This is a genomic window from Bacteriovorax sp. PP10, assembly GCF_035013165.1.
GTDB classification, from domain to species: domain Bacteria; phylum Bdellovibrionota; class Bacteriovoracia; order Bacteriovoracales; family Bacteriovoracaceae; genus Bacteriovorax; species Bacteriovorax antarcticus.
In genome coordinates, this window is the sequence record NZ_JAYGJQ010000002.1 from 518309 (window position 1) to 575979 (window position 57671).

Consider the following 57671-nt stretch of genomic DNA (forward strand, 5'->3'; position numbering starts at 1 on the left):
TGTTAAAGCTGACGTGATCGCTAAGATCGCGGCTAAGCTTGGAACGTCTGCTTCTAACTTAGAGCAAAAAGTTCTTCCAGAAGTTTTCGGTATCACTCTTTAATCTCAAATTTTAAAGACAGTTTTACGAGGGCCCGCTTGATGCGGGCCCTTTTTTTGCCTGCGCTCTCCCAATAACCGAGTAAATCGGTGCCATAATGAATCCGAATTTCTGCAATCGGTGTCACATGGATTCTGAAAAAAATTAGATATTTATTAAATACTTACAAGTTGAGTGAAAGAGTCGACTAATTTTAAAACTATGTTAAAAATCTTTTTATGTCGCATTTAACGGCAATTCCTTAGGGGGGGATTTAACATGAATACACTTTTGAAATTATCTATGCTTGCTCTACTTGTTTCTCTTGCTAGCTGCGGTGGCGGCGGTGGTGGAGGCGGCGGAGGTGGTGGATCAACTACAACTCCATCAACTGGTGGGACAACTTCTACTTATGGTTCATACTCATCATCTAATATCCTTGCGAGTGACTTCGTATCAGCACTAAACTCAGTTGATAGCACTTACTCTTCTAAGGTTGAATTATATTCAAACGAAACATTAAGATCTAAGACTGCAGGACAAGATGACTGGTTTGTTATCTACGATGCAAAGTTCTCTGAGTATAAAGCTGTAAGCTTACAATATGTCCGTACAATCGTTTACTACGACTACTACTCTAACAACAAGGCCGTTGCCTCAGAATTCCGTAAAATCGAAAATAACGACGTTACAGCGGGTAACCTAAACGGTGACCGTTATGGTAACAGCTATGAAGTTGTTGATAGACAATCTTCTGGATACTACCAAGGTAGACAATCTGGTTACCTATATGAAGATGAAGTGGCTTCAACTGACGTATCTTTAATGGCAAAAGAACAAGAGCAATCAAAGTTCTACTCAAAGGCTGCTAAAATCTCTTTCGTATACAACGTAAGCTTAGAGACATCTATGTCGATGGTAACACTTGGATCGAAAATCGAAAAAATGTTAACACGTGCTAACGGTGAACTAACTCAAGAAGACCAGGTCGCACTTATGGGTGACATGAAAACTCTTACAGGTGTTACTCTTCAAGAGATCCAAAAAGCTGCTCAAGACCCAGCTGCTAAAGAAGACGTTATCGCAAAAATCGCTGATAAACTTGGAACATCTGCTTCGAACCTAGAGCAAAAAGTTCTTCCAGAAGTTTTCGGAATCACACTTTAATCAATTATCTATTAGACAATCATAAGACTGGGCCCTCGAATGAGGGCCTTTTATATATTCTCATTGTAAAAAATACTCAACGCCTTTTCTCTTCGCTATAGCAGAGCTAAAACCCACCTATATAAGTAAAGTGGGGTTGTTTATGTTTAAATATATTGTTTCAATGTTTGTAGGGTTAATGCTCTCAAATGCACAGGCATCTTACATCGTCGCTTCTTTTAATTCGAAAGAATTAGATACTAATAAACCAACTAGAGTTTTACTTGTAGGTCAGGGTGATGATTTGAAATTATTATTTCAAGAAGTCGCGACAGCTAAAGCAATCAAATATAAAGAGCAGTTCCCGGAAGATCAGATTCTTCTTATCGCTGTTAACGAAAAAGATGTAGGAAGTGAGTGGGCCTTAAAAAAATGGGGATTCACACTTCATAATATCGACCGTAGTACACTAGATGGAAAAGAATTTTTAAAAATCGCTGTGCCATTTAAAAAAATCAGATCTCTTGATATTTTCAGCCACAGTTCTGCTCAGTTCGGGGTTCACCTTGAAGGCCATGGGAACCGTCTTAACTTAAATACAAAAAACCTTGAAGACCTAAGACCTAATTTCATGAAAGACGCTTACGCTTACCTTCATGGATGTAACACTGGATTTAACCTAGCGCCGTACCTTTCAAATGTTTGGGGAATTCCAGTTGCAGGATCAATGACCTCGACAAATTTTCAAAAGCTTCATAGCGATGGAAACTTTTACTTATCAGAAGAAGGATTCGCTCCTAACTCTGCATGGGCAACTGAAAACACACTTTCATTTGCAGCTCCAATGGATTGCAAAGCTGGAACATGCCAAAGACTTAAGCCTGACAACACTCCATACGTTGGATGGTGGGGAGCTTACAGAGAAGGTGGACTTCCTTTCTATAAATTCTTCTGCGCAAGAAACAATGCTGAAGACTGTAAACGTGTCATGGCGAAATCAATGCTGTCACACTCTTTGATTGTTGATCTTAAAAAAGACAGCTCTCTGGAAGAATATAAAAAAGGTGTGATCGATTTCCTTTGCCCGATTAGCTCTAAGAAAGATTTAAGAGGTGAGTGCCAGGCAAAACTTGATGAAGCACTAGTGACTCAGGATATGACTTACAATCCATTTTCGAAGCCTCAGGTAGAGTGTGATTTCAAAGGATGTAAGACCGAAATTACCTGCGATAAAATTCTTTTCAAAGGTGTCGATAAACCAGGAACGTGTGAGCTTAAAAACCTTGCAACATCTCCTGCTACGACACTGGTTCGCGAGTACAAAGCGTACCTTGAGGCCTACCAATACCTAGCTAAATAAAACGTTCACAAATCATACGGTGTCTAAAATTTAGACACCGTAGTTGCTAAATCCTTCCTCCAATCCCTCGAAATCCATCACGTTTTTTTTCTGCACCATTTGGAGCGATTTTTGCTTTATATAGCTCACTATGAAAAATTTAAATAAAAAACTCGTGTGTTTTTGCGCCTTATTGTCATCTTTCGTGTGTACAGCAGTGTACGCCGGGGAGTCATTCATTCCGCTTCAAAAGGGATTGAGGATTGCCAGTGATGACTTGATTTATAACAATCAAGTTCTCTCATCTAGAGATGCCGATCAATTAAATGCAAACCAAAATGTTGATTTATCAACACTTAATCCAAAGACTAATGATATTTGGGATAAGTCGGTTACAACAGTTAATGATCAAGCGGCCATCGTTATTAAAGATAACGATATTTTAACTTTTGAAGGGTCACTTCTTTCTAATACAGGGTTATTTCGATTCAACGCTATTCCTGTGAATGGAAATAAGATTTATACAATTCACCTTGATAAGTCTTTGCATACAATGCTGATGAGAAAAAACCTGCTTCGCTCTCTTGGATATAAAATCCCGGCGATGAAGTATTTAAAATCTGTAACAATCAAGTTTGAGAACAAATTTGCGATGGAGACTTTTTTAAAGAGTGATATCCCGGAAGCGACTCTTGGTGCTTCAGACAGATGGGCCAAAACTAATGACAGTAAATTAACTGTAACTCTAAAAGATATCGCTGTTACAGAGCCGACTGAATACGATTTTTATAACGTATCAATGGGAGTTCCCACTCAAGTTATTAACAGTAGATCTCTTCGCGCTCTTGCGGTTCCATACTCACTTGTTGATTTATACGAAAGTGTAAACAAGTTCAGCTGGGTTGATGGGAAACTAGATAACAAGGCCGTTATCCTTTCACATTTTACAAACAATGAATTCGCTACAACTATTGATGATGCTGTGTGGATGTTAAACAAAGTTAACAAACTGACACGCGCTGATTTTCAAAGAATCGTAGAAGACGCTTTTTTTCCAAAAGAAGTAGAGCTTCTTTTAATTGAAAAACTTATTTCAAGACGAAACTCTCTTAATAAAGTATTCGACCTTAAAACTGCAGAAATCAAATTTAATCCAAGCATCACTTCTGGGTCGGGATTAAAAGACGGTAAGGTTTTACAAAAAGAATACCCAGACTACGCTTCTCGTTTTGCTTACGGGGATGCAGAGTCTCCATTAGAGCAATTAAGATTTTTCCTTTATTCAAAAGTACAAAGTAATATCATCGATAACCTTGTTAACAAGCTTAACGGTGAAATGAGTTTCTTTGACCTTAACGACAAGAGAACTGATTATTTCCAAAAACAATTTAAAGACGGTCTTGATCACTTCGTTGATACGGGTGAGCTTCTACCGATTAAAGTTGGTGTTTGGTACGCGCCAGTTGTAAACGTTAACCTAATTCTTTCTCGCGATATCGTTCTTGGTAACTACCTGGGGACTGATAACTTAGTTCAGCTTGCCGATACATTCGGAGCAAGTGCTGACATCGGTGTATTCGCCGGAATCGAAGGAATCGGGACAGACCTTGCGGGAAGTGCAAAAGCAAGTGTGTCTTTAGTAAGATCGTTCTCACATGTAAAACCCGTGAAGAACTTAAAACAAAGTTTAAAAGAACCATTTAAAAATATCTTCGTAAGTTTATTAAAGAAGTCTCTGAAAGATAACTTCTTCTCATTATCAGAGTTAAAGTCTTTTGATGATAAAAATACAACTGATGCCGTTAAAGAAGCTCAGAAGAAAAAAATCGAAGGGATCTTTAAAGAAATCGATAAAACTCTTGATGTTGGGGAGTCTTTAATCCTAACAGACAGACTTGTTCCAAGTGCAAGTGTTCGTATCAGCTTCAACCAGGGACTTATTGGTGCCGGTGTTGGTGTGTCTGGTGGTGTAACGATTTTAAAACGTATCCACCTTTATAAAAAGAGTGCAAAAATTCTTCAGATCTATGATGACTCTGGATTCGTGAAGAATATTGATATCAGTTTATTTGTAAGTAATTACATTACACTTGTTAAGTTAAATGCGGCCTTTGATAACGGTCACTATAAAGTGAATTCGTACATGGTTAACTTATCAACTGACTTATCAGAAAACCCAAATTTATTCTCTAATGCTCTTGGTGTTTATAACGTTCTTAAGAATAAAGACTTCGAAATCCTAGACGCGAACAATCCACCAGTGAAGTTAGATGTTCAGTTCAAAGACAGAGAGACAGGTCTATCGATTCTTTTCTGGAGAGTGAAGTCTCTGTCAGGAAAAACATACTACGATGTAAAAGCAAAAGACGGTGTTGTCGGAACTTACTTCAGCCTGGAAAAAGACTTCCTGACTGGATTAAATCCTGAAGCGTTCTCAAAACAATTGATGAACTACTACATCGCTAAAGACGTTGAAGATCTTCAGATCACTGATGATGAAGGGCCAAACCCGGGAGAGAGCTTCTTTGGACGCTCAAACACGCAAAAATTAAGGTTTGAAGCGACAGTTGATTCTAATAAAAAGTTTACGCAAAAGTTCCTGGACCTGTCTGATATAAAGCAGGGGTGGGGAATGAGCGAAAATAAAGTTAGAAAGTATATGGAAAATGTTAACAAAAAATTCCAGGCACCTCTTTTTGATCCAGGTCAAATCGATTTTAAAAAGCTTCGTCTTTATAATGTTGGTTACCACATGAACCTTTACAATAAAGGGATCGAGCGCCTGCACATGATTACTGTTAAAGACATCCTTCCTCTGGAAGCGGTCTACAAAAAAGAAAGAAGACCAGGGTGTGATACGACAGATGCTGGAGACGTAAAAAAGAAAAATCCAAATCTTGAAAGAGCGATTTGTGGTGATCTTACTTACTTAAAGAATACAATCTCACGCTGCCAGAAAGTTATGACTGACGAAAAAATGGCAGAGTGCTCAACTGAACTTTTTGAGCAAATGATGAACGACATGAAGTTTACAGACTTCAAGAAGCTTATCGGTGAAGACAATCTTTATATCTACGGATCAATTGATGGATTCAGAGAAAAATCTGAAATCTTAAATGATACGATTTACTCGAACACGATTGGTAAAATCGGAAGCAAGCAGTGGAACGGTCCACTGGAAGTTGTACGCGATCTATTAGGATTATCAGATGGTGAATTCAGCGGAAGCTGGGTTCGTAAGGGGCTATAGGTAAATATATGAAAACAACAATTCTTAGCACTCTTTTAATCCAGGTCATCTCAACTGCTGCTTTTGCACAAGTGAATGATCCACTTTATACAAAACAATGGGCCTTAGAAAATAATGGCCAGGTGATTCTAAAAAATATTTCTGAACTTGAGCGTATTCAAGTCAAAGGGATTCCCGGTATCGATATCAATTATGTTGATACGAAGGATATAGAAACTTCAAAGAAAGAATTAATCGTTGCCGTTTTAGATAGTGGTCTTGATTTAACTCACCCAGATTTGAAAGACCGCATTTGGTATGACCATAAACTTTGTGACAACATTCCAAACGCCAGCGTGAAAGCTTGTAACGGTTACAACTATCTTGATAACAACAATGTGTTAACTGACGATATCGGACACGGAACTCACGTGGCCGGAATTATTGCGGCCAACAGAAACTCTATGGGAGTGGCGGGAGCTGCTGATCCAAGAATTAAAATCATGCCGGTAAAAGTTATGAACTCGCAGGTTAATGGTTTCGTTTACAACGGAAAAGTTATCACTGACGTCATTGCTGATGCGATGACATTCGCTATTAAAAATGGCGCTGAAGTTATTAACTTAAGTTTGGGATGGCCTAAACTAATTGACCTGGCAAAAGTAAAAGCTGCTTTTGATCTTGCTGAAAAAAATAACGTTATCGTTATTGCAGCGGCAGGAAATAACAATAAAGACCTTCCAACTTTCCCATGTAGTTATGAAAACGTTATCTGTGTTGGTGCTATTGATAACCGTGGAGAGCTGACAGATTTCACTAACTACGGATCAAAAGTTGATATAGTAGCTCCAGGTGAATCAATTGTGAGTACATACCCGGCCAATATGGAGTCGCGTGTACTGCGTATTAAAAACTATGAAACAAAACGTGGATCAAGCCAGGCAGCTCCTTATGTAGCGGCAGCTGTCGCGAATTTAAAACTATTACACCCTGGTTTATCAAACGACGCTGTTCGAAGCCTACTTTTTAGAAGTAGCAAAAAAATGGGATCAGAAAAAAATCACCGCTTTGTAAAATTCGGAATGCTCGACATGAAAGAGCTTCTGACCCTGGCAACGAAAGATGAAGAAGTGGCCTTTGTTAACCCTCAGGTGAAGTCCCTTACAGAAGTAAAATTTAATTCAGCTGAAAGAAAATTCTCTTTCAATTTAGACCTTAAAAATTTATCAAACGTAAATTACAAAGGACTTGTCTGTTTAAGTTCAGCATCAAGTGCTATTCAGCTTGATCAAAACTGTGTGTCAGTTGATTCAATCGCTGCTCACAATAGCTTAAGTATTCCAGTGTCAGGATTAATTCTTGATCTGGGAAGCGACTCACACATTTTAGTGAACATTCAAATCGATCACAATGTTTATCAGACCAGCTTAGTATTCTCTCGCGACTTAAATCACGATGCAGAATTAATTTCAAACTCATTGGGACAAGCAAGCTTTAACGATATGGCCGTGATCAATGGAGACAGACGTCTATCAAGAATGTCTCGTGTCTTTGATAAGTATAAACGCTTAAACTACCCTGAGTATTTCTATCTTGAAGCTGCTAAACAAACAGCGACGGGAACTATAGCTTCATTATTAACTAACGAAGCCGGGAAGTTTGTTGTTAAAACAATCGCACTTCCAAAAGTGAATAGAATTTTATCTATTCACCGTCAGGATATTAATCAGGATGGGAAATTAGATTATTTCATCTATACATTGTCAGAGAAAAAAGATGAAATTCAATTTTATCTTTTAGATGAAAAACTAAATCCATTATTTAAAAACCAGTCAAAATGGTCAATGACACTGACAACTTTCGAAGGTCTGCCAATTGATGCTGGATTAGAAAAGTTCGAATGGATTAAATTAAAACATCCGACATTAGGATCAATTTTAGTTCCGTCACTTTATAAGACATTCACAATGCCCGAAGCAGATAATTCAAAAATTATTTCTGAAAGAGTGATCGGAGCAGCAGACCACCAGTTCTACTTAAACCCGGTTGTTTCAGGAGACAAAGTTACAATTGATTTAAGAGTTGTAGATTCAGTGACAATGATGAAAGCGCTTCAAAAGGAAATGAAAATTGCAGGCGACTACGATGCAAGATCAGTTTATTTATTAAAACCATTTCCACAAACAGAAGAAGAATCAAGAAACGGTGTGATTAAATCGCTAATCGTTGTGGATGAAGATGGAGTAGGGAAATTGTTCCAGGCCAACATTGGAGTAGGAACAAAAAATTATTCAAACCTAAGCCCACTATCAACTGAAAAAGCAGTCAACCAGTCTCTGATTTACCCAATCGTAAATTCAGAAACAGGTGCAGTGACAAATGAAGCGATCTTCACGACGTTACTAGATAGATCGACAGCTGAATTTTTAACAAAAGACGACAAGCAAATTGGATCGATCATTAAATTACAAGAAGACTGGGAAAATCCAATTATCTCGTTAATTGCGACTTTTGAGGAAAAAAACCAGAAAACTTATTTAGTAGAAAGCAGAACGAGCCTGACGCTGCTTCGCGAAAATGAAGAAAAATTATCTCTGCCAATTTACCGTGACTCAAGTTTTCCAGGGCAAAGTTTCGCTGAAACCCTGATGCCGGTTCTTTCTCAGGGCCGCCCGGGAATTTATGTAAACTCGACTTTGATCTACGGCGAACGACTTTACAGTATGATAGACACGGCAGATAAGGGATTTATTCGTCCGCTAAGGCTTTCGATCGCTATTCCTCAGGGATGTGTGCCTTTGAGCCCAGAGCCACTGAGTGATAAAACTCAGTACAACTATACCTTCTTGTGCACCGACGCCAGCAAGGAAGTCTCTCTGAAATTCCTTCCTATGTCGCACCTTTAGTGTTAAATTCCCCTGGTTAGAAAAACATACTCGTTATGGCCCAATAGTGGGCCATGACCTAATTTTTATTAGTCCAGGGGGATTTATGATTTATGAGTTGTCAGTAGTGACAAAGCCGGAGCTTGGCGCAGAAGCTCACGCACAGATCGCAGAAATTGTTAAAGACACACTTAAAGGATTCGAAGGCGAACTTCTTATCTCTGATGATTGGGGAAGACTTGCTCTTGCTCAACCATACAAAAGTGGAGCAAAACACGGTCACTTCCATTACTTCATGTACCAATCAAACACAAAAGCTAACACTGAGTTAACTCGTCGTTTTGGTATTAACGAAGGTGTTCTTCGTACAGCAACATTCCTTTTAGGTGATGATTCTGGAAAAGAAGAACTAGTTAAAAACTTCAAATCTCCATTATCTAAAACTTACCGTGGTTCAGTTCTTGATAACAAGAACGAAGACGACGATGAAGGTGGATTCGAGGATATGGAAGACGATAGAAGAAAATTCGCTAAGAGAAAATCTTGCTGGTTCACAGCTAAGAAAATCAAAGCTGATTGGAAAGATCCTCAAACTTGGAACTGGTTAGTTTCTGAGTTCGGAAAAATCTCTCCAGCTCGCGTTTCTGGTATTTCTAAGAAACACCAAAGATTCGCTAACTCTGCAATTAAGCACGCTAGAAACCTTGGTGTTTCAAGTTACCTATCAAACCGTACGGCTGATAGAGCTTAATTAGGTAATTGCTAAGATGACAAAAACCGAACAAGCTACGCATCCTTTTGATCAAAACGCTTCAGTTGGAAAACTGTTGTTTTTAGCGATCATTTCTGCGGCACTTTGTTCGTTTGGTCCAATGTGTGTTTTCGCTCCGGTTCCTCTAGCTATCGCTTTTTTATTGTACGGACGTTTAATTACGTTTGCACTTGGAGCGGTGACAGCTGGTTTATTGTGGACAGCAGCGCTAACGGTACCGGGTTTCCCAACTTATGTTGTGGCCCTGTATGTGATGACTTTTTTCGTAGCGATTATGATTTCTGAAACGATCTACAGAAACATCAGTCCAGTGAAAGGATTAATCTTTTCGGGTTTGATTGTAGTGACGATTCTTGGATCAGTTTTAATCGGTATCGATAAAATTAGTCCCATAACACTTAAAGGTGAGATTAGTAGTTCAGTTTCGACAGTTTTAAATCAACTGAAGAAGCAAAAACAAACATCATCAGAAATTTCTGGTGAAGAAGAAAGGGCCTTTGATGAATTCGTAAATAAGCCAGAAGCTTTGACGAACGAAATCTACAGCTCACTTCCTTTGATTGTTTTTGTGTTTTCGTATCTTGGATTGTGGGTAAGTTTGTATGTAACTCTACGCAATTCAATCGTATGGAGATCTAAGGTTCTTTATAACTACAACCTGAAAGACTTAACGAACTTTAAGGTTCCGGAGTTTTTCGTTTATCCTCTTATCCTGTCATTAGTTTTATGGGTTGGAGCGGATTACGGATTACCACCAGGATCGGAAGTGATCGGACGCAATCTTTTATACTCTCTAGGGGTCTTTTACCTGTTCCAAGGGTTCGGGGTTTATAACGACTTTCTAAAGTATTTAAAGATTGGTGGATTCATCAAAACTATGTTCATTGCTTTTACTTTTATATTAGCGAACAAGTTTTTAGCAATTCTTGGCATATTTGATTTGTGGTTTGATTTTAGAAGATTTTTTACAAATAAGAAAAAAGATGAAGGAGATACTATATGAAAGTTATTTTGACTGAAAAAGTTCCTGCTTTAGGGAACATCGGAGAAATCGTTAACGTATCAGCTGGTCACGCGAGAAACTATTTAGTTCCAAACGGATTTGCAATGGTTGCTGACGAAGGAAACAAAAATTTATTAGCTGCTCAACAAAAGTCACTTGGAAAGAAAATCCAAGCTCAAAAAGACGCTGCTAACGAAATTAAAAAACAAATCGAAGGGATCACTCTTGAACTAATCAAAAAGGTTGGAGCATCAGGGAAACTTTTCGGTACAGTAACAAACGCTGAACTTTCTAAGGAATTAGAAACTCGCGGGATCAACGTTGAAAGACGTCTAATTCACTTAGACGCTCCAATCAAAGGTCTAGGGATTTTCACTGCAAAAGCGAAAATTTTCCAAGATGTTGAAGCTACTTTCAAAATTAAAGTTGCTATCGATCCTAAGCAAGCTGAAGAGTTAAAACTTGCTCAAGAAGAAGCACTTAAAAATGCTGAAGCTAGAAAGAAAGCTCTTGCTGAAGCAAAAGCTAACGGTGAGTCAGACGTTCCAGTTGCTGAAATGTCAGAAGAACAAAGATTAAAGATGGAAGTAGATAAGCTACTTAGATCTTAATTTTTTGTCACAAAAATGTTATAATAAGAGGACCTCTTCACAGAGGTCCTTCTTGTTTTTGGGGTGATCTCAATGGCTTCTATCAATTCTGCACAAAACGAACTTCCTCATGATTTACTCGCTGAAAAAGCGTTAGTGGGATGTCTGATTATTGATGGATCAGTGTTTGATGAAATCTCAAACCTGAAAATTGAAGCAGCTCAGTTCTATGATCCAAGATACGGAATGGTTTTTGATGTGATCGCTGATCTATCCCTTGCCAACCGTGCAATCGACTTCGTTACTGTATGTAATAAACTAAAAGATAAAGGCAAGCTTGAAGAAGTTGGTGGAGAATCATTTGTTTCTTCATTAACAGAAGACCAGGCCTCATCTGCCAACGTCTACGAATACGCAAAAATCGTTAAAGATAAATCTTCAATGAGAGAGATCATCAAGACCGCGATGAGAGTTGTCCAAATGGGATTAACTTACACAGGTGCTGCTGAAGATTTCATTCAAGATGTTGAGTCGAGTTTCTTTAAACTGACCAACGAAGCAAAAACCGGTGGTATGGTTAAGATCAATGCCACTCTAAGAGAAAACTTAAAAGAACTAGAAGACAATACTCGCCTGATGGGTGAGATCTCAGGGCTATCAACAGGGTATCCTCGTTTAGATGAACTTTTACTAGGAATGCAGCCTGGGCAGTTAATCGTTTTGGCCGCTCGTCCTGCTATGGGAAAGACTTCCCTTGCACTGAACGTGGCCGTGAGTGCATGTATTCAATCAGCACTTCCTGTGGCGATCTTCTCGCTCGAGATGTTAGCGACGGAACTTTCGATGAGATTACTAACGGGTCGTGCGAAAGTAGACTCGAAGCGTGTTCGTAAGAAAGCATTCCTTGATACGGATTTAAGAAGTATTGCAAAAGCGACTCAGGAGCTTTCAGCACTTCCAATCTTTATTAACGATTCAGGTAACACAACAATTCTTGATATCCAGTCACAGTGTAGAAAAATTAAAGCAGACCAAGGTCTGGGGTTAATTGTTATCGACTACCTTCAGCTGATGGGTTCAACAAATAAAACACTTCAAAGAGAGCAGCAGATTGCCGAGATTTCCCGTGGTTTAAAAACTATGGCGAAGGAACTTGGTTGTCCGGTTATCGCTCTATCTCAGCTTAACCGCGGAGTTGAATCTCGTCCGAACAAACGACCATCTACTGCCGATCTTCGTGAATCTGGAGCAATTGAGCAGGATGCGGATATCGTAATGTTCGTTTACCGTGACGAAGTTTACTACCCGGATACAAAAGAGCCAGGTGTGGCCGAAATCATCATCGGTAAAAACCGTGCGGGTGAAATCGGGACAGCGAAGCTTGCTTGGGTTGGTGCTTATACCAGCTTCGAAAACCTTGCAGCTCATCGTGAAGGGACATAATCTTTATTCGATTATTCCTTACAAAGAAACATTACTGAAATTCAGTGTTCCAGTGAGTGCACGCGCTTATTATAAAAATCATTACATTGATTTGATGACAGGGGACAACCATCCTTTTGAAATTGAAGGGTGGATTCATGAACTGGATTTTCCGGTTTATAAACATGAAGAAGATAAACGCTTTGTTCATTTGTTTTATGAATTAGGATTTTTATTTGAAGGTCTCTCAGAAGACATCAGTAGTACGGAACTCTTGGCCATCGATATTCAGTATTCGAAAAAAGAAATTACAACTCTCGATAAAAAATCAAAAAAAATTATTCTCTCGCTGGTGGATGCTCCGAATGTTGATGATTATGAAAAACAATTTATGGATGGGTATAGAGAGCTTCAGGCAGGGAACTGTTATCAGTTTAACTTAACTGGTGAGTATAATTATTCTTTTGAAGCAGAACTAGAGGCCGAAGATTTTATCGCCGCTCTATGGGGACGTGGGACAGGCAGAGGAGCGTATGGCTCTGCGACTTACGTTGAATACTTAGATCAATTGTTTTTGAGTAATTCACCTGAGTGCTTGTTTCAGTATAGTGATGAAACTCTGACGACTAGACCGATTAAAGGAACACTGAAGCGCAAGAGTGACGATAAAATAGAAATCACAAAACTTTGGCGTGAACTCTCTCGTGATAAAAAAAGTCAGGGCGAGCTTTATATGATCACCGATTTACTTCGCAACGATCTAAGCCGCATTGATCTTCCTTGTTCAGTGGTAGTGAAAAAGAAAGCACCGCTACTTGTTCCAGGACTCATTCATCAATTCTCAGAGATCGAAGTGAAACTAAGATCGCATATAACGTTAAAAAATATTTTAGAAAAAATTTTTCCTGGTGGAAGCATCACAGGCGCTCCGAAAAAAAGAGTGATGCAAATACTGAAACAACTCGAGAAACGTTCAAGAGGATTCTATTGTGGATCGACTTTAATTTTTTCTAAGGGTCAAATCGAAGCATCGATCAACATCAGATCGAGTGTCGTAAACTTCAAGAATAGTTCAGTAAATTACCAAGCAGGAGGCGGTATTACACTCTTAAGCCAACCTCAATCCGAGTTTGATGAGATGACTTACAAGCATGATAGCTATATTGATATCCTAACTCTATAAAATTACTCTAATCTTATAAAAACTTACATTCAGATGATTAGTGCTGAGAAATGTTGACACTGTTTTCTTACAATCAGTATGATTTTTTTGCGTCATAGAAAATGACTTTTTGGCCAGGAAAAAATTCTGCAAGCGGCGTCGAAGGATCGACAAAGTTTAAAAGAATCGGCCGAGTGAATAAGACAAAGGAGTGTTGAAATGGAAGCTTTAGGTTTAAAGGATATCAGTAAACCAGAGTCGACGGAGACAGAAGTCTCTTTGGGATCTCTCGCAGCACTAACGGGTTTTCCAGTTGAGTACATCAAAAGAGAGCTTTTCTTGGATGATGGACAAGAGCTAAGTGTAGAAGAGTTAAGAGAAAAGGTCATGGCCTACCTTAATTCAAATTTCTAAGAATCAAATTAATAATAAACCTTTTGTCAGTAGGACTTTTGGTTTTAGTTACTAAAAAGCCTGGCTTATGCTAGGCTTTCTAGTTTTATGGAACTAAAAACCACAGACTATTGCTTACTCGAATCCGTATCTTCTATTGAAGATTTTCTAAAGCTGCAATTTAAGGCCAGCGGTAACAAACTCAAAAAACATTTCGCTAAAAAATTCCTCAATAGAAGCTTGAATGCAAAGAGCGTTCTTACATTGCCGCTCAATTTCATAAATGATGGTGCGATAAATCCAACTTACATTGGTTCACCCCTTGAAATTATCGCTGAAGATGAAAACTTTTTTGTCTTCACAAAAAATTCTAATCAATTTGTGCATCCACTGACATACGACGAGAGTGATAATTGTCTTTCTTTTTTAAGACAGACGAGACCTGAACTCTTAGATGTGAATAAAGAAAATTATGACCGTGGTCTTTTGTATCGTCTCGATTATGAAACTTCAGGTGTGATGATTTATGTGAAGAGTGATGAGCTTTATCAAAACCTGCGCGAGAATTTTGCAACAGTGGCGAAAGAAAAAATTTATTGGTGCTGGGTTCAAGGTGAGATGACTCTTCAAGGCGAGTTCAAGCATGCATTCAATTCAAGTGAAGAAAAAGGCAAGCGAGTGAAAGTGTCTGAAGCTACTGGTGTAGGACAGATCGGAGAGTTCGCTATTAGGCCTCTGCAGTTTGATTCGACTACAAAGAGAACCTTAGTTGAAGTCAAATTGAAAACTGGTTTAAGGCACCAAATTAGAGCTCAGATGGCATACTTGGGTTACCCGTTAGTTGGGGATACTTTTTATGGTGGGCCCGAGGCCCAAAGACTCTATCTCCATGCCTTAACTTATACCCTTGAAGTAAACGGAAGAGAATATTTCTGGGATTCTAAACCCCACAATTTCAATGGCCTATAGTCTATACCGACAGAAATAATCAGATTTAACTTAAGGTCTAAACGCGAGTATCCGACAAGAATAGTAGGACTTTTAACCTTTTCTCGTGGGTAGTTTGATGTCGGACCAGCAGTACATTTTAGAAAATAGTTTCTGGAAATTTTTGGTATCTCTCGAAGAGTTGAAAGAGCGCAAAGAAGTTGTCCTAATGTGCTCATCTCTGGGCATCAATGAAGAGACTCTGGAGAACTATTGCGAGTTCCTTACGCGCTTTAAAGTAGCGGTGATGAGAGATGAGCATTTCGTTTATCCACTTAAAGAGCAGTGTAAAATTAAAATGGAGTTCAGCTTATCTGAATGGCTGGCACTTCAGGCAACTATCCCAAAAGGGGACGATGCTTTTTACTTTCAACAAATCACCCAGGATAAAATGCGCATGGCCCATAAAGCATACGCTCAGTTCGCTCTTTATAAAAAACCTGAAGCCCATGTTGTTGCTTCCGGAACATTTATCGAAAATTTAAAAAAGAAAATTGATTACGATATCGTTTGTAGAAAATCGATGAAGATTAAATTCTTTGCCGGTAAAGAGTGCGACGTTTTTCCTCACAGAATGGTCTTCCTTGATGGAGTGTTGTGTGTGGTGGGAGAAAATACGGCAGATAAAACTCTGGTGTATTTCGGTGTAGAAGATATTGAAGCTGTCGAAAATCTCACAGCATTTTATGAACCCAATTTAAGTCAGATTGAGGTTAATGAATTTATCGGGCACCTTCGTTTAATTAACGGACAAGAAGAAAGACTGGTTTTAAAAATTTATAGCCAGGACCAAACAGATCTTCTTCCAGAGCATCATTTCCTAGGAAATCCCTTTGTTACTTCCAGTACTGAAGGTGACATGATCTGGGCGGCCACGATTGAAATGTGCGATGATGTTTATAATTGGTTATACAGAATGCGCGATCGAGTAGAAGTTCTTGATCCAGGGCATATTAGAAAAGAATTCTCACATTACTGTGAGCTTAAGAAAGAAAACTCATCAAAAAAAGCATCCTAAAATCTCGACATATGAAGGGAAGAAGAAAATAATGACTCAATGACATTATCAACTTCTTCTCCTCGATATGGTCTGGTTCTAAGTGGTGGTGGCGCGCGCGCTGCTTATCAGGCAGGTGTGCTTCAAGGGATTTCCGACATCCTTGGCACTGACTGTGGCCCTCAACCTTTTTCCGTGATCACTGGTATTTCAGCAGGGGCAATTAATACTGCCTTCATCGCGGCAGCAACAGACAGCTTCGCTCACCAAACACAAAAATTAATTGAAGTCTGGAATGAACTTGAGCCTGAACATGTTTTGCGAACTGATTTTATGTCGCTGGGAAAACTTGGTGCAGGCTGGATTCGCGATTTAAGTTTTGGTGGAATGCTGGGCAATTCTCAATCGACACATCTTTTGGATTCAACTCCATTAGCGCGTTTATTAGATAAGAGAATTGATTTTAATCAAATTCAGGAAAATATTAAAAATAAAACAATTCATGGTGTCGCTGTCTCAGCAACAAACTATGCTACGGGCACGAGTAATGCTTTTTTTAATTCGCTTGAAGTTGAGAATTGGGCGAGAAGTTCACGCATTGGACTTAAGACTGATCTCAATCTTGATCATATATTAGCTTCATCAGCGATTCCTTTTATTTTTAAACCTGTGCGTATTAATAAAAGTTTTTATGGTGATGGGGGAGTGAGATCTAATACTCCTTTTAGTCCTGCTATTCACTTAGGTGCTGATCGATTAATTGCTATCGGAGTTCGTTATTTTCGTGATGGACTGGAAACGATGGAGCTTAATCAGCAGTTGGAAATGGATTCAATCGCTTTATCTGATATCGTAGGAGTGATGTTCAATTCATTATTTTTAGATGCGATTGAATTTGATTACGAACGCCTGCAAAGAATTAACGAGACAGTTAAACTACTTCATGAAGTGGAATATTTAAGAGGCAAATCTCGCTTGAAAATGATTCCTACACTTCTTATCAGACCGTCTGTGGATTTAGGAGAGCTGGCCGCTGAGCAGTTTGAGCGTTTCCCGCATATGTTAAGATATTTATTAAAAGGTATTGGAGCTTCGAGAGAGCGTGGTGCGGATTTATTAAGTTATATTGCCTTTGATAAGGCCTACACATCAAAGTTGATTGAAATTGGTATCAAAGATACCATGAGTAGAAAAGATGAAATCAGGGCCTTTTTTGAACTGGAGTTATAGTGACCGCGAGTGAAGCCAAACCAAAAAAATCTAATCATTTTTTTCTAATCTCTTTTTTACCCGCCATTTTGTACTGGTATCTTGAATCACAATACCCTGTTAAAACGGCGTTGATTGGCGGGATAGCTTTATCAGTTGCTGAAATTTTATTTGAAAGATTTTATTCAGGTCGCGTTCATCAACTTTCTAAATTCAATTTCTTTTTGATCATTGCTCTTGGTGGATTTTCTTTAATGGAAGAAAATGGAATCTGGTTTAAATTGCAACCTTCACTTTCGTTGTGGGCCGTTGCTGTTTATATGGGATTAAAACTTCGCAGTGGAAAAGGATTTTTCAAAGAGATGATGGAAGAGATGAGACCAGATGCACCAGGGCCGCCAGACTTCATCATGAAGTCGATGGAAAGAAATATGGTCATCATGTTTGGTCTTTATGGCGTCTTGATGGGTGTCTTGGCATTGTGGTTTTCAACATCGATTTGGGTCTTTTTTAAGACCGCTGGGCTTTTTGTTGTTATGGGCATTTTTATGGTGATTCAGATGCTATTAAACAAGAGGGCCATTAAAAGGGTGAAAGAAGAGGCCCAAAAGCTCCCAACTAACGGGATTTAAGGACTTAAACCCTGTTTAATTTTCACACTTCATGTACCTTTTTTCAGATGGCCGCCTCTTTGGTCTACAATGAGGACGATGAAAAAAATCTTGAAAAATTCAATCCTTATTCTGGTGATGCAGTCTCTGTTCATGGGAATTGCTTTTTCATCGGATAGAGTGGATTTGTTATTGGAAGAAGACAGCGCCAATGCACTTGATGCCATTCAAGTAAAATTAGACCAGGTAGAGCAGTTAAGATTAAAACTTCAGATCATCGATTTTCACCTGGCCCAAAAACCAACAGGTGAAAGTGTTTATTTAAAATTCGAAAGAATTGCAGGGGCCGTTGTTCTTTCAGGAATCGTCGCTGGAAGTGCGAGCATTTATTTTCCACCAGGTATGCGTGCGATGATTGCAGCGAATATTACGGTGCGTGGACTTAAGAGTGGAATGGTTGTTTTAAATGAACTGGATGCAAATAAAATTAGGACGGATTTAGTTCTCTTAAGAATGAAACTTCAAGTCTCTGAGTCGTCTTTAAAACGTGAAGCGAATTACTACTGCAAACAAGTCAGCTCTCACAGTCTTTGCGATTAAGACAATATATTCCTGAAAGTTAAATTCACTCGAGGCCCAATCTTCTTGGCCGTCTTAGCGATTTTGTGAACCCAGAAATGTTGTAGTTCTCCTTTCATCACCACTAATGATCCATCAGTGATAGGGAGAGTAAATGTCTTCTTACTCAAATCAAATTTATGTTTTAACTGGAATGATCTTGTTTCGCCAAAACTGAGTGAAGCGATGATGGGATTGGGCCCTAACTCTTTTTCATCATCAGAGTGATAAGACATATGGTCACTGCCATCGCGGTAGTAATTAACAAGCACTGAATTAAATTTGGTATTGAGGTCGGCTTCAAGCTGGAGTTTCAGTTTTAAAAGTACAGGTGTCCACTCGATGGCCACCATCCTGATTCCAGAATAACTATGCACTAAACCTTTTTCTCCATGCCACGCGGTCTGACGAGGGAGTGGATGAGTCTTACCATACATCGTAATGGAGTCTTGTCTCCAGACGAGGCCTTCTAAAATATGTTCGAGAGTTTCGTCGGAGTAATGTTCGAAGTACTGAAGAATACCATCTTCTACAATCAGATCCTCAAAACCTGATGGTAGAAAACTCTTCATTTTTTATTCTTTTCGAAGAGATTCGTTTGAGTTTGAACTGACTGCTCGTGAATTGAATCAAAGATTTCTTTAACGAAGTCCTGGCCTAAACCAAGCTTTTCACCAGCGTCCATTCTTTGTTTCATCAATTGATCAAAACGACCTTTTTGAAGGGCGGTTACGTTTTGCTCGATTTTTGCTTTTGCGATTTTCTCTACAACATCATTGCGAAGTTTAAGAGTATGAAGAAGCTCGTTATCTAAGCGGTCAATTTGGTCACGTAGTTCATTTAACTGATTCGTGTAGGACTTATCTTGAGAACTTTCTTTTTTGATCGCTAAAGACGAAATAATCGATGCTAAGGTTGAAGGAGTGACTTGTTGAGAGGCATCCGACCAAGCTTTATCCGGGTCTGGGTGAGTTTCAATGATCAGACCGTTGTAATCCAAATCCATTGCTTTCTGACATACTTGTTGGATGAGCTCGCGCTTACCAGTGATATGAGAAGGGTCACACAGAAGTGGAAGATCAGGGAACTTTACTTTAAGCTCCATTGGGATTTTCCAAAGCGGATCATTTCTAAATTCTAATTTTTCACCAACAGAGAAACCTCTGTGAATCGCCATTAGTTTTGTAATGCCAGCAAGGTTTAATCTTTCAAGAGCGCCAATCCATAATTGTAAATCAGCATTGATTGGGTTTTTAATCATCACAGGAATATCGACACCTTTTAAAGCGTCAGCGATTTCCTGAACTGAAAATGGGTTAGCGGTCGTGCGAGCACCAATCCATAAAATATCGACACCAGCTTTTAAACAAAGCTCGACGTGTTTTGCTGTTGCGACTTCCGTCGTAACTTTTAATCCTGTTTGTTTTTTAACTTCCATTAACCATGGAAGAGCGATTTCACCCAGACCTTCAAAGTTATTTGGGCGAGTTCTTGGCTTCCAGATTCCTGCGCGGAATACTGAAACTTCTGAAATCTCTTTTAATGCGTGCGCGGTCCTAAGCATCTGCTCTTCTGATTCAGCAGAACAAGGTCCTGCGATCACTAGAGGAGATCCTGGTTTTTGATTGGGAAGCCATGCATTTAATGATTCGATTTTCATAGCTGTACCTTACTCTCTTTTTGGGCTAATGTTAAGTGGCTAAAAGGCCACAGTGAAATAGTTATAACCTAAGGAAAACATATGCAAATTACCGATAAAAAAGTGGAAGAGTATTGCATCTCTAAAAGTAACCTTCCCTCGAAAGATTGTTTAGCTATTGAAGAGTACACACGCGCCAACGTCCATGGGGCAGGAATGCTGATTGGAAAAATGGAAGCTTCTTTCATTGGATTCTTACTAAAATCTATTAAAGCAAAACGCGTTTTAGAGCTTGGGACCTTTACTGGGTACTCAGCTTTAACAATGGCAGAACAGCTTCCAGCTGATGGAGAAGTCATCACTGTGGATATCAATCAAGAGACTGTAGCACTTGCCAAGGACTTTTGGGGGAAATCTGAGCACGGTCACAAAATTAAAAGTGTTTTAGGAAGTGGTCTGGATATCATTCCAACTCTGACTGGAAAGTTTGATTTTGTTTTTATCGATGCGGACAAAAGAAATTATATTGATTACTTAAAACTAACTGTTCCAATGCTTTCGCCTAATGGAATGATCGTTATTGATAACGTTTTATGGGGTGGAGCTGTTCTTCCGGATGTGGTGCTTGATTTAACTCAACACAGAGATAGAAATACAGAGTTCATTCGTTTGGTGAATGATTATGTAGCGGCGTCTGATGATCTTTATGGGACGTTGATGCCGATAAGAGATGGAATGTTTTTAATTCAAAGAAAATAGAATTTATCTTCCTATACTGACCTCTGAGTAACATCAGAGGTTTTTTCATTTCTTCACTTAAACTTTCATTCGTTCAATATTTGAAATAATCCAATCATTTTTTAATCTCTTCATTCCGAAGTCTCTGAGAATTCATTGAGTCATTAGTTAGTTGTTATCTGCCTAAATTGCACTCAGAGGGGCAGGAGCGAATATGAAAAAATTAAGAAAGCACACTCAGTTAAATTTCCTCAATCTAAAACGCGCAGGAAGACCTGCTATTCACGATGTGGGGATTCGACATGTGAGAAGATTTAGATTGAAAAGAGCAAGCTCACTTCATCTCACAATAAAAGTCAGGGAGAATAAGGCAGATATTCAATCAAAGCGGATTTTAAAGGCCCTTCATCATGCGATAAAGAGGGCCAGAATGAAAGGACTGAAAATTGTGCATTATACGTTGGAGTATAATCATGTGCATTTACTGGTGGAGAGTGTGGATAATAAGACACTTCATAAAGGGATGCAGGCCTTTGGGATTACGATTGCTAAGGCGATCAATAAGATTAAGAGGACGAAAGGGACGGTTTATAAAAATCGATATCATTTAAGATTGATAAGTTCTCCTAGGCAATTGAGAAATGTGCTTCATTATATTTTCAATAATGGAGTTAAGCATAAAAGAACAAGTTCGAAGATTGATCTTTTTAACTCGATGATTGCTGAGGCGAAAATTAATGTGCTTTATCCAAAAGAGGCGAAAAAGATTTGGGCAGATGTTCAAAAGAATGAATTTTTGAAGGCCTTTCAAATAGACCTCTTCCGGATTTTAAGTCCCGGAGAGATCTATTTTAAAAGTATAAGTTATATTGTTTAAGGTCATGGACTTATAAATAATAGCACTCACCAGCTCTTGTATAGTGGCATACTTTTTCCTTAACAACGGGCGGGGGAGTTGGAAATTCACATTTACGAGTTCTGCAGAAAGTTGATTTAACTTCGATCTTCTTTGCTGCTGGAAATTCACATAAACGAGTTTTGCAGAAAGTTGATTTAAGTTCGCCTTTCTTTGTTACAGGGAACTCACATAAACGAGTCTTGCAAAAAGTTGCTTGAAGGCCGGCATTCTTCATAACTGGCATTGAAGCGCCCATTACACTGTCTGAGAAGTAAAGAGAGTCAACTTTGAAAGTCGCAAGATCCTGTCCTGGATTACCACAGTTACGACTTGGGCATTTCCCTGGAGGAGTACTGATTGAGTAAGACTCACCAATATTTAATGCGCTTGCATTCAGGTTTTTATATGAAATTGCATAATCAAAGTTATCAGTATCAAGTGTTGTTAGTTTGAAAATTTGATCAATCGCCTTTCCACCGTCAATTAAATGAAGAGCGTATGTATCATTTTTTGTTCCAAAAACTTTATAGCTTTCAATTGTGCTGCCATTAGGTTGAATAAGATCTTCTACGTATTCAATTTTTGGATTCACCAGAGTCACTCCCGACATAATTAAAACGCCATCTTGCTCAAAGTGTCCTGAGTAAACATCCCCAGTTAAATCAAAAGGAGCAGCAATAAATTTTTCCAGGTCAAATGGAGCTGGAACAAATGTTAAGAACGTTGTGTCCTGAAGGTTTACGATTTGATCTTTAACAGCTTTTGATAGATCAAAAGTTAAAACCATCTGCTTATTGTGAACTTTATGGAACATTGGAAGGTGATAAGCGTAAACTTTGTCCTTACCAAAAAGAACCATTCCGTGAGTGGCATCAACGGCCATTGCACTTAGAGAAAAAAGACAAGTAGCAAGTAATGTAATTAGAACTTTCATTTGTAACCCCCTTTGAAAGTAAAGCTAAGGTAAATCAGGAGATTCCAGTTGAATAATTCATAATAATGATTTATATATGAATATAAATGAGTTTACTGCACCCAAATCTAGTAGCATTCATGGCCGTCGTTGAGAGGAAAACTGTTCAAGACGCTGCCAAAAAAATAGGACTCACCCAAACGGGTGTGACCCAGAGAATTCGCTCGCTGGAGAAAGAACTTCAAACCACATTATTTATTCGCTCAAGGACGGGCATGAGGCTTACCACGGAAGGTGAATCTCTTCATCGATACTGCCAAAGTGCCAGTGAGCTGGAAGGCCAGCTGGTGTTTCAATCAACTCAACAGGAAATCAGGTTAACCATCAGCGGGCCTTCAAGTCTGATGCGATCGAGAGTGATTCCGAGTGTGTCCACCATCTTAAAAAAGTATCCATTCCTTCGAGTGCAGTTTGATTTAATGGATCTGCAGTCGGCGATTTATAAATTAAAAAGTGGATCATCTCAGATTGTTTTAGTCAGAAGCGGAGTTGTCTCGCTGGAGATGGATTCGAAAATGATGAAAGCAGAAAAATATCTTTTAGTCGGCCCTGTCGCTTGGAAAAAACGCACGATTAAAGACATCGTCAAAACTGAAACCATTATTGATTTCGATGAAAATGATAACTACACGTTTGAGTTTTTAGAAAAGTTTCATTTGTCTTCTGAAACCAAATCTTCAAGGCATTTTGTCAACAACACGGACGCGCTGGCATCTATGATTTCTCTTGAAGCAGGCTATAGTGTTTTGGCCGAAGATCAGGCCTTAGAATTGATCAAACGCCATGAACTCATTGACTTAATGCCAGGCAAATTCCTGGATCTATCTGATATTTGTTTGGCATGGTATCCCAGACCTGAAATGGCGGGTTATTTTAAAGATATTTTAGCTGCTCTCAAATAGAGTTTCATTGCTAAAATCCACCTCCAGTGGCAAAGTACGCGAACTTTCATTAACAGAAAATAGAGGCCTTTCATGACTGATAAAAAATCAGATTCTACTCCTATAGCTTTAGAAGCTTATGAAAAAATCGCGGAAGGTTTTTCTGAGCGTGCTCCTGCTAAAGCAGAGAATGCTTACATTGAACAACCGGCCATGAGAAATGCAGTTGGGAATGTTCGTGGAATGAAAATTTTTGAAGCAGGTTGTGGACCGGGAATTTTAGCTGAGTACTTAGTGCATGAAGGTGCAAAAGTTGTGGCCTTTGATGTAAGTCCAAAAATGATTGAGCTTGCTAAAAAAAGAGTTCCACAGAATGCGACTTTTTTTGTTGCAGATATGGCAAAACATTTGCCGGTTGATCAAGATGGGCAATTTGATATGGTCGTAGCGTCGCTATCAATTGACTATATTGAAAACTGGGCCATTCCTCTAAGTGAATTTTATCGATTACTAAAACCAAAAGGTAAGTTTATTTTTACCATTCAACATCCCATAGGTTCTTGGAATTGGTACAAACCAACTTCGGCCTTCGGAGTTCAGTATGTTGAAGCTTCGTGGAAGGGTTTTACAGACGAGCCGGTGACAATGCCGGATTATTACCGTTCTTTTTCAGAAGTCATAAACCCCCTCATTACTGCGGGATTTAAAATTTTAAAGATTGAAGACCTCAAGCCTATCGATGCATTAAGAACACTGGATCCATACAAGTTTGGGAAATACTCTAAACTCGCAACATTTATGTGCGTAATTGTTGAAAAGGAATAGCGACAATTTTGGAAACTTCTCCTAGAATGTACGGTAACCAACTTATTACTTATGGAGCCTATTGGTGTCAGCAAAACCTGAGAACGAACAAAGTCAGACGAATCGCTATAAATTTTTATTAGCGCTTTCAGCTTTAGGAGTTGTGTATGGAGACATTGGGACCAGCCCACTGTACGCACTTAAAGAAGCTTTTCATCACGGCCACAATATTGGTTTATCAGAAAACAATGTGTACGGGATCTTATCTCTTATCTTTTGGTCACTGATTATCGTTATCTCAATCAAGTATCTTCGTTACGTTTTAAAAGCAGACAATAAAGGCGAAGGGGGAATCCTTGCTTTAACGGCGCTTGTAACTCCAAGATCAGACAAACATCTTTCAAAAAGAAGAAACCTCATCAGACTTGGTCTTTTCGGTACAGCATTACTTTACGGTGATGGAATGATCACTCCTTCGATTTCCGTTTTATCAGCGGTAGAAGGACTAGAGCTGATCACACCGGTTTTTTCTCCCTACATTATTCCTATTACATGTTTAATCTTAGTCGGATTATTTTCTGTTCAAAAATATGGAACAGAGTTGGTTGGAAAAATCTTCGGACCGTTAACTCTTTTTTGGTTTTTAACTTTAGGTGCACTAGGAATTTATAACATCATCAAAGTTCCAATGGTTCTTGTTTCAATGAACCCTTGGTATGCGTACCAATTTTTTGCAATCAATACATGGGATGGATTTTTCGTTCTCGGTTCAGTATTCCTGGTTGTAACGGGTGGGGAAGCGCTTTACTCGGATCTTGGTCACTTTGGACGTCAGCCGATTCAACGAGCTTGGTTCTTCGTTGTTCTTCCCTGTTTAATTTTAAATTACTTCGGACAAGGGGCGCTGATCACTCACAACCCTCTGGCCGCAAAAAATCCGTTTTTCCTTATGGCGCCTCCGTGGATGTTAACTCCACTGGTAATTCTGGCGACACTTTCAACCGTTATTGCTTCTCAAGCTTTAATCACCGGAGTGTTCTCGATTACGATGCAGGCCGTGCAGCTTGGATACATTCCAAGAGTTTTAATTGAGCACACATCAGCTAAAGAGTTCGGACAAATTTATGTAAAGAGTATGAACAGGATCTTAATGATCGCCTGTATCTTACTGGTTATCTTCTTTAAAACTTCAAGTAACCTTGCTGCCGCTTACGGGATTGCTGTAACGACAACCATGGGCGTAACGACTATTTTATTCTACTTAGTTGCTAGACAAAAATGGAGATGGAGTAAATTTAAGGCCGGAACTATTTGTGGTTTCTTCTTAATCGTCGACTTATCTTTCTGGGGAGCAAACCTGGTAAAAGTTTTAGACGGTGGATGGGTTCCATTAGCGGTTGGGGTTTTAATTTTCGTAATGATGACGACTTGGAAAAAAGGCCGCAAGCTTTTAGGCCAGAGAATCAGAGACGAAGTTATTCCTTTGAGTCTGTTTTTAGATAAGATCGACAGAGAAAAGCCTTTTAGAAATCCAGGGATCGCTATTTATATGGCCAGTGGATTAAAAGACACTCCATACGCTCTAATTCAAAGTTATGAGCACTATAAATCAATTCATCAGCGTTTGATCTTCCTTTCAGTTGTGACGGAAGAAATTCCACAAGTGCCGCAATCAAGACGTGTAGAAGTCAATGATATCGGTCACGGCTGTTACACTGTGTTTATTCACTACGGTTATATGGAAAGACCAAACATTCCTAAAGAACTTGATCAGTTAATGATCGGGGATATTTTACTTAATCCGAATGAAGCGACATACTTTATCGGGAAAGAAAAACTTTTCGCTACAGATAAGCCTGGTATGGCCCTTTGGCGTGAAAAACTATTCGCTTTCCAGACAGCTAACGCTCAGGACGCGACAACTTTCTTCCAGTTACCAAGAAAGCGTGTAATGGAAATTGGGGTTCAGGTCGAATTGTAATTTTTGGAGACTCTATGAAATCTAAGTTAATGATTCTTTCAGTTTTAACATTAGCAGCTTCATGTTCATCAGTAGATTCTATCAATAAGAATCCTGCTTGCGTGGTGTGGAAAGATCAAAAATACTTAGGGCCATATTCAACTGAAGTGACGGAATCAAAAGCAGCATGGAGTGGATCTTGTAGAGGAGCTCACTGGAAGTGCCGCACTGTCGATGTCTCGTTTGATGAAAATAAAAATGTTTTACTGAACGGTGAGACAACGATCGGCAAGATTGAAGATGTGAACTTTAGTTACTCATTAAAAAAAGAAACGGCCGATCAGAAGCCGTTGATCACTTATACAGCACTTCGCGCTTATCCAACGCTTAAAGAAGTACGCGCATCTGTAACAGGTGCTGATGTATCAGAAGAGGCGATTTATCACTATAATGACAAATGCTCGACTGAGCAGGCGATCATTGGTGGAATTGCTCTTGGAATGATTGCAGAAATTCAAAAAGAAAAATAAGAAATTTTATTAAATAGCATCGTAAGTAAGCTCGATTTCTTTATCGACGCCGCCTACCTTGATAATTTCCAACGTACATTTTGCATCTACACAGGGAAGAATAAACTTACCATTTTCGTTTTTGATTTGCTCCCAGTTATTTCTAACCAGTGCTTTTCTTAACGGATAAATTTCTGCCAACTGCTCTCTATCAGATTGGAAAGCAGACATGATAGTTGAGGCCTGGCGGAAAGCATGGTGAGGCAGCGCTGCTTGAATTCTTTTAGGGGTCATATTGATCACGATAATCTTGTGCGTGCAATTCGACATAATGTAACGGATTTCTGTTCCACTGCCAGTAACTACACCTTGTTTGATGGTTTGTTTATTAAGGTCTTTTTCAAGTGGGGTCATAGATCTAAAGCGTTTTTTATCCTGGATAAAAAGGCCTTTATTGTTAGTGAAGTTTTGTGTGCAGCCATTTTCTTTTACTTGAAGTGCTGGTGCAGCTGTTTCTTCTACTGTGGAAACAGACATGACTGGTGCCGATTTCGGAGGATTATTTAAATCTACTGCGGGAATTTTCTCTTGAGAAAAAGAATTTAGTGACGACGTTAAAAGAAATATTGCAGTTAATGTTTTCATAAAATCCTCTAGTCTTTAAAGCTAATCCCGCTCTCGTAGATTATTGTATCATGGTCCTGGTCATTGAGAAAATGTCCTCAGATTTACGCCCACTTATCAGTGTATTCAATCAGCTTACTTGTAATCCCTTTCTCAGAAAGAGAGTGGCCAGCATCAGCGATTAAATGCAGTTCTGCTTCAGGGAAAGCGCGGTGAAGTGCCCATGCACTATCGGCAGGACAAACGACATCGTAACGACCTTGAACAATGACAGTCGGGATATGACGGATTTTATCAACGTTATTGATAAGCCAGTTATCTTCTGTGAAAAATCCTTTATTCGTAAAGTAGTGGCATTCAATACGTGCAAAAGCATCAGCGAAGTCATCTTCACCAAATCTTGCAGCGAAATCTGAATCAGGAATCAGTTTTGAGGTTGATCCTTCCCATACTGACCATGCGTGTGCGGCTTCTTTTCTCACACTTGCTTCAGGACTTGTTAAACGTTTATAAAACGCCTGCACGAAATCGTGACGTTCGTTTTCAGGGATTGGCTTAACATACGACTCCCAAGCATCAGGATAAATTCTTGAGCAGCCTTCCTGGTAAAACCAGTCGATTTCTTTTTTTCTTAGAAGAAAGATTCCACGAAGGAAAAGTTCCGTACAAACAGAAGGGTGAGTGATCGAGTAGGCAAGAGCAAGAGTTGACCCCCATGAACCACCAAACACTGACCATTTTTCAATTTTTAAGTGATTGCGAATTTTTTCTGTATCGGCAACCAGATCCCAAGTTGTATTGTCTTTTAGTTCAGCAAATGGAGTGCTCTTTCCACATCCTCTTTGATCAAATAAAACGATTCTCCATTTTTTTGGATCGAAATATCTGCGCATGCTATCTGTGATCCCACCACCTGGTCCACCGTGAAGAAAAACGACTGGTTTTCCATTGGGATTTCCTGCTTCTTCAAAATAAATATTGTGCAGGTCTGAGACTTTTAAAAAGCCTGTATTGTAGGGTTTTAGTTCAGGGTACATTTCCAACATTATCTACCTCTTTCGTATTTTCTTTTATTTCAAAATTGATAGGGGTATTCTAGCCCAGATGCAAACACAAATCGAAGCATTTATTTTTAAAGGAACTAGTTTTGATTATGATAATCGAACGGTTATCAAGCTTTACGGCCAGTCGAATCAAGGATCTTTTCTTGTCACGATTAATCAATTTCAGAATTATTTTTTTGTTGAGAGTAAACAACCTACATCGTTTAAGAGTTTAGATGGTTATTGGGTTGAAAAAGTGGTGTGCAATACTCAGGAAGATTTAAAAAATAAATGCCAGAATTTTGTCTCTCAAGGACTTCGTACATTTGAATCAGACATCAAGGCACTTGAACGTTACTTGATGGATAACAATATTTTTGCTCAAATTAATATCTCGGGTAACGGGGTGATGAAAGATGGGCTTTTAACTTTTGAAAATCCCAAAATCACTCCAGGAAATTATTATCCCGATTATAAAATCATGTCATTTGATATTGAGACGGGAAAAGATGGAAGACTTCTGTCTCTTGCTTATAGTTTCAGGTCAAAAGCTTTAAACGAAGATCACACTGTCGTTTTAGGTCAGGGGATAGATACTCCTGATGTAAAATTCTCGATGAAAGAACAAGGTCTGCTGGATTTTTTCCAGTCAGCGGTTAAAAGATTAGATCCGGATATTTTCACCGGATGGAATGTCATCGGTTTTGACTTTCATTTTTTAGATAGAAAATCCAAAGAATTAAAATTTCCGATTGCCTTGGGAAGAAATAATCGTGCGCTTGATATGTTTCAAAGTGCGCGAGGTGAATGGCATGTAAGGCTTGAAGGTCGAGTTGTCATTGATGGCCCTTGGGCCATGAAGATGAACTTCTTTAGTTTTGAGAGTTTTAAACTCAATCATGTCGCGAAAGAGCTTTTGGGTTCAGGAAAAGATATTGATGAGGATGAGTCATTTGATAAGTGGGGAGAGATCGAAAGACGCTTCCGCGAAGATAAGATGGCCCTTGCCCGCTATAATGTGATGGATGCAACTTTAGTTTTAGATATTTTTGAAAAAACTAAATTGATAGATCTGCTTTTAACCAGGTCTTTTATTTCAGGAATGCTGATTGAGAGAGTAGGCGGATCGACGGCATCGTTTGATCACTTTTACTTGCCATCACTTCATGAGGCAGGAGTTGTTGCTCCGAACGTTGAAGATATTGGATGGGTGAGACAAGCTAAAGGTGGATTTGTTTTAAATCCAAAAGTCGGAATTCATCCCAATGTTTTAGTGATGGATTTTAAGAGTCTTTATCCCACAGTGATTCAGACTTTTTTAATTGATCCCCTTTCAAGACTTCAGCGCGATGTGAATCCGCTTACAACTCCAGTTGGAATAAAGTTTTCGAGAACCAATCATATCTTGCCAGGGAAAATTGCCGAACTTCTGGACCGTCGAAGTGAAGCGAAAAAATTAAAAAATACCAACCTGTCTCAAGCTGTAAAAATTCTTATGAATAGTTTTTACGGAGTGATGGGATCGAGTGGATGCCGCTTTTATCAGGAAGATCTTCCTGATGGAATTACGGGAAGTGGGCAGTGGATTTTAAAGACTGTCATCGAATACTTGGAGCAAAGAGGCTTTGCTGTTTTATACGGTGATACCGATTCACTTTTTGTTCAGCTTCCGACCATTGAAGATTATGACGGTCAGGCAAAAATTCTGGTGAACGAAGTTAATATCTTTCTGACAGATAAACTAAAAACAGATTTTGATGTCGAATCAAAACTTGAAATTCAATACGACAAATTTTTTCAAACTCTCATTTTGACTTCTGCTCGTGGAAATGAGGAAGGGGCCAAAAAGCGTTATGCAGGGCTCGCGATAAAAAATGTTGATGGCAAAAAAGTCGAAGAGATGGTTTTAACGGGAATGGAGTATGTCAGGTCAGACTGGTCACTTCTCGCCCGCAATTTTCAGTATGAACTCATCAGAAGAGTTTTTTACGGAGAAGATGTTCAGGAATATATCGATGAGACACTTAAAAAACTCGAGAAAAAAGAGTTGGATGACCAATTGGTTCTGAGTAAGCGTTTGAGCAAACCACTTGATGAGTATATTAAAAATGTTCCACCTCACGCCCGTGCGGCCAAACTTCTTTATGACCAATTGGGGATTTTGAAGAAAAGACCACAATACGTGATGACGTTAAGAGGAGCGATTCCCATCGAGCTTCCTCATGCTGATGTTGACTACGATTATTACCTCGACCGCCAGCTGGCCCCCATTGCCGATAGTATCCTCGGTTTATTTGGGAAAAGTTTTGAAGAAATGCGCGGTCCGCAGCTTTCACTTTTTTAATCTTTCAGTTAGCATAGAGAGATGAAATTATTCCATGATGTGGTCCGTAACTCTAAAGACGGTGCAAGAAATTTGTACAAGGGCGCTTTATTGTTTCACGACAAAAAAGGTACGACACTAGCGTCTTCAGCGACATTTTATGCGCTTATCACTGTCGTTCCATTTTTACTTTTGATCGTCAGAGGGATCGGGTACTTTTTAGGGAATGTGAACCAGACTCAGAAATACCTTTTTATCTTAGCTGGAAAATTTTTTCCGGAAGTCGCACCACAACTTTTAATTACTCTTCAGGGAATGATCAAGGGGCCGCTATTTGCTGGAACTCAATTTACCATTTTAAACTTTTTTGTTTTAGCCGTATCGGCCATTACTTTTTTAAATTCGATCTGGATGGGGATTTACTTTATTACGGAAGATAAAAGTATTCTTTCATGGTGGAGGATTTCAAAAGGGTTCGTGATTATCGGGATTACCCTGATCATGGTCCTGGTACTGTTTTTACTTCCACCACTAATTATCTATGTCGTGAAGTTCATCCAGACGAATGTTATTACTCAATTCTTCTATGAGAACTTTGATTTCCTAAGGCCGGTTTTAACTTTTATTAAGAAGATTAATTTAAGAAAATCATACTGGTTAAAATCAAATTTTCTGCACGTGAGCATCTTGATTATTTATTTTACAGTTTTATACCGCTGGCTGTTTTCGTGGAAGATTCTACTCAAAGAAGCTTTCGTTGCGGCCCTGGCATTTTCGATGTCGGTCTTTGTCGGTAAATCACTTTTTTGGATCTATATCTATTACGTACGTACTGGTCTGATGAGAAATTATGGTGACCTGTATACGTCGGTAGTAGGGGTTATTTGGCTTTTCTATTTAATGTGTTTTTTCTTCTATGGTGCGTGTGTATGTCATGTATACCGCGAAAGAAGAGAAATTGCGGCCCGTAAGTATTAAGCGAGATTTCAATGATTAGATTTTTACTTAAGTTTTACACCATTCTACTTACGATCGATGCGATCCTGAGTTTCTTCCCGCAAACTAACAAGTTTGCGTGGAGATTTAAACTTAAGAAAATTTGCGATTACACTTGTGATCCAGTCAGAAGATTTTTACCTTCCGGATTGGCCTTCGATTTTTCTCCAATCATTGTGATTTTTTCGATCTATATTTTTATCGAAGTTTTTTCATACCTCTGGTAAATTTATTAAAATACTTTGCTGCACTTAAATTTGATGAGATAAATTCTTGTCAATAGAGTCATTTTAATTTTACAATTATTACTGAGATTAAACTTCTCCTTTCATAGGATATGAATGGACCAGAACGACCTTAGCCTAGATTTATTACTTCAAGAGACGTTGGCACTGACTGAGTACCTACGCGCGAGCACTCCTCCTATCAAAGCGGCCGAAACACCTGTTCAAACTTCGTTTTTACCAACGGAAGATGACACTGATTATTTATTCGACCTTGCTGATAGCATGATTCAAGACGAAGTTGCCTCTGAGATTCCCGAGCAGGCTACTCATGAGGAAAATATTGCTCCTCCGACCTATGTCTCTTTATTCCCCGAAACTCCTGGGGTGATTTATAAAATCCACAATGGGCCGAGTACATTTTGTGTCCGTGGATACACTACACTAAACATTAAAGAAGCATTCTTCGATCTAAACGATGCTGATTCGACTAAAAGACCAATCTTGAAATTGAGTCATGACGACGATTTTTCATCTGTTCTCTTCTTTGAAACAGATACATTTGAACTTGCTGAAGCGGTGAGAGAGCAGATCATAAACCGTCGTTTCCCTCATCAGGAAGACGCTGTTTGCAATATCAGTGACCCTGGTTTTAGCTGGTGGATGGACGAAAGTTCATTGAGCGAAAACGGAATTAAGCAGGGGAGATTTGAAATTTTCTTTAAATCTCATGGAATCAACCGCGCGGATAAATACATCCAGCTTGGTCCTATCGGAGATGGAAGTGTGGCCGCACTTCGTATGAATCAGGCCAAAACTCTTCTTCGTAGTTCATTTCCTATCAGCGAATTTTCTTGTGATGACAAAAGCATCACGGTCGCTTCTCAAAAGCCTGACCATTTAGGTTTCATATCTTTTAAGAATATTTTCTTAGAAGGAATCAATCATACGACTATGGAAAATTTCCCCGACAACTCAATGGGGAGAACTCTTTTTTATTATTTTCACGAACTGGCAATTGTTCGCAAATTTTGGATTGAAGTCAAAACCAAGCTCGGGTAAAATAAGTTAAAACAACAGGATTTTGTTTTTCTTATCTTTAACGACAGGATGTTGCCTTGGAATTTTCATTTGATCGTTCTAGAGATTCTGGTGCCAGAAGGCCCGACTCTCAGACACAATCTCAGCCTCAAAATAATTCACAGCAATCTGCAGGGCCAAGACCTGGTCCGGATTTAAATACAGCTGATCCTTCTACAATTGCGAATGAAAGACTTCGTAAAGCTATTGAAAGAAATCGCTCAAAACAAGCTGAACGAGAGGCGGGGAGGCCACCGCAAGCGCAGTCGTTTGCTCAACCTCAGCAGCAACAAGCAGCTCCGCAAGCAGAACAACAACAACAAGGTTCATTCTTTTCTCAATCGTCACATTTGTCTCAAGACGACCAAGCTCATATTGCTCAACAAGAAGCTTTACGTGAAGCTCACAGACAAGCAAATATGGAAGCGATGAGAGCGAGAGAGGCTCAGAAACAAGCTGAGTACGCAGCATACGCACAACATGCTCAACAAGCAGCGAATACTGAAAGAGAAGAGCACAGAGAGCAGATGAGACAGGAAGCAAAACAACAAGCTCCTCAGTTGCCACCTGAAGCTCCAAAAGCAGCAGAGACTCAATCTCCAAGAGCAAGACTAAGAGCACGTATGGCCGGAGCAGCGAAAGTTGCTGAAGCAAACGGTACGATGAATGATCATGTGGACACGACACCAATGCCTTCAAAAGGAACGAGTGTTGTGAGCCGTAGATCAGTAGCAAAACCTGACGATACAGAATTTGTTCCAGTAAAGCGCACTCCGAAAAAAGTCGCTTCTCAAATAAGTTACACAACGACATCGACAAGAAAAAAACAAAAGTCGATGGATCCAAAGTATGTGAACTGGTTAGTTAAAGGGTCATGGATCTTTTGTGGTCTAATGGTTTTAAGATTAATCTTCGCTACAGGTGGAGTGACGGATTTCTACTCTCAAAAGGGTGCCGTTGCAGACAGATTAGCTGAACTAAGTGATATCAAGAAAGAGAACATGCAATTAGTTCGCGAGATCGAACGCATGCGCTCGGATTCAGGTTTCCAGAAGAAACTTGTTCGCGATAACTTAGGCTTTATTGCAGCTGACGAGTTTTTAGTACTATTTCCGAAATAGGCGTCGGGCTAATCCATTTTAATTTATCACCAACTTTTAATTTTTTAGAAAAAGGTGCGTTTGCTTTTGTTTCCAGAACAAACTGCGCCTTATAAGTCTTAGTGCGAAAAATCACCGGCGGCTCGGCCATTCCAGGGTGGAAAGGAACATTTTTTTCAATTCCCACAATTTTCAGGTCAGTGTCGAGAAAGATAATATCTAAATTAAAATAAGTGTCTGGCATCCAAAAACGGCGATCACCCATACCATCGTTCACGAAAAGCATTGATTGTGTGTCGGGAAAGTCAGAAGGCCTGATTCCACTTAACCCACGCGAGTGCTCCATGCGAGAGAGTGCAAGACGGACATTCACTTTTTCTGAGCTCGGGTTACTCATTTGGTACGAGACATTTGCCCACGCCATCATAGGAAGAACAGCAGTGATCACCGCGATATTCTTAATGAGTTTTGAGGCCTTTTGATATATATTTGTCATTAGCATTCCTGGGAATAGTTTCCAGTGAATTGTCTCTAAAACGCAGGGAGATTGCAATGGCCACGAACACAGTTATCCAAGGACTCATGAGAACTCATCACAATGGAGAGTTACGAGATTCGGATATCGGTAAGAGCGTTGTCCTTTGCGGATGGGTTAATAAGTATAGAAACTTAGGCTCGCTTCATTTTATCGACCTTAGAGATAAGCACGGGATCACTCAATTAGGTTTCGTTAATTTCAAAGGCAACATCGACGACTTAAAAAAATGCTCACTTGAATCTGTCATCATGGCAAAGGGGACTGTTGTGTCTCGTCCACCTGAAGCACAAAATGGTCAGATGGAAACAGGAATGGTTGAAGTGCAGGTTGAAGAGTTAACTCTTCTATCTCGTTGTGACATCGACTCAATTCCATTTCTTCCATTTGGTTCAGTTGAAGCAACAGAAGATTTAAGACTTAAATACAGATACCTTGATTTAAGAACGAAAAAACTTCAGGACATTTTAAAACTGAGATCAAAAACGATGAACACTGTTCGTCAGCTTTTATCTTCAGAAGATTTCGTTGAAGTTGAAACTCCGATTCTTTATAAGTCGACTCCGGAAGGAGCGCGTGACTATATTGTTCCATCACGTGTTCACCCTGGGCAAGTTTACGCTCTTCCACAATCGCCACAAACGCTTAAGCAGCTTTTAATGATTGGTGGAACAGATAAGTATTTCCAAATCTGCCGTTGTTTCCGTGATGAAGATTTACGTGCAGACAGACAGCCGGAATTCTCTCAAGTGGATATTGAAGTTTCATTTGCGACTCAAGAGTATATGAAAAACCTTGTTGAGAAGATTCTTAAGGCCGTATTTAATAAGCCAGAAGATTTTAAACTTCCAATGATGAAGTATGTAGATGCTATGAACACATACGGATGCGATAAACCAGACTTACGTTTTGGTTTAAAACAAATGATCGTCACAGATGTCTTCAAAGGATCTGAGTTCGCGACATTTGCTAGTGTTGGTGACAACGGTGGAATTATTAAAGCGATGTTCGTGCCGGAAGCCTATGGGCAGTTCACTCGTAAAGATACAGATGGATTCGTTGAAATCGTAAAACCTTACGGTGGAAAAGGAGTCGCGTTCTACAAACTTTCAAAAGGTGAGAGAACAACTGGTATTTCTAAATTCATCACACCAGAAATCGAAGCTAAGCTTTTTGAGAAATCGGAAGAAAAAGGTGACGGAACTTGGTTATTCTTCGCGGATAACAACCACAACGTTGCTCACGCAAGTGCAGATGCACTTCGTAGAAACCTTGGACAAAAACTTAACTTAATCGGAAAAGAAGATGCCTTCCTATGGTTATATGACTTCCCACTTCTTGAATGGAGTGAAGGAGACAATGGAGCTGGCGGAAGATATACAGCTGCTCACCATCCTTTCACAATGCCATCACGTGAAAAAATGGACATCTTCATGAACTCTGATCATACAGATCCAAACGGACCTCTAAGAACTCTGACTGCAGAAGCTTACGACGTTGTTTGTAATGGTTATGAAATCGGTGGTGGATCAGTAAGAATTTTCGACAACTCTGTTCAAGATAGAATGTTTAAAGTTTTAGGATTTACTCCAGAAGAAACAAAAGCGCAGTTTGGTTTCTTTATTGAAGCACTAAAATACGGAGTTCCTCCACACGCAGGACTTGCTTTTGGTCTTGATAGATTGATTATGATTCTAACTGGAACAGATTCAATCAGAGACGTTATTGCTTTCCCTAAAACAGCTTCAGCGAGTGATCTAATGTCACAAGCTCCGTCACGCCCAAATGATGCTCAATTAAAAGAGCTTCATTTCAACTGGACGACAAAAGCTTAAAGTAAAAAAGCGTTAATCGAATCAACAATACTTCGAGAGTTGTACGGCTTCTTCAGGTAGCCGTCAGCTTTCAAGTTTTTCACTTTGCCTGAGATATCATCAGAGCCCGAAGCGATAACAACTTTAAACTGATCTCTGTCAGTGCGATTGTTAAGAATCGGAATCAAGTCAGACCCCGACATTTTAGGAAGGAATAAATCCACCAGAATTAACTCTGGAGTGCTGTTTGTTTTCAAATGTTCGATGAGCTCTTCACCAGTTTCCATAAAATGCACATTGAATTTTTGATTGCGCAGGATCGCTTCAAGCAGATCTCTTAAGTCAGGATCATCTTCAACGATGGCCACTTCTTTGTTTGTTACGATGGTCTCTACTGTTGTGAGTTTTTTAATTGTCTGGATCAGCTCATTTGTATTGATAGGTTTTGGTAAAAATCCTGAGAAACCAAAATTAAGTGCTCGCATTCTTTCTTCTTTCATCGCATGGGCAGTTAGAGCGATAATTGGAAGTGTCTTACCTTTCTGTCTGATTTGTTTTGTCACTTCATAGCCATTCATCACTGGCATCTGAATATCCATCAGGATGATATCAAACTGATTCACCAGGGCCTGATTAATCCCTTCATAGGGATCGCTGATGGTTGTGACGTGAGCACCGACATCAGAGAGAAGGACGTTAATTAAAGTCAGGTTATCTTCCAGGTCATCAATGACCAGGATTTTTAAATTATGTAAGGCCATTTTGTCGGCGAAGATTTCGGCAGGTTTATAAAAGTGAGACTTTGCTTCTGTAAAGAATTTGGTTTCACTTGAAACATCAACTTTAACTGTAGCGATGAAGGTACTTCCTACGCCGACCTGGCTTTGTTGAAGGTAAAATTCACCAGACATTTCTTCACATAGTCTCTTGGTTAAAATTAAACCAAGCCCTGTTCCACCATACTTTCTAGTTGTCGAAACATCCGCTTGCGTGAAGGCCTGGAAGAGTTGTGAAGCTTGTTGTTCAGAAATACCAACACCAGTATCGATGATGGCAAAACGAAGTCTGGAATTCATGTAGCTCACCTGGAGTGTCACAGTTCCTTTAAGAGTGAACTTAATGGCATTTCCAATAGCATTCATCAGGATTTGCTTAATTCTGGTCGGGTCACAGTTCATGACTTCTGGAAGCTCCGTCATGGTCTGCATATGAAAGCGGATCCCGTTTTCCTGGGCCCTGAATTCCATTAAAGAAGAAACGTCAGCTAAGAGTTCGGTTAAATTGAAATCGATTTTTTCAATCATCAATTTACCAGCTTCAACTTTTGAAAGATCGAGAATGTCATCGATGATTCTAAGGAGCTGCTCAGAGTTTCTCTCGGCAATAGAAATGTATTTATTTAAATCAATCATATCCAGGTTAGGGTTTCTCATTAGATTTAAAAATCCCATGATTGATCCCAATGGAGTTCTAATTTCATGACTCATGTTCGCCAGAAAAGCACTCTTGGCATTGTTGGCACTTTCTGCGAGGTTTTTAGAAGACTTAACTTCATCAACAACTGATTCAAGTTTTTGAGAAATTGTTTTTTGTTCATGAATGTCAGTGTGAGTTCCAATCCACTTACAAATTTTTCCATTGCTATCAAGAGTAGGAAGAGCTCTCGCTAAGAACCAGCGGTATTGCCCATCTTTACCTTTAAGTCTCATTTCTGTTTGATAAGGAACACCTGTCATTAAAGAATTTACCCAGACTTTTGTTACACGATCCAGGTCTTCAGGATGGTGAAGATGACTCCATTTCCATCCCATCGATTCTTTAGAAGCAGTTCCAGTGTAATTTTCCCATCTCTCATTGAAGTAGGTGACATCTCCATTCGGAGCGGCAGTAAAAATAATTTGTGGCATAACTTCAGTGAGTGCTCTGAATTCAGTTTCACTTTCCTGGATTTGTTTTCTGGCATTTACTTTTTCGGTGACATTTGTTGCGAAAATATAAATCCCATAGGGAAGTCCGTCGGAAGTATTCATTCGCTTATAGGTAATGTCGACATATTGAAGAAGAGAGTGGGGTCCATCATTCGACAGAATACTTTTCATCTCCTTTACGGAATAAGTAATTCCAGTATTGAAAACTTCTTTCATTTTTTCTAAAAGCTCAGGGCGATTGAGGAATTCAGGAATCGCACTGGCAAGAGGTCTTCCAAGTAATTCGCGATGGTGAAAAATAGTAGAAAACTCTGTGTTCACTCTTTCAAAGATAAAATTGGGACCTTTTAAAATGGCCATCGCCGCAGGGGCACCGTGAAAAAGTGTTTCAAACTTTTGTCTCTCCATTTCTACTGTGATGTGAGCAGTTGAAAGTTCCTGAGACAAAGTCATTTGCTCTTCAGTATTCGTACATGTCCCATACCAGCGAGTGATTAACCCATTTTTATCAAAGTCAGCACGCGCTCTGGTTAAATGCCAGTGGTATTGGCCATCAACTCTTTTGATTCGAAACTCAGTTTCAAAAGGTGCACCACTCTCAATTGATACTCTCCATAACAATTGAGTTCTTTCTAAATCTTCAGGATGAATATAGTGAAGCCACTTTCCTGGACTCATTTCACCTGTGAACTCTTCCCATCTTGAATTGGTATAATAAAGATTTCCGTTATGATCGGCCTTCCATACAATCTGAGGCATGCTATTCGCTAGTTTTTTCATGCGATCAAAATTTTCCTGAACAATTTTATTTGCTACAACCTTATCTGTGACATCAATCGAAACCTGCATCACGCTGGTAACGATTTTGTGTAAGTCCAGGATGGGTTGAAAAGTAATATCGAAGTAGCTTGTCTTGGTTGCACCACTTGGAAGAGAGATGAGCATCGGCATTTCTTTGCCGTTAAAAATTTTTCCTGTTTTATAAACGTTATTTAAAATGTCGAAGAATTTTTGATCTGCAAATTCAGGGATAACATCAATAGCATCTCGGCCAATATAATCTCTGGCACCCATGAATGATTTGTATTGTTCATTCACCATCACAAACGTATGCGCCGGCCCTGAAAAAATGCAAATCCCTACTGGCGTTTTATCGAAGTAGTGTATGAGACTATCTCGCTCGTCTTGAATGTCCTGATCATAATGAATATTCATCAGTCCCCAGTGTATTTATAAGAATCGAAATTATAGCTGGATTTTGTTTAAATATGCTAATAAATAAATGGGTGTTTTGCCTCAGAGCATGGATTTTTGGCCTGTCTTAAGAATAGAAAATATGCAATTACAGTGGCTTGAGCAAGGCTTCTATGTTGCATTCTCCTATAAGGCAGAGGTGTGTCTATCATGGGATGCAACACACTCATTGCTTTTAACTATCAGATGATCATTCCAATTGATTTTATCGAAATGGAGTTTAGTGCGATAGTAGAGTAGTGAAGCTGGAGGTTTGATGGAAGGAATATTGCTTGGATTAATTGGTGGGGGAGTTTCAGGTCTAGCGACAACGTTAGGTGCAGTTCCCGTTCTTATGAATGCCAATTCAAAACTAGGTAAATTCTTAAACAGGATCAACATGGACTTCGTCATCGGATTGATGCTATCCGCGGCGGCGTTCTCACTTATATGGCCGGCGTATGAGAAAGTCTATTCTGCGAGTGCTATCGAAGAGAGACATTATCAATTCTTACTTATAAGTGCTGCTCTCGTGGGCGGGATCGCGTTTATTAAATCGGCCGGAAAACTTCTTGAACACATAATGCGAAATAATGAGAACGTGAAAAAAAATAAAAAAGCACTTCTCTTCGTCATTGCTATGATGGTCCACAACTTTCCTGAAGGGCTTGCCTCAGGTGCGACGATGACTCTTCCAGGTACAGAAGGCTATTCGCTTTTAGGAGCGATTGCGATTCAAAATTTACCTGAAGGATTCACTACTGCTCTGAGCTTTATTACTCTCGGAGTAAATCCGATGATGGCCTTCTTAGGAACTGTTGTAACGGGTCTCGTAGAATTAGGCGGCGGTCTTATTGGTGGATACATGAGTGCCAAAATTGATGGCGTGCTTCCACTGCTTATGGCCTTTGCTGGTGGTGCGATGATGAGCGTTGTACTAGGTGAGCTGGCAGAAAAACTAAAAGGCGAAAGTTACGGCTTTTTAGTTAGACCAAGCTTTTTAAGCGGAGTAGCTTTAGTCATAATATTTAATAATCTATAGTTTCTAACCAACTATTAATGGGAGTTAATATGAAATCAAAAATCGACATTGGAATTGATGAAAAAAACAGAGAAGAAATCGCAAAAGGTTTATCACACCTTCTAGCTGACACTTACACTCTTTACTTAAAAACACACAACTATCACTGGAACGTAACAGGGCCAATGTTTCCAACATTACACGTAATGTTCGAAGGACAATACAACGAACTAGCTCTTGCAGTTGACTTAATTGCAGAACGTATCAGAGCTCTTGGTGTAAAAGCTCCAGCTACATACGGTGAGTTCATGAAATTATCTTCTGTAAAAGAAACAACAGGTGATTTAACTGCACAACAAATGATTGCTGAACTTGTTTCAGGACAAGAGTCAGTTGTGAGAACAGCTAGATCAATTTTCCAGATCGTTGATGAATGTCATGATGAGCCGACTGCGGATCTTCTTACTCAAAGAATGCAATCGCATGAGAAAACTGCTTGGATGCTTCGTTCGATGTTAGAAGGGTAGTTTTAATAATTACAATTTAAAATAAAAAGGCCTCCGTTGATCGGGGGCCTTTTTTATTTTTAGACGAGATCTATAAAACCTAGGTACTTGATATATTGAAACTTAAGGGGGAAGTGGCATTTTTTTGCCTTCTACAGAGAACCCGAGTTTCGTTATAAACTTGTTTAATGAAAAAACTTATATTGATTAGCTTACTTACCCTTGTTTCTTGCTCAAACTTTACCCGTACACCGGCCTCACCTCCGGAAATCCTCACATCAGAAGACGTTCAAGTAAATGAAGTACTCGCCTCTGAAGTTGCAGAGTTTCAGGTGATGGTGGAAGAGGCACTTGTATGGCGTGCGAAGGCCATGGAGTTTGCAGAAAAGAATGCAAAGAAATTAAAACGCGAAAGACTGACTCATGAAGATATTCAGTCGATTCATGAAAGTGCTCAGACTTATCTTAATTTAAGAGAGCGCCTGATGAAGTATGCCAGCAAATACCAGTCACTGGTAGATGACGGTACAATCGTTAAGTATGTTCCAGGTGAGAAGACGTCAAAAAGTTTAAATGTTTATTATATTGATCCACTAGATGCAAAAGGGCAGGAGTTATTGTTTCAAACAAAGATCTCTTTGAATGCTGCTTTAGTTCTTTATGACAGTTATATGCTTGGCCTGTATCCATATTACAAAAGTCGCAAGATGAGAAAGCTGTTAAATACAGATTTCGTCGGTGGAAAATTCGAATTTGATGAAATTACAGATAGCTTCTTTGATGTAACTCAAAGAACTAAAATGTATTTATCAATTCAGCTTTTCGACAAAGATATTGCTTATAAAGAAGCTAGTAAAACGTTTGTTTCTGCTGAAGAGAAATACCTAGACTTACTTGCACTTCAAAGTCCGTTCTATAACTTCATGAAAGAGAAGTATAAATCAATTGTTGATCCAAGCTCATTTAAAAACATTTCAAACAGAATCTTTGACCGCTCTAGTTTTGTAGGTGATTTATTCACTTATTCAACAAGTAAAGTTTTTGGTAACAGTGTGGGGCTGATCGCTTTTAGAAAAGGTCGCATGACAAAAATTTCTAGAAGAGAAAAAGCGCACATTAAAGAGAACATGAAGCCTCTTGATATTCTGCTGGAAAAAACTCCTTTTAGATTAACTGATAAGTTTATCCCTGGATTCTACGGTCACGTGGCGATTTGGGTAGGGAATGAAGACGAGCTAAAGGCCTTAGGTGTCTGGGATAATCCGGTTGTTAAGCCTTACCAGGAAGCCATTAAAGACGGGCATTTCATTATTGAGGCCCTAAGACCAGGAGTGCAAATCAATACTCTGGATCACTTCCTTAATATCGACGATTTATTAGTTCTAAGAGACCCGAGCTTAACTGATGAGCAACGCAAAGAATTTTTAGTTCGCGCTTTTGCTCAGATCGGAAAGGATTACGATTTTAACTTTGATGTTGAAACAGATAAGAAGATTGTTTGTTCTGAAATCGTTTATGTGGTCTTCCATAACATTGACTGGCCGACAGAAAAGGCCCTTGGGCGCTTTACGATCTCTCCTGATAACGTCGCAGCGAAGGTGAGTGATGGAGTCCTGGTTCCGGTGCAGATGTACTCGGACGGAGAAAAGGTCGAAGGTGATTTGATCAAAGCAGTAGAAGAAAAATTAAAAGAATAAAAAAAGGCCCGCGAATTTCGCGGGCCTTTTTTTTGTTATTTTTTATGAAGTGTGAAAGTGTCAAAAGATAATGTCTCTGCATCTACGATAGCAAAAGGAGGAATAATTAATTTCGGTGAACCTGCTTCTACTAAAAATACTATAGCAACTGGATTTTCAGCTGATGCTTCACCACCAAAAATTGGACCTACTTTGATAGTTTTACCAGAGAATGTCTTAGTCTCTGTAGCTTCTTTTTTTACAGCTTTCCAGCTTAGGTCTTTAGCGATTGTAATTGTAAGAGTGTCTTTTGTTTCATCGTCTTTTCCTACCCATTTCGTATTGGCGAAATCAGTTGCTGTTGCAGCAAAAGCAGATGTCATAATAGTCATTAGAGCAATAAAAGCTAAAATCATTTTTTTCATATACGTCCCCTGTTGGTTTATTCGTTATTAAAAAGACTTATAACATTCTTAAAAAAGAATTCAATCAAGACTCAGAGTTAATGAATTTTCTATATGTTGTAAAAAGAGGAATTTGCAATGCTTTTCGAGGATTCTCATTGGTAAAAAAAAACAAGTTTTCTTCTTGGAATTTTCACGTGTGATAGTAATGAAGGTGATACTTTATCTGTAGAAAACGACAATAATTTGATTATTTTTTTTAAGCAGCTCTGTCTTGTTCATAGTCAACATCTTCATGTTGAGCTTCAAGTAGACTCAATTGGAATTCAGTTCCCTGAGCTTTCTCTTCAAAAGCATCCACTCCAACCATCGTTCCAGAAAACACGTCAGCTAAACTTTTCTCATCCTTTCTAATATAAGAAAGAGCGAATAGGAATGACCCCGTCATCGCACAAGTAAAGTAAGCAAAGGCCCTAAGCATAGACTGCTGAAGAGTAAGCTCTGATCCATCTGTGTTTTTCACCTGAAGACCAAACAGTGTTTTCCCCATCGTGCGACCATTCGTCACAAAATAAAACAATGAAAAGTAGGCGAACGTAATCGACATTAGAGAGATCGAGCTCATCACGGCCATTTTATTAATTAAGAATAATTGAACGTTGAATGGAAAGTGAAAGAATACTGTGTGAACGAATTGTGAAAAGGCCGCCATCAGAAAGTAATTGGCAACAACCACGATTCCAAGGTCTGAGGTGAAAGCATAGACACGTTTTTTTAGGATTGAGATTTCTGGTTTCATGCTTTTTCCTCCTCTTTCAAATTCTTACTTACTTATCGAGTTGTAAGAGTAAAAAGATGAGGAAAAAGTGAATTCTTATTGGAGTTCGAGATGTTTCTTTAAATCGTTTAGTTTTAAAAGAGCATCAATCGGAGTCATTTTCATAACATCGAGTTTTGAGATCTCTTCTTCTAAGTGCAGTAGATGAGCAGGAATTTCCGCATCGATCACAATATCATCTAAGAAGCATAGTTGAGTGTTCTGGTTATCTTTAACTGCTTTTACAGTCAACTGATGTCCTTCCATTGGGTTGTGGTGATTCTTCTCTAGTAGGTGAAGGATCTCTTCTGAACGCTTAAGAACAGAAGCTGGAAGACCAGCAAGCTTCGCTACGTAAATACCAAAACTTTGAGAAGCTGGTTTTTCAATTAAGCGGTAAAGGAACTGAACGTTTCCATTATGATTAACTGTTTCAACTGTTAAGTTCTTAGCAGTCGAGTAGTTTTCTACAACTTCAATTAACTCATGGTAGTGAGTCGCAAAAAGAGTAAGAGCTTTTGTTTGTTCGATGAAGTGTTCTACTAATCCCCAAGCGATAGAAAGACCGTCGTACGTTGAAGTACCGCGACCAACTTCATCCAGGATGATAAGTGATTTAGAACTAGCGTGACGAAGAATTTCTGCCGTCTCTGCCATTTCCACCATGAAAGTCGACTGACCTTTTAAGATGTCATCACTTGCACCAAGACGTGAGAATAGGAAGTCACATAAACTTAAATCAGCAGACTTCGCCGGAACGAATGATCCGATTTGAGCTAGGAGTTGAATGATCGCCACTTCTCTCATTACAGTTGTCTTACCGGCCATGTTGGGACCTGTGATTAAACCGAAATAAGTTTTTTCATCAAGGTTTAGATCGTGGCAAACGAACTGATCTTTAATAAGTGATTTAATAAGAGGGTGGAAGCCCTGCTTAATGTTTAATATTTGTTTATCGCTATGGAACTTAGGACGAGTGAAGCCTTCAGAGAGAGCAATACTCGCTAATCCCTGGAAGCTATCGATGAAAGCAATGTGCTCTGACATCGTAAGAACTGAATGATTAAGGTCTGAAACATTGTTGATCAGGCCTTTAAAGATTTCGCGTTCTAATTTTTCTAGTTTCGTTTGAGCAGTGATTGTTTCTTTTTCTAACTGAACAAGCTCAGGAGTTGTATATCTCTCAGCGTTTACTAAAGTTTGTCTTCTCTCGAATGACTTTGGAACTTTAGTCGCGCTTCCTTTTGAGATTTCAATGAAGAATCCTGAAACGTTATTTGATTTAATTCTTAGTTTTTGGATTCCTGTTTCGTCTTTTAAGCGAGTTTCCATTTTCATTAGCTCTTCAGCTACATTCAAATGAAGTTTTGCCAAGCGGTCGCGTGATTTATCTACGCCTTCTTTAATCAGGTTACCTTTTTCAAGACTTGCTCCGACTTCATCATTAAGAGTTGCCTTAATTGATTCAGCAAGAACGCTAAGCTTTTTAATTTCAGCAGGTGCAAGCACGGCCTTGATTGGAAGGTTTTTTACGTTCTTTAAGATTTCAGTGTAAGCATTCACGGCCGTCGCTAGATTTAATAAATCTGAAGCAGACCCTTTGCTCATTGAGATCTTTGCAAGGATGCGTTCGATATCGCGGATCTTTGAAAGTTCAACGCGAAGATCTTTAATTAAAGAGTCGTCATCAGTTAGAGCAGAGATAATATCTAAGCGCTCGCTGATAGAGTCTTGATTGAATAATGGATTAGCAAAAAGAGAGCGAAGGTATCTTGCGCCCATTGCTGTCTCTGTTTTATCGAAGAAGCCCAGTAATGAATCTTTATAAGATTCGCGCGACTTTGGAAGAATCTCTAATCCAACTAAAGTTGGAAGAGTGACTTTCATAATGTTCGCCTGAGAGTTCATTTTGAAAGGGCGGATGTGAATGAAGCTTTCCAGTAACTGAGTCGAGCATACATAGTAAGCAAGAGCTCCGATTGGATTAAGGATTAATTCATCAAGCTTGATGATTTTATCGCGTTTAAATCCAGGAATAACTTTTTCAATATAAAGATCAGTGAATTTTGGATTGAAGTACTCTTCACTTAAATGAGTTTTTAAAACGTCATAGTGATTTAGGATTGATTCAACATCTTTTCCTTCGTCTCCGTCCCATTGACCCATGAATGTAACGAACTCACGAGGAGCAAGCATTCTTAGACCTTCAATGAAGCTCTCAAAGTTTTCATGTTTGTAACCGTTGAAGTCACCGGTTGTGAAGTCCAGGGCAACAAGATAGTAGCAGTTATCTTTTTTGAAAGCAGAGGCCATGTATCTGTGGTCGTGACCTTGAGTTTTTTCTAAATCAAAAGGCATTCCGGGAGAGACAACTTGAGTGACTCCGCGTTTTACAATTCCTACTGCATCTTTTGGATCTTCGATTTGTTCACAGATCGCAACTTTTAATCCGCGGTTTGTGATTCTATCAATATAAACTGAAGCTGCGTGGTGAGGGATTCCTGCCATTGGGATTGGTGTGTCGCCAATTTTTCCACGGTGAGTGAGTGTGATATTTAAAAGTCTGGCCGCAGTTTTTGCATCTTCGAAGAAAACTTCGTAGAAGTCGCCCATTCTAAAAAGAAGAAGTGTGTCGGGATAATTTTTTTTGATTTGAAAATATTGATCCATCATTGGAGTCAATTTTGTTCCTGAATCAATAATTGCTTGTAAGTCTTTTAATGACACGTCAAAACCTTGTTTTAAACCTGATAAATATGCTCAAGTGTACCAAGAATTCAAAGGCTTAGTAAAGGAAAGGGTAGTGCAAAAGGGAAAAATAAATACTTAATTTTATAAGGATTTCGGCTTAGATTGCGATAAGATAGAGAGTAGGAGATAGGTTTGAAGAGTCGCCAATACACTATCATAATTTTTTTCGTTATTATTACTGTTGGGTTATCAATCTACTCTTATATGGGGAATTTTGATGGCGATAGTAATTCAGCAGCTAATGCCGCTGCTATTGAAAAACACGATGAGATGGATGAAAGTTATTTTAAGGCCGTCGATTATTACTTAGTCGATCAAGGAAAACCATTTCTTCGTCTTGAATCAACCGAGCTCACTCTCTCAAAACAAAATACAGAAGTTGTCGGCTTCAATCCAGATGGTGTAATTTATAGAAGAGATGAAGCGGGTGTTGAAGAAGATCCAATTTATTTTACTTCGAAAAACTCCCGAGTTTTCACTCAGAACAAAGAACTTTATTTGCAGCAAGATGTAGAAATCAAAGTTGCTAACTCAAATTTAAAATCTGATAAGGTCACCATCTTTAATAGTGGTCGTCACCTAGAGGCAGATGGAAATGTTCGCACGCAAAGTTTTGATCCGAAAACGAATGACCAAATTTTGATCACTTCAAACTTTGCTTTATACAGACCTAAAGAGCAGTTCTTTGAGTACCAAAGAAACGTGAAAGGGACTATTCAAAGAAAGCGCCAATACGAAGAGAGTGTCAGCTTCACAACCGACATGATGACCTTAGAAGGGCTAAAAAGTGAAGTGGAGATGAAGGGGAATGTGACCTTTAAAAAAGGGAACTTAGACGCTTCTTCGAATCAAGGGACTGTATTTCTTGAGAACTATAATAAAAGACTCAAGTATTACTCACTTTCTGACGATGTGAGATTACAGGAGAGTCTTCTTGTGGGTGGAAAGCCTATGGTGAGAAAGGCCTTTGCTGAGAAACTTGAAGGTCTCATCAGTGAGAAGAAAATCATTCTCACAGGTTTACCAAAAGTATTTCAGGAAAAAGACGTCATCAAAGGAAACCGAATTACGATTCGTGAGAACATAGAGACGGTGGAAGTTGACGATGCAAATACAAACATCACACTGGAACGTGATAAAGATCAGAATCAATAGATCATGGAATGGATATAATAAATGGATGCATTGAAACTTGAAGGCTTTGATTTAAAGAAAACTTACGGCGGAAGGACAGTTGTTAAAGGCGTAAGTCTGGATGTCTCTCAAGGTGAAATTGTAGGGCTGTTAGGTCCAAACGGAGCGGGTAAAACCACAACGTTTTATATGATGGTAGGTTTAGTGAAGGCAGACGAAGGTCGAATTCAAATGAGCGATAAAGATGTGACGAAAGAACCCATCCATATCCGCGCATTAAATGGAATCGGTTATCTTCCACAGGAAGCTTCGGTGTTTCGTGATTTATCGATTGAAGAAAATATTATGGCCGTGCTGGAAAATAGATCGATGTCCAGACGTGAAAGAAAAGATGTAATGGAATCACTGATTCAAGATTTTAAATTGAATCACGTGAGAAACTCGAAAGGTTCTGCACTTTCGGGTGGTGAGAGAAGAAGAGTTGAGATCGCGAGATGTCTAGCTCTTGAACCAAAGTTCGTTCTTCTTGATGAGCCATTTGCAGGAGTTGACCCTCTTGCAGTTGCAGATATTCAACAACTGATTCAGGGGTTGAAAAAAAGGAATATTGGAGTTTTAATCACAGATCATAACGTTCGCGAGACATTAGGAATTGTCGACCGAGCTTATATTATGAATAGTGGTGAATTATTAGTAAGTGGTACACCAAACGAATTAATTAACGACGAAAGAGCAAGGAAGTTCTATTTAGGAGAAGAATTCAGGATGTAATTCGAAAAGTATATTTATGGCCATCAAAATTTCTCAAGGCCTAAAACAGTCTCAGAATCTTGCGATGACACCGCAACTGCAACAGGCCATCAAACTCCTGACGCTGACACATTTGGAAATGACCAATGTGATTGCTGAAGAAATGGTAGAAAATCCGATGCTTGAAGAAGCAGGCGTGGACACCGATGTTGATTCACCAACTGAAAATGATGGTGAAGTTAGAGAAGCTACTTCTGATGATTTTTCAGAAGCGCCTTTAATGAAAGACAAAGATGATTTCGACTGGGATTCATACGCCGATTCATTTAATTCAAATTCATCTACATCACCAAATATGGCCGGTGGCGACTCTGACGAAATGCCGAGCTACGAAAATATTGTTTCGAAAGGAATGACTTTAGCTGAACATCTAGAGTGGCAGTTAAAGATGGAAACACTGAGTGATGATCAGTGGAAACTCGCTCAATTAATTATTGGTAACATTAACGACGACGGATACCTGGACGTCAATTTTGAAGAATTGATTGCTGAAAGTGGAATTGACCGCGATGAAGCTTTCGATATTTTAGAAATCGTTCAAAGACTAGATCCAGTTGGTTGTGGTGCAAGTAATCTTCAAGAATGTCTTCTTGCTCAAGCGAGAATTGCTGAAGAGAGATCACCATTATTAGAAAAATTAATCCGCGATCACCTTGAAGATTTACAGAGTAAAAACTTTGATAAAATTTCAAAAGCACTTTCAGTATCCATTGATCAGGTTAAGCAAACTTCATTATTATTGCAAAACTTTCACCCGAAACCAGGGCGTTTAGTAGCCACTCCAGACACTCATTATATCCTTCCGGATATCTATGTTGTTGAAGCTGGTGGAGAGTTCGTTGTTCAAGTAAACGACGAAGGGATTCCAAGACTTAAGATTTCAAAGCTTTACCAGGAAATGATTAAAAAAGGTGCCGGACATAAAACAGACGAAGCTTCAGAGTTCGTTAAAGATAAACTCCGTGCTGCCGAATGGTTGATTAAGTCTATTCAAAACAGACAAAAAACTATTGAAAAGGTTTCGAAAGCGATCGTGGCAAAACAGCAGGAATTTTTCAAGAAAGGCCCAAAACATTTAAAGCCAATGGTTTTAAAAGATGTTGCCAATGAAATTGGAATGCACGAATCGACTGTATCGAGAGTCACAACAAATAAGTATATGCACACCCCATTGGGGACGTTTGAATTAAAGTACTTTTTTAACACCGGGATTGGAGGTAAAGACGGTGGAGTAGACATTGCGAGCGAGGTTTTAAAGTTAAAAATTAAGGCGATCTTCGACGGAGAAAATCCAACGAAGCCACTCTCAGACCAAAAGGTTGTGGAGATTTTGGCGAGAGAGAACCTGACAGTAGCAAGAAGAACAGTGACGAAGTATCGTGAGATGTTAGGTGTTGCACCTTCATCGAAGCGAAAAGAAAAGAACTAGTTATCTATTTACGAACCTACGTCTTTGCGGGGCAAAGACAAACGAAAAGAAGGGCATTATGAAAATTACGACATCTTTTTTACACCTAGAACACACAGCTGCACTTGATGAAAAAGTTCAGGAAGCTTCGATGAAATTAGAAAAGTTCTTTAAAGATAAAGGAACGATCAAGTGGTCTTGTTATGTAAAAAATGGTCAGCACTTTGCTGAAATTTACTATCATGCTCCTCATTGCGAATACCACGCAAAAGCAGTCTCGGAGAACATGTACCACACCATCGATATGGCCGTGGAAAAAATTGAAAAACAAGCTTTCAAGAAAAAAGATAAATTTAATAAACTTCACAGAGAGAATCCGGATATGATTATCCTAGATCCCGATTCAGCATGGCAGGACCACGCTGATGATGAGGATGTAGCTTAATACTTATTAGGATTTTTCTTAAAGTGTTCAATCAATAATTGATATTCTTTCGGGTGAACCGGGTACAACACCACTGGTTCACCCGCTTTTGTTTTAGGGCTCAAATCTATCCATCCGTGAGTGATTTTTTTCACTGTTTCGATGTTATCCACCACATATCTATTTGTCGCAATTTTGATCGGACGATTCACGTCTGATAGAGGAATGCCCCCGAGCTTTAGATCGTAAATTCTATTGATGAATGGGATTCCCCACTTTCTAATTTTAAAGCTTAAATTAGGTGCAATAGCAGGGGAAAATGAGGTTGAAATGAAGCGGTAGATCTCCATAAAACCAAGCACAGTTTTCACTTCTTTCGGTGAGAGATAAAACGAGACAACTTCGATTCCAGGGTGTTTGGTTTTGTCATAACCTATGGCCACAGCTTCAAAAATCTCTGCTCTGGTATAAGGAGTATTTTTATAAAAGGAAGTGCGCACAAGACCCATTGAAGTTAGATAAACATCGATCTTATCTTCTGTTGCAGGGATGGTTGAATTAAGTTCATCAAAGATAGACGAAGTGATCAACTCTCCCATCGGATTGGGAATAACACTTGATCTGATATAACTTTTTTTAGGTGTGAATACGACTTCAGTTGGACTTGTTTTTTCATCCATTAAAAGAAAAGACTTCGTTCTCCAGCTATCAATACGTTTTTTCCAGCTCATATTTTCAGCGATTTTATCAGTGATAGTAATCACGTGATTGGCCTCGGGATCTTTCATCGTAATCTTTCTAGATTTTGTATCAAAATTGAACTCTAAAAACCCCAAATTCTCCCCGTAAGATCCGGTCTGATTAACTACAACTCCGTGAGCGATGGCGAACTCCTGTTTGTGAGTATGGCCGGCAACTAAAATATCTAATCCTTTAAGTTTCCCAGCTAAATCGTAAGCTTCTTTTCCACCACCGTGCATAGAGAGAATCACGACATCAACTTTAAAACGCGAGCGCATATCGTAGATGGTTTTGTTTAAATGATCTGCTAAATCGCCTAAGTGTTCTTTAGATTTTTGATCGTCAAAACCGATAAAATGCACGTCACCTCTGGTTGATCTACTAACCAGACATCCATCGGGCCCCAGCACTCCTAAAAATCCTACTTTTATTGAACCTTTTGGACTCTTAAAATCTTTGATCATATAAGGGCGAATAAGTGCATTCTCTCCTATGTATTTTCGGAGTGGAGAATCGTGGTTTACATAGAGGTTACTGGCAATAAGTGGAATTTGATTTGGATTTTCACTGGCCTTTTTTAGGATGAGTTCCAGCCCGTCATTCATAGGATCAAATTCATGATTTCCTAAAGTCAGAAGATCGTACTTATTCTCTACGAAAAACTGATACTCCGGGAAATCTTTTTCCTTGGATAAAGCGATGGCAGAAAAAATCGTTCCAGAGAAAAAATCCCCGGCATCAACACCGATCACAATCTCATCTTTTTTCTGTTTTCTGATTTCAGAAATAGCTGTGGTTAACCTGGCAAATCCACCGCGTTTTTCAAAGCTTTCACCAGAAGGAACTTTGACTCCATCAAGATGAGAGTGCAGGTCATTGCTATGAAAAACAGTAAAGGGGATAAGGTTTTGTGCCTTAATAGCGGGAGAAAAAGTGATAAATAGAGCAAGTATAAAGGTGATTTTTTTCATAAACAAACGATACATAAAACCCTTAATTTTGACAAAATAATCATGGCATAAAGCTTGTACTTATAAGGGGGAAACAACGTTTTAACTCCTAAGATCTAGGTAATAGGGAGCGCATTGTTTTGACAGTTAGTCGGCCGTCTAAAAAAGAGACACTTAATGGTTTATGGGCTTCGCCTTACATTGATTACACTTATGATTGTCATGGTCTCATGCGGTCAAAAGATTAATAAACGCAGCTCTGCTTATTCAGAGGCCGAAATCAGTTATCTATTAATTGAACAAAAGTGCGTTGGGGATCACTCTGAACCTGAGCCGGTGTCAGTTGAAATCGCCAACACTTATAATGAACTCCAGAAGACTAACGCTTTTATTTTTTATAATATGCCAGTGCGTCTTTATGATTATAAAACGCCACTTATTATCAACCTTGATGATATGGAAAAAAAGCTCATAGATATCAAGGCCAGCATCACCCTTGCGACAGCTGAAAATTTAGGGAATACGGCCGAAGATCTTTTTTATCTCTATCAAAATGCCATGAGATTTGAAGGGCAGAAGTGCTCATTTCCACTCATGACTAAAAAGAAGTTTCAAGACGTAAGACCTTACTTGGAAATGTCGGATTTTTGCATAGAGAAAAATGGCGACGGACTTTGCTCAAGTGAAACGATTGTAAATTTAACGCCCGCTGAATCCAAATTTGTGGAAGAGAAAGTCATCAAGCTTTGCAAAGCTTTTGACTCCAGTGATGTGAATTGCCAGGCCCAGTATATTATCAAAAAACAAAATAGAACGATTCCTGCCTTGGTTTCGCTTTACCAAAAAAAGTTTCAAACTGAGCGCTATGACAGATTGTTTTCTTTACGCGACTCTCATTTAAAATTTCAGTGTCAAAATAATGAAGATGTCACCACAATGACTCTTAAAGTTTACAGTCAACACTTAGACGTTTATTCAATAAGCGTTTTAACCAGATTTGTGAGCGATACATGGTCGCGTGGAAACTTCCGTCTGGCGATTGATATCGTAGATCACCCGGGAAGCGACGTGGTAGAAATATTACCTAGCACCACTGGTGTGTCTTACGTGCCTGACAATAATAACCGCAAAGTTTTCTTAAGTAGTATCGTTGATTTTGAGACTCAAAAAAAGGTATTGGCCCACGAGTTTGGTCATGTTTTAGGTTTCCCTGATTGTTATACAGAGTTTTTTGATAATCAAAATAAAGACTTGGTCTACTACGAAATTTCCAAAGAAAATACCAACCTGATGTGTTCACTAAAACCCGGTGTCATCGTACCTGATGATTACCTCTCACAACTCGCACAGAAATCTTGCCTCTTTAACTAAATTAGAGCGATAATTAAGCATGACAGAAAAAAATCACCAACATGAAGAAGAGGGTGGAACCGCCACCATTACTAAAAAGAAAGTACAGCTTCCAAAAAAATATAAAGTACTACTTCACAACGACGACTACACGACGATGGAATTTGTTATTTATGTTCTTCAAGCTGTCTTTCACAAACCATTAAATGAAGCCGAAAGAATTATGATCGACGTTCACAGAAACGGGATTGGGGTCTGTGGAGTTTATACACATGAGATCGCAGAGAGTAAGGCGAAAAAAGTAGAACATATGGCGCGTGAGAATTCGCATCCGCTTCTTTGCACATACGAACCTGAATAGGAAAAAAATTATGTCAATTAGAGCAAGCAATTTGAGACTCGAAATCATTATCAACTCAGCAGTGATTAAAGCGAATATTTTAAGGCATGAATACCTGACTCTGGAAATCATGTTCAAGGCGATTCTGGAAGACCAGGAAGTTCGAAATATTCTAGAGAGCTGCCAAGCTGATTTAAGTGCGATGGAAAAAGAACTCGACACTTTTATCATGGACGAAACTAACTTCAGCATCCTGTCGGATGAAACGATTGAGGAGCTTTCGCGCAAGCAGTTTGCCGATGCAGAGCTTCGTGAACTGGCCCGTGAAAACGGCATCAATTACCAACCGGAAATTTCCCTGGGACTTCAACGAGTCATTCAGCGTGCTGCCATCCATGTGCAGTCGTCAGGAAAAAAAGATATTTACGGTGTAAACCTGTTAGTCGCTTTTTTCAGTGAATCTGAAAGTTTTGTTAGCTACCTTCTGGAAGCTCACAACGTTGAAAAGTTTGATGTGGTCAAACTGATCGCTCATGGAATTGATCGTCCGGTGAACTCTGAAACAACAGGCGGAATTAACGACGCCATCAGAAATGAGTTCGGCGAGATGCCGGAGAAAAAGGTTAGTGCTTTAGAAGATTACTGCACGAACTTAAACGAAGAAGTAGTACGCGGTAAAATTGATCCGATTGTAGGACGAGAGTCTGAGATCGAACGCGTCACTCAAATCCTAAGCAGAAGAAGAAAAAATAATCCGCTACTGGTCGGTGAGGCCGGAGTAGGAAAGACTGCAATCGCTGAAGGACTTGCTTACAGAATTGTTCAAGGTGAAGTTCCAGAGATTTTAAAAAACGCGATTGTTTTTAGTTTAGATTTAGCAAGCCTTCTTGCCGGCACAAAATACCGCGGGGATTTTGAGCAAAGACTAAAAAACGTGATGAAGGAATTAAAAGCATATAATGAAGAAGGAAAAAATGAGGCCATCCTCTTTATAGATGAAATTCATACGATCATGGGCGCTGGTGCAACTAGCGGCGGATCAATGGATGCATCTAATCTATTGAAGCCTGCATTAAGTTCAGGAGAACTTCGCTGTATCGGAAGTACGACTTACGAAGAATATAGAAAGTTTATTGAAAAAGATGCGGCCTTCAATCGTCGTCTGCAAAAAGTAGATGTACTTGAACCAAGTCCGGATGACACATTAAAAATTCTTCTAGGTCTAAGATCTAAATTCGAAGAGCACCATAATGTTAAATACTCTAACGCTATTGTGAAGTTAATCGTCGATCTCGCTACTAAACATATCAGCGATAGAAAAAATCCAGATAAATCTATCGATGTTATTGACGAAGTCGGAGCAATGATTAGAATCCTCCCGGAAGCAAAAAGACATTCAAACATTACGAAGAAAGATGTTGAGACAGTTATTGCGATGATGGCAAAAATTCCTAAGATGTCGGTAGCTACAGATGAGCGCGATAAATTAAGAAGCTTAAAGAGCAACCTGAAACTTATGATCTTCGGACAAGACCATGCGGTAGATAAAGTAGCGGACGCTATTTTATTATCTCGTTCTGGTTTGGGTAGTGATACAAAACCGATGGGCTCATTCCTTTTCACGGGACCTACTGGAGTTGGGAAAACCGAACTCGCAAAACAGTTGGCGCGCGAACTTGGAATTCATTTAGAGCGCTTCGATATGTCGGAGTATATGGAAAAACATTCCGTGGCCAAACTAATTGGAGCTCCTCCAGGTTATGTTGGGCACGATAGTGGCGGACAACTGACAGATGTCATGAAAAAACATCCGCATGCTGTCTTACTTTTAGACGAAATTGAAAAAGCACACCCGGATATCTTCAATATTCTTTTACAGATCATGGATCATGGAACTTTAACGGACTCTCATGGCCGTGCGACTGACTTTAGAAACGTAGTTCTCATCATGACATCGAATGCTGGTGCAAAAGAGATGGAGTCTGGTTCAATTGGACTAGGAAAAGCTCTTGGCAATCAATCATTCAAACGCGATTCAGCGATTAAAAGCTTTTTCACACCAGAATTTCGAAACAGATTGGATGCGATCGTTCACTTTGACAAATTAAGTGACACTCAAGTGCTAAAAATTGTCGATAAATTCCTCATCCAACTTGAAACGAAGCTTTCAGAAAAGAATGTTGAGCTAATTGTGACACCTGAAGCGCGTGCACATCTTGCAAAAGTTGGTTTCGATCCACAAATGGGCGCAAGACCTCTGTCGAGAATCATCGATCATGAGATCAAGAAGCCACTTTCTCATGAAATTCTTTTCGGAAAATTAGAAAAAGGTGGAAAAGTTGAAGTCACAGTTGATGAAAAAGACCAAAAAATCGTCTTTAACTTCATCGATTAGGTTAATTTTTGCCCAATTTGGACCCGGTCCCGAAATTATTTTTATGCCCCTCCGGATTTTTTTTACCCCAAAATTATTTTTTTCAGACAGGCCTTTAGGGCCTGTCTTTGTTTTGTTTCAAAAGTTATGCCCATTGTGGAAAATCGCTGAAACATCGATGAATAAAGCATTTCATCGATTATCGGTGAGATAAAAAAAGTGCATGAAAAAGTTTAAAAAGACTTTTTAGAAGGCCTGAAGACATTTTAAAAGTCTTAAACTTTAAAAAAAAAGTTAAAGTTATAAAAAAAAAATACGAAAAATAAAACATACATGTTCTTTTTTGTTTGCACGAAAATAAAAAAATGTTTATTCTAATTGAAAGAATAAAAAACTTCTGGAGGGTTTTATGGCTGTTAAGAAAGCAACAAAGAAAGCTGCAACTAAGAAAGTAGCAAAGAAAGTAGCAAAGAAAGCTACGAAGAAAGCAGTAGCTAAAAAAGCTACAAAAAAAGTAGCAAAGAAAGCGACTAAAAAAGTTGCTAAAAAAGCTACAAAAAAAGTAGCTAAGAAAGCTGCTGCTAAGAAAGCTTAATTAATTAAGTAATCAAAGTTAAAAAAGGGACCTTCGGGTCCCTTTTTTGTTTTAAGCGACCTAACTTATCTAAATCAGAATCAAAACAATCACTTAAATCATCATTCACTAATCCATTTCATTTACTTCCAACACCATTACTGTTATTTTCGCCGCTCAAATCATTATCAATTCGAGCAATAAGGCTTTTTAACAGGGTAAACTTATGGCAACAGCATCAGGTCTAGGTACTAGAGGCGAAGGTCCTCGCGAAATTATCACTATCGATCCAGTTACTGGCGAAAAAATGGTCACAATGGGGGACTTAACTTTCCCTCCACGCAAAGTTTGGATGAAAACTTTCGGATGCCAGATGAATTATCACGATTCAGATCGCATCGCTGCCCATCTTAAAGATTTAAACTTCACTAAAACGGAAGAACTAGACGAAGCGGACATGGTTTTATTCAATACATGTGCGGTTCGCGACCTTTCTAATAATAAGTTCTACTCACAATTAGGTGAGATTAAGCACGCAAAGAAGAAAAAGAATGGCCTGGTTGTCGGAATCGGCGGATGTGTGGCCCAAACGGAAGGAAAAGAACTGGTAAAAAAATATCAGCATCTGGACTTTGCTTTTGGAACTG

General features: G+C 39.1%; 51 protein-coding genes (2 of these 51 running past the window's edge). 40 read left to right on the forward strand and 11 right to left on the reverse strand.

From position 1 onward, the window contains the following. The 16 genes from SHI21_RS12480 to SHI21_RS12555 form a co-directional block, all read left to right on the forward strand. Positions 1–103 carry the 3' end of a hypothetical protein gene (locus SHI21_RS12480; protein WP_323576924.1) on the forward strand. It extends 755 nt beyond the left edge of the window, so the window shows 103 of its 858 coding nt (coding positions 756–858); its start codon lies off the left edge, out of view; the stop codon is at positions 101–103. Between the two features lie 255 nt (positions 104–358). Then, entirely contained in the window at positions 359–1246 is an 888-nt protein-coding gene (locus SHI21_RS12485) for a hypothetical protein (protein ID WP_323576925.1), read from the forward strand. 142 nt (positions 1247–1388) lie between these two features. Further along, on the forward strand, positions 1389–2585 hold the full coding sequence (locus SHI21_RS12490; protein ID WP_323576926.1) for a hypothetical protein: 1197 nt from the start codon (positions 1389–1391) through the stop codon (positions 2583–2585). Positions 2586–2715: 130 nt separating this feature from the next. Further along, complete coding sequence (locus SHI21_RS12495; RefSeq protein WP_323576927.1) at positions 2716–5814, forward strand: hypothetical protein; 3099 nt, start codon at positions 2716–2718, stop codon at positions 5812–5814. Positions 5815–5822: 8 nt separating this feature from the next. Further along, positions 5823–8699 carry a S8 family peptidase gene (locus SHI21_RS12500; protein WP_323576928.1) on the forward strand — a complete coding sequence of 959 codons (2877 nt, stop codon included), beginning with the start codon at positions 5823–5825 and terminating at the stop codon, positions 8697–8699. Positions 8700–8784: 85 nt separating this feature from the next. Further along, entirely contained in the window at positions 8785–9429 is a 645-nt protein-coding gene (rpsR, locus tag SHI21_RS12505; protein WP_323576929.1) for a 30S ribosomal protein S18, read from the forward strand. Positions 9430–9445: 16 nt separating this feature from the next. Beyond that, a complete protein-coding gene (locus SHI21_RS12510) occupies positions 9446–10453 on the forward strand; it encodes a DUF2232 domain-containing protein (RefSeq protein ID WP_323576930.1) in 1008 nt (335 codons plus the stop codon). Beyond that, positions 10450–11064, forward strand: coding sequence for a 50S ribosomal protein L9 (gene rplI / locus SHI21_RS12515; RefSeq protein ID WP_323576931.1), 615 nt, complete (start codon positions 10450–10452; stop codon positions 11062–11064). The genes SHI21_RS12510 and rplI overlap by 4 nt, the downstream gene beginning before the upstream one ends. A gap of 72 nt (positions 11065–11136) precedes the next feature. Next, complete coding sequence (gene dnaB, locus SHI21_RS12520) at positions 11137–12486, forward strand: replicative DNA helicase (RefSeq protein ID WP_323576932.1); 1350 nt, start codon at positions 11137–11139, stop codon at positions 12484–12486. Next, a complete protein-coding gene (locus SHI21_RS12525; protein WP_323576933.1) occupies positions 12473–13648 on the forward strand; it encodes a chorismate-binding protein in 1176 nt (391 codons plus the stop codon). The genes dnaB and SHI21_RS12525 overlap by 14 nt, the downstream gene beginning before the upstream one ends. 198 nt (positions 13649–13846) lie before the next feature. Next, complete coding sequence (locus SHI21_RS12530; RefSeq protein WP_323576934.1) at positions 13847–14041, forward strand: hypothetical protein; 195 nt, start codon at positions 13847–13849, stop codon at positions 14039–14041. A gap of 87 nt (positions 14042–14128) precedes the next feature. Beyond that, positions 14129–14989: a pseudouridine synthase gene (locus SHI21_RS12535; protein ID WP_323576935.1), complete on the forward strand. Its 861-nt coding sequence runs from the start codon at positions 14129–14131 to the stop codon at positions 14987–14989. 97 nt (positions 14990–15086) lie between these two features. Next, the gene (locus tag SHI21_RS12540) at positions 15087–16025 is read left to right on the forward strand and encodes a WYL domain-containing protein (protein ID WP_323576936.1); all 939 of its coding nucleotides are present in this window, start codon (positions 15087–15089) and stop codon (positions 16023–16025) included. Positions 16026–16064: 39 nt separating this feature from the next. After that, positions 16065–17234 carry a patatin-like phospholipase family protein gene (locus SHI21_RS12545; RefSeq protein WP_323576937.1) on the forward strand — a complete coding sequence of 390 codons (1170 nt, stop codon included), beginning with the start codon at positions 16065–16067 and terminating at the stop codon, positions 17232–17234. Next, positions 17234–17845: an inner membrane-spanning protein YciB gene (locus SHI21_RS12550; RefSeq protein ID WP_323576938.1), complete on the forward strand. Its 612-nt coding sequence runs from the start codon at positions 17234–17236 to the stop codon at positions 17843–17845. The genes SHI21_RS12545 and SHI21_RS12550 overlap by 1 nt, the downstream gene beginning before the upstream one ends. A gap of 78 nt (positions 17846–17923) precedes the next feature. Next, complete coding sequence (locus SHI21_RS12555; RefSeq protein WP_323576939.1) at positions 17924–18424, forward strand: hypothetical protein; 501 nt, start codon at positions 17924–17926, stop codon at positions 18422–18424. Here SHI21_RS12555 and SHI21_RS12560 read toward each other — a convergent pair. Next, positions 18421–19014 carry an alpha-ketoglutarate-dependent dioxygenase AlkB family protein gene (locus tag SHI21_RS12560; protein WP_323576940.1) on the reverse strand — a complete coding sequence of 198 codons (594 nt, stop codon included), beginning with the start codon at positions 19012–19014 and terminating at the stop codon, positions 18421–18423. The genes SHI21_RS12555 and SHI21_RS12560 overlap by 4 nt on opposite strands. Then, the gene (locus SHI21_RS12565) at positions 19011–20102 is read right to left on the reverse strand and encodes a chorismate mutase (RefSeq protein ID WP_323576941.1); all 1092 of its coding nucleotides are present in this window, start codon (positions 20100–20102) and stop codon (positions 19011–19013) included. The genes SHI21_RS12560 and SHI21_RS12565 overlap by 4 nt, the downstream gene beginning before the upstream one ends. 81 nt (positions 20103–20183) lie before the next feature. On the opposite strand from SHI21_RS12565, the gene SHI21_RS12570 reads away from it, so the two are divergent. Further along, complete coding sequence (locus SHI21_RS12570) at positions 20184–20840, forward strand: O-methyltransferase (RefSeq protein ID WP_323576942.1); 657 nt, start codon at positions 20184–20186, stop codon at positions 20838–20840. 193 nt (positions 20841–21033) lie between these two features. Beyond that, positions 21034–21696, forward strand: coding sequence for a transposase (locus SHI21_RS12575; RefSeq protein WP_323576943.1), 663 nt, complete (start codon positions 21034–21036; stop codon positions 21694–21696). 10 nt (positions 21697–21706) lie between these two features. Here the strand turns inward: SHI21_RS12575 and SHI21_RS12580 are convergent, their stop codons facing one another. Further along, positions 21707–22651: a hypothetical protein gene (locus SHI21_RS12580; protein ID WP_323576944.1), complete on the reverse strand. Its 945-nt coding sequence runs from the start codon at positions 22649–22651 to the stop codon at positions 21707–21709. 86 nt (positions 22652–22737) lie between these two features. On the opposite strand from SHI21_RS12580, the gene SHI21_RS12585 reads away from it, so the two are divergent. The 4 genes from SHI21_RS12585 to SHI21_RS12600 all read left to right on the forward strand — a co-directional run bounded on the left by SHI21_RS12585 (position 22738) and on the right by SHI21_RS12600 (position 26865). Then, positions 22738–23592, forward strand: a complete 855-nt coding sequence (locus tag SHI21_RS12585) for a LysR family transcriptional regulator (RefSeq protein ID WP_323576945.1) — start codon at positions 22738–22740, stop codon at positions 23590–23592. A gap of 72 nt (positions 23593–23664) precedes the next feature. Beyond that, complete coding sequence (locus tag SHI21_RS12590) at positions 23665–24396, forward strand: class I SAM-dependent methyltransferase (RefSeq protein WP_323576946.1); 732 nt, start codon at positions 23665–23667, stop codon at positions 24394–24396. A gap of 64 nt (positions 24397–24460) precedes the next feature. Continuing rightward, the gene (locus SHI21_RS12595) at positions 24461–26356 is read left to right on the forward strand and encodes a potassium transporter Kup (protein ID WP_323576947.1); all 1896 of its coding nucleotides are present in this window, start codon (positions 24461–24463) and stop codon (positions 26354–26356) included. 14 nt (positions 26357–26370) lie between these two features. Then, on the forward strand, positions 26371–26865 hold the full coding sequence (locus SHI21_RS12600) for a hypothetical protein (RefSeq protein ID WP_323576948.1): 495 nt from the start codon (positions 26371–26373) through the stop codon (positions 26863–26865). A 9-nt stretch (positions 26866–26874) separates the two neighbouring features. Here the strand turns inward: SHI21_RS12600 and SHI21_RS12605 are convergent, their stop codons facing one another. Further along, positions 26875–27489 (reverse strand): hypothetical protein, encoded by a 615-nt coding sequence (locus SHI21_RS12605; protein WP_323576949.1) that lies wholly within the window; start codon positions 27487–27489, stop codon positions 26875–26877. Positions 27490–27572: 83 nt separating this feature from the next. Next, positions 27573–28514, reverse strand: a complete 942-nt coding sequence (gene pip, locus SHI21_RS12610; protein WP_323576950.1) for a prolyl aminopeptidase — start codon at positions 28512–28514, stop codon at positions 27573–27575. A 58-nt stretch (positions 28515–28572) separates the two neighbouring features. Between pip and SHI21_RS12615 the strand changes: the two genes are divergently transcribed. From SHI21_RS12615 to SHI21_RS12635, 5 genes are all read left to right on the forward strand, one after another. Then, positions 28573–30855: a DNA polymerase II gene (locus SHI21_RS12615; RefSeq protein WP_323576951.1), complete on the forward strand. Its 2283-nt coding sequence runs from the start codon at positions 28573–28575 to the stop codon at positions 30853–30855. A gap of 21 nt (positions 30856–30876) precedes the next feature. Then, on the forward strand, positions 30877–31812 hold the full coding sequence (locus tag SHI21_RS12620; RefSeq protein WP_323576952.1) for a YihY/virulence factor BrkB family protein: 936 nt from the start codon (positions 30877–30879) through the stop codon (positions 31810–31812). An 11-nt stretch (positions 31813–31823) separates the two neighbouring features. Then, positions 31824–32057, forward strand: coding sequence for a YggT family protein (locus SHI21_RS12625; RefSeq protein ID WP_323576953.1), 234 nt, complete (start codon positions 31824–31826; stop codon positions 32055–32057). Positions 32058–32171: 114 nt separating this feature from the next. Then, positions 32172–33116, forward strand: a complete 945-nt coding sequence (locus SHI21_RS12630) for a hypothetical protein (RefSeq protein ID WP_323576954.1) — start codon at positions 32172–32174, stop codon at positions 33114–33116. Positions 33117–33172: 56 nt separating this feature from the next. Continuing rightward, on the forward strand, positions 33173–34255 hold the full coding sequence (locus tag SHI21_RS12635) for an FtsB family cell division protein (RefSeq protein ID WP_323576955.1): 1083 nt from the start codon (positions 33173–33175) through the stop codon (positions 34253–34255). Here the strand turns inward: SHI21_RS12635 and SHI21_RS12640 are convergent. Further along, positions 34215–34730, reverse strand: coding sequence for a DUF192 domain-containing protein (locus SHI21_RS12640; protein ID WP_323576956.1), 516 nt, complete (start codon positions 34728–34730; stop codon positions 34215–34217). The two genes, SHI21_RS12635 and SHI21_RS12640, sit on opposite strands and share 41 nt — an antisense overlap. A 56-nt stretch (positions 34731–34786) precedes the next feature. Here SHI21_RS12640 and aspS point away from each other — a divergent pair, with 56 nt between their 5' ends. Next, positions 34787–36604 (forward strand): aspartate--tRNA ligase, encoded by a 1818-nt coding sequence (gene aspS / locus SHI21_RS12645; RefSeq protein ID WP_323576957.1) that lies wholly within the window; start codon positions 34787–34789, stop codon positions 36602–36604. Here the strand turns inward: aspS and SHI21_RS12650 are convergent. After that, a complete protein-coding gene (locus tag SHI21_RS12650; protein WP_323576958.1) occupies positions 36601–39726 on the reverse strand; it encodes a response regulator in 3126 nt (1041 codons plus the stop codon). The genes aspS and SHI21_RS12650 overlap by 4 nt on opposite strands. A 295-nt stretch (positions 39727–40021) precedes the next feature. On the opposite strand from SHI21_RS12650, the gene SHI21_RS12655 reads away from it, so the two are divergent. From SHI21_RS12655 to SHI21_RS12665, 3 genes are all read left to right on the forward strand, one after another. Beyond that, complete coding sequence (locus SHI21_RS12655) at positions 40022–40786, forward strand: ZIP family metal transporter (protein ID WP_323576959.1); 765 nt, start codon at positions 40022–40024, stop codon at positions 40784–40786. 29 nt (positions 40787–40815) lie between these two features. Then, a complete protein-coding gene (locus SHI21_RS12660) occupies positions 40816–41292 on the forward strand; it encodes a Dps family protein (protein WP_323576960.1) in 477 nt (158 codons plus the stop codon). A gap of 167 nt (positions 41293–41459) precedes the next feature. Then, positions 41460–42968, forward strand: coding sequence for a YiiX/YebB-like N1pC/P60 family cysteine hydrolase (locus SHI21_RS12665; protein WP_323576961.1), 1509 nt, complete (start codon positions 41460–41462; stop codon positions 42966–42968). A 35-nt stretch (positions 42969–43003) separates the two neighbouring features. Here the strand turns inward: SHI21_RS12665 and SHI21_RS12670 are convergent, their stop codons facing one another. The 3 genes from SHI21_RS12670 to mutS form a co-directional block, all read right to left on the reverse strand. Continuing rightward, complete coding sequence (locus SHI21_RS12670) at positions 43004–43372, reverse strand: hypothetical protein (protein ID WP_323576962.1); 369 nt, start codon at positions 43370–43372, stop codon at positions 43004–43006. Between the two features lie 238 nt (positions 43373–43610). Further along, positions 43611–44150 carry an RDD family protein gene (locus SHI21_RS12675; protein ID WP_323576963.1) on the reverse strand — a complete coding sequence of 180 codons (540 nt, stop codon included), beginning with the start codon at positions 44148–44150 and terminating at the stop codon, positions 43611–43613. A gap of 75 nt (positions 44151–44225) precedes the next feature. Then, positions 44226–46895, reverse strand: coding sequence for a DNA mismatch repair protein MutS (mutS, locus tag SHI21_RS12680; RefSeq protein ID WP_323576964.1), 2670 nt, complete (start codon positions 46893–46895; stop codon positions 44226–44228). Positions 46896–47051: 156 nt separating this feature from the next. Between mutS and SHI21_RS12685 the strand changes: the two genes are divergently transcribed. From SHI21_RS12685 to hpf, 4 genes are read left to right on the forward strand one after another with little or no spacing between them, the layout of a single operon-like run. Next, on the forward strand, positions 47052–48074 hold the full coding sequence (locus SHI21_RS12685) for an LptA/OstA family protein (protein WP_323576965.1): 1023 nt from the start codon (positions 47052–47054) through the stop codon (positions 48072–48074). A 30-nt stretch (positions 48075–48104) separates the two neighbouring features. After that, positions 48105–48824, forward strand: coding sequence for an LPS export ABC transporter ATP-binding protein (lptB, locus tag SHI21_RS12690; RefSeq protein ID WP_410198828.1), 720 nt, complete (start codon positions 48105–48107; stop codon positions 48822–48824). A gap of 16 nt (positions 48825–48840) precedes the next feature. Further along, positions 48841–50292: an RNA polymerase factor sigma-54 gene (gene rpoN, locus SHI21_RS12695; protein WP_323576967.1), complete on the forward strand. Its 1452-nt coding sequence runs from the start codon at positions 48841–48843 to the stop codon at positions 50290–50292. 58 nt (positions 50293–50350) lie between these two features. Further along, positions 50351–50716 (forward strand): ribosome hibernation-promoting factor, HPF/YfiA family, encoded by a 366-nt coding sequence (gene hpf / locus SHI21_RS12700; protein ID WP_323576968.1) that lies wholly within the window; start codon positions 50351–50353, stop codon positions 50714–50716. Here hpf and SHI21_RS12705 read toward each other — a convergent pair. After that, entirely contained in the window at positions 50713–52407 is a 1695-nt protein-coding gene (locus SHI21_RS12705) for a bifunctional metallophosphatase/5'-nucleotidase (protein WP_323576969.1), read from the reverse strand. The two genes, hpf and SHI21_RS12705, sit on opposite strands and share 4 nt — an antisense overlap. 156 nt (positions 52408–52563) lie before the next feature. Between SHI21_RS12705 and SHI21_RS12710 the strand changes: the two genes are divergently transcribed. From SHI21_RS12710 to miaB, 5 genes are all read left to right on the forward strand, one after another. Further along, positions 52564–53757: a hypothetical protein gene (locus tag SHI21_RS12710; RefSeq protein WP_323576970.1), complete on the forward strand. Its 1194-nt coding sequence runs from the start codon at positions 52564–52566 to the stop codon at positions 53755–53757. Positions 53758–53776: 19 nt separating this feature from the next. Next, positions 53777–54097 (forward strand): ATP-dependent Clp protease adapter ClpS, encoded by a 321-nt coding sequence (gene clpS / locus SHI21_RS12715; protein WP_323576971.1) that lies wholly within the window; start codon positions 53777–53779, stop codon positions 54095–54097. Positions 54098–54107: 10 nt separating this feature from the next. Then, positions 54108–56471 carry an ATP-dependent Clp protease ATP-binding subunit ClpA gene (gene clpA / locus SHI21_RS12720; protein ID WP_323576972.1) on the forward strand — a complete coding sequence of 788 codons (2364 nt, stop codon included), beginning with the start codon at positions 54108–54110 and terminating at the stop codon, positions 56469–56471. A 388-nt stretch (positions 56472–56859) separates the two neighbouring features. Continuing rightward, on the forward strand, positions 56860–57045 hold the full coding sequence (locus tag SHI21_RS12725) for a hypothetical protein (RefSeq protein WP_323576973.1): 186 nt from the start codon (positions 56860–56862) through the stop codon (positions 57043–57045). A gap of 205 nt (positions 57046–57250) precedes the next feature. After that, positions 57251–57671, forward strand: partial view of a tRNA (N6-isopentenyl adenosine(37)-C2)-methylthiotransferase MiaB gene (miaB, locus tag SHI21_RS12730; protein WP_323576974.1) — the beginning only. The gene runs 1058 nt beyond the window's last position; the window shows 421 of its 1479 coding nt (coding positions 1–421); the start codon lies at positions 57251–57253; its stop codon lies beyond the right edge, outside the window.

Coding starts and splice junctions, on each gene's coding strand:
- SHI21_RS12485 (WP_323576925.1), top strand. CDS start 359: ATGAATACACTTTTGAAATTATCTATGCTTGCTCTACTTGTTTCTCTT.
- SHI21_RS12490 (WP_323576926.1), top strand. CDS start 1,389: ATGTTTAAATATATTGTTTCAATGTTTGTAGGGTTAATGCTCTCAAAT.
- SHI21_RS12495 (WP_323576927.1), top strand. CDS start 2,716: ATGAAAAATTTAAATAAAAAACTCGTGTGTTTTTGCGCCTTATTGTCA.
- SHI21_RS12500 (WP_323576928.1), top strand. CDS start 5,823: ATGAAAACAACAATTCTTAGCACTCTTTTAATCCAGGTCATCTCAACT.
- rpsR (WP_323576929.1), top strand. CDS start 8,785: ATGATTTATGAGTTGTCAGTAGTGACAAAGCCGGAGCTTGGCGCAGAA.
- SHI21_RS12510 (WP_323576930.1), top strand. CDS start 9,446: ATGACAAAAACCGAACAAGCTACGCATCCTTTTGATCAAAACGCTTCA.
- rplI (WP_323576931.1), top strand. CDS start 10,450: ATGAAAGTTATTTTGACTGAAAAAGTTCCTGCTTTAGGGAACATCGGA.
- dnaB (WP_323576932.1), top strand. CDS start 11,137: ATGGCTTCTATCAATTCTGCACAAAACGAACTTCCTCATGATTTACTC.
- SHI21_RS12530 (WP_323576934.1), top strand. CDS start 13,847: ATGGAAGCTTTAGGTTTAAAGGATATCAGTAAACCAGAGTCGACGGAG.
- SHI21_RS12535 (WP_323576935.1), top strand. CDS start 14,129: ATGGAACTAAAAACCACAGACTATTGCTTACTCGAATCCGTATCTTCT.
- SHI21_RS12540 (WP_323576936.1), top strand. CDS start 15,087: ATGTCGGACCAGCAGTACATTTTAGAAAATAGTTTCTGGAAATTTTTG.
- SHI21_RS12545 (WP_323576937.1), top strand. CDS start 16,065: ATGACATTATCAACTTCTTCTCCTCGATATGGTCTGGTTCTAAGTGGT.
- SHI21_RS12555 (WP_323576939.1), top strand. CDS start 17,924: ATGAAAAAAATCTTGAAAAATTCAATCCTTATTCTGGTGATGCAGTCT.
- SHI21_RS12560 (WP_323576940.1), bottom strand. CDS start 19,014: ATGAAGAGTTTTCTACCATCAGGTTTTGAGGATCTGATTGTAGAAGAT.
- SHI21_RS12565 (WP_323576941.1), bottom strand. CDS start 20,102: ATGAAAATCGAATCATTAAATGCATGGCTTCCCAATCAAAAACCAGGA.
- SHI21_RS12570 (WP_323576942.1), top strand. CDS start 20,184: ATGCAAATTACCGATAAAAAAGTGGAAGAGTATTGCATCTCTAAAAGT.
- SHI21_RS12575 (WP_323576943.1), top strand. CDS start 21,034: ATGAAAAAATTAAGAAAGCACACTCAGTTAAATTTCCTCAATCTAAAA.
- SHI21_RS12580 (WP_323576944.1), bottom strand. CDS start 22,651: ATGAAAGTTCTAATTACATTACTTGCTACTTGTCTTTTTTCTCTAAGT.
- SHI21_RS12585 (WP_323576945.1), top strand. CDS start 22,738: ATGAGTTTACTGCACCCAAATCTAGTAGCATTCATGGCCGTCGTTGAG.
- SHI21_RS12590 (WP_323576946.1), top strand. CDS start 23,665: ATGACTGATAAAAAATCAGATTCTACTCCTATAGCTTTAGAAGCTTAT.
- SHI21_RS12600 (WP_323576948.1), top strand. CDS start 26,371: ATGAAATCTAAGTTAATGATTCTTTCAGTTTTAACATTAGCAGCTTCA.
- SHI21_RS12605 (WP_323576949.1), bottom strand. CDS start 27,489: ATGAAAACATTAACTGCAATATTTCTTTTAACGTCGTCACTAAATTCT.
- pip (WP_323576950.1), bottom strand. CDS start 28,514: ATGTTGGAAATGTACCCTGAACTAAAACCCTACAATACAGGCTTTTTA.
- SHI21_RS12615 (WP_323576951.1), top strand. CDS start 28,573: ATGCAAACACAAATCGAAGCATTTATTTTTAAAGGAACTAGTTTTGAT.
- SHI21_RS12620 (WP_323576952.1), top strand. CDS start 30,877: ATGAAATTATTCCATGATGTGGTCCGTAACTCTAAAGACGGTGCAAGA.
- SHI21_RS12625 (WP_323576953.1), top strand. CDS start 31,824: ATGATTAGATTTTTACTTAAGTTTTACACCATTCTACTTACGATCGAT.
- SHI21_RS12630 (WP_323576954.1), top strand. CDS start 32,172: ATGGACCAGAACGACCTTAGCCTAGATTTATTACTTCAAGAGACGTTG.
- SHI21_RS12640 (WP_323576956.1), bottom strand. CDS start 34,730: ATGACAAATATATATCAAAAGGCCTCAAAACTCATTAAGAATATCGCG.
- aspS (WP_323576957.1), top strand. CDS start 34,787: ATGGCCACGAACACAGTTATCCAAGGACTCATGAGAACTCATCACAAT.
- SHI21_RS12650 (WP_323576958.1), bottom strand. CDS start 39,726: ATGAATATTCATTATGATCAGGACATTCAAGACGAGCGAGATAGTCTC.
- SHI21_RS12655 (WP_323576959.1), top strand. CDS start 40,022: ATGGAAGGAATATTGCTTGGATTAATTGGTGGGGGAGTTTCAGGTCTA.
- SHI21_RS12660 (WP_323576960.1), top strand. CDS start 40,816: ATGAAATCAAAAATCGACATTGGAATTGATGAAAAAAACAGAGAAGAA.
- SHI21_RS12665 (WP_323576961.1), top strand. CDS start 41,460: ATGAAAAAACTTATATTGATTAGCTTACTTACCCTTGTTTCTTGCTCA.
- SHI21_RS12670 (WP_323576962.1), bottom strand. CDS start 43,372: ATGAAAAAAATGATTTTAGCTTTTATTGCTCTAATGACTATTATGACA.
- SHI21_RS12675 (WP_323576963.1), bottom strand. CDS start 44,150: ATGAAACCAGAAATCTCAATCCTAAAAAAACGTGTCTATGCTTTCACC.
- rpoN (WP_323576967.1), top strand. CDS start 48,841: ATGGCCATCAAAATTTCTCAAGGCCTAAAACAGTCTCAGAATCTTGCG.
- hpf (WP_323576968.1), top strand. CDS start 50,351: ATGAAAATTACGACATCTTTTTTACACCTAGAACACACAGCTGCACTT.
- SHI21_RS12705 (WP_323576969.1), bottom strand. CDS start 52,407: ATGAAAAAAATCACCTTTATACTTGCTCTATTTATCACTTTTTCTCCC.
- SHI21_RS12710 (WP_323576970.1), top strand. CDS start 52,564: ATGGTTTATGGGCTTCGCCTTACATTGATTACACTTATGATTGTCATG.
- clpS (WP_323576971.1), top strand. CDS start 53,777: ATGACAGAAAAAAATCACCAACATGAAGAAGAGGGTGGAACCGCCACC.
- clpA (WP_323576972.1), top strand. CDS start 54,108: ATGTCAATTAGAGCAAGCAATTTGAGACTCGAAATCATTATCAACTCA.
- SHI21_RS12725 (WP_323576973.1), top strand. CDS start 56,860: ATGGCTGTTAAGAAAGCAACAAAGAAAGCTGCAACTAAGAAAGTAGCA.